Origin of the sequence: Halomonas rhizosphaerae, from assembly GCF_030012485.1 — a bacterium.
Classification (GTDB): domain Bacteria; phylum Pseudomonadota; class Gammaproteobacteria; order Pseudomonadales; family Halomonadaceae; genus Halomonas; species Halomonas rhizosphaerae.
Genome location: NZ_JASCQQ010000023.1, coordinates 1 through 56,333 on the forward strand (window position 1 = coordinate 1; position 56,333 = coordinate 56,333).

Sequence of the window (56,333 nt, forward strand, 5' to 3'; positions counted from 1 at the left end):
GGCGGCACCCTGGCCGAGCACCTGGCCCGGGAGGAGAACGACATCACGGTGGTGGACACCGACGGCGAGCGCCTGCGCGAGCTGCATACCCGCCTGGACATCCGCACGGTCTCCGGGGCCGGCTCCTACCCCATGGTGCTTCGCCAGGCCGGCTGCGAGGACGCCGACATGCTGATCGCAGTGACCAACTCTGACGAGGTCAACATGATCGCCTGCCAGGTGGCCCACACCCTGTTCCGCACGCCGACCAAGATCGCCCGGGTGCGTGCCACCGCCTACCTGACCCGCAAGGGCCTGTTCGCCCACGAGGCGGTGCCCATCGACGTGCTGATCAGCCCCGAGCAGGTGGTCACCGACCATATCCGCCGGCTGATCGAGCATCCCGGCGCCCTGCAGGTGCTGGAGTTCGCCGGCGGCCTGGTGCAGCTGGTGGCGGTGAAGGCCTTCTACGGCGGCCCGCTGGTCGGCCAGGAGCTGGGCTTCCTGCGCCGCCACATGCCCAGCGTCGACACCCGGGTGGCGGCCATCTACCGCCAGAACCGGCCGATCATTCCCCGCGGCGACACCGTGATCGAGGCCGACGACGAGGTGTTCTTCATCGCCGCCCGGCGCGACATCCGCGCGGTGATGAGCGAGCTGCGCCGCCTCGACCGCGACTTCCGCCGGGTGATGATCGCCGGCGGCGGCAACATCGGCGAGCGCCTGGCCGAGCACCTGGAGCACAGCCACCAGGTCAAGATCATCGAGCACAACCTCGAGCGCTGCACCCAGCTCTCCGAACGCCTCGACCGCACCGTGGTGCTGCACGGCAGCGCCACCGCCAAGCGGCTGCTGGAGGAGGAGAACATCGAGGAGTGCGACATCTTCTGTGCGCTGACCAACGACGACGAGGTCAACATCATGTCGTCGATGCTGGCCAAGCGCATGGGCGCCAAGAAGGTGCTGACGCTGATCAACAACGCCGCCTATGTCGACCTGGTGCAGGGCGGCGAGATCGACATCGCCATCTCGCCCCAGCAGGCCACCATCGGCAGCCTGCTGACCCACGTGCGGCGCGGCGACATCGTCAACGTCCACTCGCTGCGCCGCGGCGCGGCCGAGGCCATCGAGGCCATCGCCCACGGCGACACCCAGTCGTCCAAGGTGGTGGGGCGCGCCATCGGCGAGATCGACCTGCCCCAGGGCACCACCATCGGCGCCGTGGTACGCGGCAAGGAGGTGCTGATCGCCCATGACGACGTGGTGGTGGAGTCCGGTGACCACGTCATCCTGTTCGTGATCGACAAGCGCCGGCTGCGCGACGTGGAGCGGCTCTTCCAGGTCGGGTTGACGTTCTTCTGAGCATGGCAAGGCCTCGAAAGCCAGGGCACGGGCGCCCCTGCCCGGTCTCCTGCCATGAAAAATGCCTCTGGTGATCGTATGCTGGGAGACAACCGTCATGCGCAGAGTGGAGAACGCGACGATGATCACCGAGACGGACAGGCACCACCTGCAGCGCTGCGTGGAGCTGGCGGAGGAGGCCCTGGCGGCCGGCGACGAGCCATTCGGCTCGGTGCTGGTGAGCGGCGATGGCGCGGTGCTGGTGGAGGATCACAACCATGTGGCCGGCGGGGATGCCACCCAGCATCCCGAATTCTTCCTGGCGCGCTGGGCCGCGGAGAACCTGACGCCCGAGGAGCGCGGGCGGGCCACCGTCTACACCTCCGGTGAGCATTGCCCCATGTGCGCGGCGGCCCACGGCTGGGTGGGGCTGGGACGGATCGTCTATGCCAGTTCGTCCGAGCAGCTGGTGGACTGGCTGGAAGAGCTGGGTGTGGCCCCGCCAAGGGTGCGCCCGCTGCCTATCCGGGAGGTGGTGCCGGACGCGGTGGTCGAGGGCCCGGTGCCGGAATTCGCCGACCGCATCCGTGAGCTGCATCGCCGGCTGCATGGCGCCTGACGCCGCTATTCGTCGGGCCGGCCGAGGATCCGGTAGGTGCGGGGCTTCGCCTTGTCGTCCTCGGCCCGGGGCGTCTGAGCCTCGAGCTGCCCCGTCAGGGTCACGGCGCCGGCAGAGGCCGAGGCCTCGAGCGAGGCCTGCATCCGCTGCCGGGTCTGGCCGATGGCGTCACGCATCTGGGATTCCATTGCCGGCCGATGGAGCGCCTCCTGTACCTTGAGCAGGACAACCTCGCTTCCCGCGATACCGGCCAGGGTCACGGCGGTGGTGACCGTGCCCATCACCAGGGCGCCCGGGCCCGCAGGCGCGGTGGCCGCTGACGCGGTTCCACCGGCGGCCAGCGAACGCAGGGTACCAGTCCCCAGGCGAGTGACCAGGCCGCGCAGGGCCAGGCGGCTGCCCTGCGAGGCGGCGGAGGCACCGAGCCGCCGGGCCAGGGCACGCCCCGCCAGCAGGGCGGTTCCACTGCCGCCCACGGCGGCAGTGCTCCAGCGTGCCGTATCCCGGCCATCCTGCAGGGCCTTCTGGAGCTCCCCATCCAGATCGAGTTCATGGATGGGCCGCTCGCTCTCCCTTCCCGACGACACCTGTCGCGGGGCGTAGCGTTCCTGGAGCGTCGCGGCCATGTCATCGGCCAGTCCCTGTTGTTCGCTGGCCAGGCGCCGAGGATACTCCGCCTGCAGTTCGGCCAGGGCCGACTCGAGGCCAGTCGCCTCGACCAGCCGTTGGTGAAGCTGCCCATCCAGCCAGGCATCGAGGTCACCCATGAGTGCCACGCCGAGCCGCGTATAGCTGCCGACGGGCGAGAAGTACCAGTCCAGGTAGTCCGGCACCGCCGCCTCGAGAGGCGCAAAGGCCCGCTCGAGCCGCTCGTCCAGCCAGGGCCGCATGCGCGCCTGGAGCCGCTCCTCCGCCTCCGTGGAGAGTGCCGACAGGTCGCGTGAGAAGTCGGCGTGGGTCTCGGCATCCAGCGTCAGGGACTCGCCTGCCACGATCACCCGGAACAGCGGCGACTGACTGCGCGACGCCAGCCAGCCATGGCCGACCTCGAACAGCAGCAGCAGCACCATGACCACCAGAACCGACAGCCCCCATCCGCGCCAGGGATGGATCGCGAGAGCCAGACGCGCCCAGCCGGTTGACGGTCGCCAGGCATGACTCATTTGGGACCCTCCTCATGGTGGATGTGCAAGGCCGCATGTTGATGCCGACGGCCACCCCGACGCAGGGCCTCGGCGCCGATCAGCAAGCGCACGTAGGCCCAGGCAAAGGTGCTCTGGGTGAGCAGCAACAGTGACCAGCCCAGCATCGCCACGGGCGTGGCGAGCCCGAAACGCTCCTCGGCATTCTGCATGGTCCAGTGCTGGCTGATCTCGGCGATGGCCACCAGTCGCTCGAAGAACCCCAGAACGGCTCCCCCCGTATCGCCCGGGAAATGACGCAAGATGGCCTCCTCCCAGCCGAGCCCGACCAGCCATGGCTGGGGCAGCCAGAGAGTGGCCACCACGAGGATCAGGGCCAGCAGGCCGGCGGTCGGCACCACCACCAGGCGCCTCGTTACCGCCGGCAGGTGCTCGGTAATAACGTGGCGTGCCAGGCGTCGGCGCAGCAGCTCCTGCGCTACCACCAGCCCCGGCACCCCGGCCAGCACCACCGGCCAGAGGGGCGGCGCCAGCAGGCGCAGCTTGACCAGCAGCACCAGCGCCAGCAGCGCCCCCACTAGCTGATGACGCACCACCATCATCGCCCCGCCACGCAGCCAGCCGTACCAGGGGGAGTCATCGCGAAGGTACTGGTCCAGCCAGGCACGCCGCCGCAGCCGGGCGGCCTCCAGGCTGCCGGCCACGATCAGCTGGGTGGCCAGCACCCAGACCGGCAGGAACATCACCCCGGCGAGATCCCTGCCCGACAGCGACCAGACCAGCAGCACCAGCACCGTCAGGGCCAGGTGGGCATGGCGCCAGAGGGTTGCGAGTCGTCGCCAGCGCCCTGCCATCAGGCCTGCAGCGAGAGGGCCCGCTCGACGTATGCCTCGCAGCGCAGCCGCGCCGGCCGGTCCTTCAGTGCCGCCCAGTAGGCCTCGAACTCGGGCCGACGGGGAATGGTGCCGAAGTGCATGCCCCAGCCGAGGTGCGAGCCGACATAGACATCCGCCGCGCTGAACGCCGTCCCCGCGATATGGCTTCGCCCGTCGAGGGCACCTGCCAGGGCGTCGAGCACCGCCCAGTAGTCACCACAGCCGATCTGCCTCTGCTGCTCGGCGGTGGGCTGCACGCCGAGGGTATTGAGCGAGATGACGGATTCCAGGGGACCGGCCGCAAAGAACAGCCAGCGGTAGTAGTCGCCACGCGCGGCGGGCGGCGGCGCCAGACCGGCCTCCGGGAAGGCATCGGCGAGATAGGCGCAGATGGCGGCGGCCTCGGTGACCACCACGTTCCCGTGGCGGATCGCCGGCACCTTGCCCATGGGATTGAGGGCCAGGTACTCCGCTGACTTCATGGTGGTGCCGTACTCGAGTAGCACCGTGCGATAGGGCACACCGAGCTCCTCGAGCATCCAGTGGACGATCCCGCCCCGGGAGAGCGGGTTGGTATAGAAGGTGAGCTCGGCCGGCTCCCGCGGGACGGGTTCGGCCAGTGCCGCAGGCGGCAGCACGACCTCGGGTGGCAGCACATAGCCCTGTCCGGGCGCGTTGACGACCTCGACCCCCACCGCCCGCAGTGCGGCGATGTCCTGATAGAGGGTGCGCAGGGTGATCCCCAGCCTCTCGGCAAGCTCGGGCCCGCCGATCGGGCCCGTATGGTGACGCAATACCCGGATCAGGTCTTGCAGGCGAGTCGTTCGTGACATGGGCGGTCCTCGTGCGCGTGACGACAGTATCTCGCCGCCCTAAGGGGCGCCGAGGGGATCATCATGCCTCCGACGCGGCATCCGATGCCAGTCACTCGGCCGTGAGTCTGCACGCGCAGGACCGAAGCGCCAGCAAAGGGGCCGAATCCGAGACATGCCGCGTGCCCCCCGGCACTCTCGCGGCAATGCCTCCTGCCCGGTTCAAAGCCCCTGGGCACCTCGGCGCAGCCAGTCGTGCACGAAGGCAAGCTTCTGGCGCGCGACATCCGAGAGCACGAAGGGATAGAGGTCGGACAGCCCCATAGAGCGATTGACGTGGTTGACCCCCGCCACCAGGCTGGCCGCGACATGAATCAGGCGGTCGGCGTCCGTTTCCATGTAGGGGTCCCAGCCGTGACTCGGCAACTCCGGCGAAGAGAGGCCTGTCGCGACGAAGCTGTCGGTGATATCGGTCAGGTGCAGCAGGTGGGCCGCGGTCTCGGCCCAGTCCTCGTGCGGATGCGCGGAGGCATAGGTGGTCAGGAAGCGCAGCCTCCAGTCGGGCGGCGGGCCGTCATGGTAATGACGCTGGAGCGCGGCGGGATAGTCCTCTCGCTCATCACCGAACATGGCCCGGAAGGCCTCGAGAAAATCTTCCCGCAGGCTGAGACGCCACCAGAGCATATGCGAAATCTCATGACGCATATGGCCGATCATGGTGCGGTAGGGCTCTTCCAGCGCCTTTCGACGGGTGGTGCTCAGGACCGGGTCCGCCTCCGCCACGCTGATCGTCACCACGCCCCCGACATGCCCCATGGGCACCGGCGTATGCCCCTCGGCCAGCATGTGGAAGACGGGGCGAGCGCCGGGATCCTCGGGCCGGAACCAGTGCCAGCGGCCCAGGTTGTCGAGCACCCAGCGCTTGGCGGCCTCGGTCTGCGCCCAGTTGGGCATGGCATCGGTGATGGACGGATCCGGCGCCAGCTCGGTCATGGCGCAGGATCGGCAGAAGGCGCCCTGCTTGGGAGCGATCCAGTTGCAGCCGATGACCTCCCGATTGACGCAGAACGGCGGCATGGGCAGGAAGGCCCTGGCCTGCGGATCATAGGCAACGGGCGTTCCGTCGGCGGTGGCGAGGTTGTCGAACCAGAGGGATCCGGCACCGACCGGGTTAGCAAAGACACGCATGAGGCTGTCACTCCGCAAGAACCGCAAGGCAGATGGCCCGACGCATTAGGGTGCATCCTGCTCTTTCCAGCTCCACCAATCAAACCATCGATGGTGTAAAGCTAGACCGCACCCGAAAACACCGCACACGAGGTGAAAAAAGACGGCGAGGGAGTCCCCCGCCGCCAACCATCGATCGCTACCGACCGAGAGAGTGCTCGCTGGTGCGTCGTTACGTCATTAGATCTCGAAGCCCAGTCCCAAGTCCTCGGCGCTGATCGCCATCAACGGCTCGGCACCGGCTTCCAGCGCTGCCTGGTGGGCGCGGGTGCGCGGCAGCAGGCGCTGGAAGTAGAAGCGCGCGGTGTCGAGCTTGGCGCGGTAGAAGGCGGCGTCATCGTTGCTTTCCGCCAAGGCCATGCGGGCCTGCCTGGCGGCGCGGGCAAACAGGTAGGCCAGGGTCACGTAACCGGCGTACATCAGGTAGTCGACGCTGGCGGCGCCCACCTCCTCGCGGTCGGCCATGGCCTTCATGCCGATGGCCATGGTCAGTTCGCCCCACTCCTGGTTGAGCTTGACCAGCGGGCGCACAAATTCGGCGAGCTCGCTGCTGCCCTCCTCGGCCTGGCAGAACTTGTGGATCTCCCGAGTGAAGACCTTGAGGCTCTCGCCCTGGCTCATCAGCACCTTGCGGCCCAGCAGGTCGAGGGCCTGGATGCCGGTGGTGCCCTCGTAGAGGCGGGTGATGCGCGCATCACGCACCAGCTGCTCCATGCCCCACTCCTGGATGAAGCCGTGGCCGCCGAAGACCTGGACGCCCTCGTTGGTCGCCTCGAAGCCCACCTCGGTAAGAAATGCCTTGACGATGGGGGTCAGCAGACCCAGCAGGGTCTCGGCGCGCGCCTTCTCGGCGGCATCCGTGCCGTGCTCGACGATATCGATCATCTGCGCGGTGTAGAGCGTCAACATCCGACCGCCCTCGGCGAAGGCCTTCTGGGTCAGGAGCATGCGGCGCACGTCCGGGTGGACGATGATCGGGTCGGCAGCCTTCTCGGGCGCCGTGGCACCGCTGAGCGCGCGCATCTGCAGGCGGTCGCGGGCATAGGCCAGGGCATTCTGGAAGCTCGCCTCGGTGAGGCCCAGGCCCTGGATGCCGACGCCGATGCGGGCGGCGTTCATCATGGTAAACATGCAGGCCAGGCCCTTGTTGGGCGCGCCCACCAGGAAGCCTTTCGCCGAGTCGAAGTTCATCACGCAGGTGGCGTTGCCGTGGATGCCCATCTTGTGCTCGAGCGAGCCGCACACCACGCCGTTGCGCTCGCCCGGGTTGCCATCGGCATCGGGCAGGTGCTCATTCGGTAAATACTTCGGCACCACGAACAGCGAGATACCCTTGGAACCCTCGGGAGCATCGGGCAGCTTGGCCAGCACCAGGTGGACAATGTTCTCGGCCAGGTCGTGCTCGCCGGCGGAGATGAAGATCTTGGTGCCGGTGATCTCGAAGCCACCGCCATCGGTAGGCACGGCGCGGGTCTTGATCAGGCCCAGGTCGGTGCCGCAGTGGGGCTCGGTGAGGCACATGGTGCCGGTCCAGGTGCCCTCGACCAGCTTGGTCAGGTAGGTGGCCTGCTGCTCCTCGGTGCCGTGGTGGCGCAGGGCGTCGGCGGCGCCGTGGGAGAGCCCGGGGTACATGCCCCAGGCCAGGTTGGTGGAGCAGATCATCTCGTTGAGCACCATGGCCAGCGAGTGGGGCAAGCCCTGGCCGCCGTGCGCGGGGTCGGCGGCCAGGCTCGGCCAGCCACCCTCGACGTACTGGGCATAGGCCTCCTTGAAGCCCTTCGGCGCCTTCACCTCGCCGCCCTCCAGCAGGCAGCCCTCGCGGTCACCGCTCTGGTTCAACGGCAGCAGCACCTCACGGGCGAAGCGTGCGCCCTCCTCCAGGATGGCGCTGACGGCGTCGGGCGAGGCCTCATCGGCACCGGGCAAACGGGCGTAGTGGGCGGGATAGTCCAGCATCTCGTCCATCACGAAGCGAAGATCGCGCAGGGGGGCCTGGTAATCGGGCATCTCGAACTCTCCACAAGAAGGGGCGCCAGCACTCGGGCACCGGAAGGCGGCGGCGGCCACTTTCAAACATTCGTTTGAAATTATCCCTCATCCTGGATGCAGTCAAGCGTTCGTTTGAAGAGGCGGAAAGGATCAAGGGGTCAAGGAGTCAAGGGACACCTCCCCTTGCTCCTTGACCCCTTGTGACTGGCCGAAGGCCCTACTGCATGCGGATGCCGCCGTCCAGGCGAATCACCTCACCGTTGAGCATGGGATTGGTGACGATCTGCTCGGCCAGGCGGGCGAACTCATCGGGCTTGCCGAGCCGCTTGGGGAACGGCACAGCGGCGGCCAGCGCCTGGGCGGCCTCGTCGGGGATCTCGCTCATCATCGGCGTCTCGAAGACGCCGGGGGCGATGGCCATCACGCGCACGCCATGGCGCGAGAGCTCCCGTGCCGCCGGCAGGCTCATGCCCACCACCCCGGCCTTGGAGGCGCTGTAGGCGCACTGCCCCACCTGGCCGTCGAAGGCGGCGATGGAGGCGGTATTGATGATCACCCCGCGCTCGCCGTCCTCGCCCGCGGGGTTCTTGGCCATGGCGGCAGCGGCCAGGCGCATCACGTTGAAGGTGCCCACCAGATTGATCTGGATGGTGCGGGTGTAGGCGTCGAGGTCGGCGGGGCTACCCGCGCGGTCGACCAACTTGCCGACACTGACCACGCCGGCACAGTGCACCACGCCAGCGAGGCCACGGCCATCGCTGAGCGCTAGCGCCGCGTCGACGGCGGCCTGGATGTCCTCGCCGGAGGTGACGTCGCCGCGCACCGCCCGAGCGGCGTCGCCCAGGCGCTCGGCATGGGCCTCGACGGCATCGCTGAGGTCGCAGAGCACCACCCGGCCGCCGGCGGCGACCAGGCGTTCGGCGGTGGCCGCCCCCAGCCCGGAGGCGGCACCGGTGATCAGGAAGGTGTTGTCCTTCACTTGCATGTCAGGGTCCTCGGAGTCATTTGGCCGGGGCCTCTTCGGCCTTGTCGACGGCATCGGCGCGCAGCTTGAAGCGCTGGATCTTGCCGCTGGGGGTCTTGGGCAGTTCCTCGACGAACTCGATCACCCGCGGGAAGGCATGGGTCGAGAGCCGCTCGCGCACCTGCTTGCGGATCTCGTCGGCCAGTTCATCGCTGGGCTCGAAGCCCTCGCGCAGCACCACGTAGGACTTGATGATCTCGCCGCGAATCTCGTCGGGCTGGCCCACGGCGGCAGACTCGGCCACTGCCGGGTGGGTCATCACGCTGTTCTCCACGTCGGTGGGGCCCACGCGGTAGCCGGCGGTGGTGATGATGTCGTCGTCACGGCCGGCGAACTGAAAGGTGCCATCCTCGTTGCGGATCACCACGTCGCCGGTCAGATAATAGCCTTCGGCAAAGGGGTGTTTCTCCTGCCAGGTGTAGCCGGCGAAGAAGTGCGCCGGCGAGTTCGCGATGTCAACGGCCAGCACGCCGGGTTCACCCGGGGGCAGCTCCTTGTACTCGGCATCGAGGATCGCCAGGCGGTAGCCGGGCATCGGCACGCCCATGGCCCCGACATGCTTGGGGTGGTCCAGGGCATGGTGGTTGTTGCAGGTCATGCCGGTCTCGGTCTGGCCGTAGTGGTCCATGACCGGGCAACCCAGGGAGCGCTCGACCCAGGTCACCACCTCGGTGTTGAGCGGTTCGCCGGCGGAGCTGGCCGCGCGCAGCTCGAGGGTCTGGTGGGCGTCATCGAACAGGCCCGAGGCCTTCATCAGGCGGTAGGCGGTAGGCGCGGCGGCAAAGTTGGTGATGCGGTGGCGCTTCATGAAGGCCAGCGCCCCCTCGGCGCTGAAGCCCGCTTCGCAGAAGTGGGTGGTCACGCCCAGCAGCAGCGGCCCGGCGATGGCGTAGTAGAGGCCATAGGCCCAGCCCGGGTCGGCCATGTTCCAGAAACGGTCGGTATCGCGCAGGTCCACGGCCAGCTCCATGTAGAGGGCGAAGGCCGGCATGCCGGCCAGCGGCACGGCCACGCCCTTGGGCTTGCCCACGGTGCCGGAGGTGAACATCTGCAGGAAGGGCTCGTCGCGCGCCAGGCGGGGCGGAGTGGCTTCGATCGGCGCATGGCTCAAGGCCTCGTCCCAGTTGAGGTCCTCGGCGTGGTCGGCATCGGGGCCGCCCACGGCGAGCACCGGCGGGCACTGGGTCAGACCATCGAACTTGAAGCGGTTGGCGTGATCGGTGATCACAAGGCGAGTGTCGGCGCGCCCCAGGCGGTAGTCCACGGCGTCCGGGCCGAAGGCGGTGAACAACGGCTGGTAGACGGCGCCGATGCGCCAGGTGGCCAGCACCGCCACCAGCAGCTGCGGCGAACGCGGCAGCATGCAGGCGATGCGATCCCCCACCCCCAGGCCGCGCTCGGCGAACCAGCCGGCGAGCCTCGCGCTTTCGGCATCGAGTTCGGCGTAGGTCAGGGTGTTGACCTGGCCCTGGGTGTCCTCGTGCACCAGGGCCAGGACGTCGCCGCGCCCGGCGCGCAGGTGGCGCCCGCAGCAGGACTCGAAGGCGTTGGCCTTGCCGTCGCGATGGTCATCGAGGCGCGCGATGACGTCATCGATGGAAAAGGTCTCGAGATATCTCTGGTAGTCGGGAAGGGTGCTCATGTACTGCCCTCTCGCGGTTTGTGCTTGTTGTGGCGGCAAACAAGGTTGGTGGCGATCAATACTGGCGACGAAGGAAACGACAAGCGCCGACGCTGGCGCGCACGCCCACCTTCTGATTAGATGCAGTTGACGTAAGCGTCAACCTAGCAAGCGCTTGGTACAAGCTAGAGGCTCCCGAGGAGCGGGGCAACCCCTGAACGGCAGGATAAGACTAGACGATGGTCGAGCGTGGAGTTCCGGCAACATGCCGGAGTGCGTCACGGTCAGACGACCCGGTGGGTGATCATGGCGACCAGTTCGTGGGCCAGGTCATCGGGGGAGCGAGGGCCGGCGGGGTCGTACCAGCGCACCGTCCAGTTGAGCGCGCCCATCACGAAGCGGGCCACCAGGAAGCGGTCGCCATGGATCAGGCCGGCGGCCAGGGCCTCGTCGATCACCGCTTCCCAGAGCGCCTCGTAGGCATCGCGCAGATGGCTCAAATGGTTCCGGGCCTCGGGGTCGAGGCGGCGCCATTCATAGAGGGCGACCACATGGGCGTTACGGTCGGTGAGCAGCGTCTCCAGGTGCGCGCGTGCCATGGCCTGCAACCGTGCCTCGGCAGAGTTGTCGCATTGTTCGAGGGCCGCCCTCGCGATGACCAGGGCGTTCTGGGTGCCCTCCTCGATCACCGCCGCCAGGATCTCCTGCTTGTCGCGGAAGTGGTGGAAGAGGCTGCCGGACTTGATGCCCATCTCCTGGGCGAGCATGCGCACCGTGGTCCGGTCGAAGCCTTCCTGAACGAACAACTGGGCGGCCTGGCGGGTGAGCTCCTTGCGACGCGGAGAGTCATTCATTACATTCATCGACATTTACACTAGCGCTTGCTTGGTTGACCCTGAGAAAACCACAGCCCCGACGCCGGGTCAACGCGACAGCCGCTGGCCAGGCCAGCCGCGATGCTTCTGGACGAGAAGCGCCAGGGACATTACACAATCACCATGCGGCTCCACCGGGAGCCGCACGCTACACCGGGAGAACCCACCATGAGCCAGTCCAACGATATCGTCTTCCTCTCTGCCGCACGCACGCCCATGGGCGGCATGCTGGGCAGCCTCGCAAGCCTCACCGCACCGCAACTGGGTGCCACGGCGATCCGGGCGGCCATGGAGCGCGCCGGCATCAGTGCCGACAGCATCGACGAGGGCATCATGGGCTGCGTGCTGCCCGCCGGCGTCAAGCAGGGCCCGGCCCGCCAGGCCATGCGCCAGGCCGGCATTCCCGACGCCATCGGCGCCACCACCATCAACAAGCTGTGCGGCTCGGGCATGAAGGCCACCATGCTGGCCCACGACCTGATCCGCGCCGGCAGCGGCGAGGTGATGCTGGCCGGCGGCATGGAATCCATGTCCAACGCCCCCCATGTGCTGACCAAGGCACGCGCCGGCTATCGCCTGGGCCACGGCGAACTCAAGGATCACATGTTCCTCGATGGTCTGGAGGATGCCGAGACCGGCAAGTTGATGGGCGTCTTCGCCCAGGACGTCGCCAGCGAGCGCGGCTATGGTCGCGAGCGCCTGGACGACTTCGCCATTGCCTCGCTGGAGCGCGCCATGGAGGCCACCAACGCCGGCCACCTCAAGGCCGAGATGGCGCCGGTGACCGTCACCAGCCGCCAGGGCGAGAGCGTGGTGGACCACGACGAGCAGCCCTTCCAGGCCAAGCTCGACAAGATCCGCGCGCTGCGCCCTGCCTTCGCCAAGGACGGCACCATTACCGCCGCCAACTCCAGCTCCATCTCGGATGGTGCCTCGGCGCTGATCCTGGCCAGCCAGGCGGCGGCCGACCGCCTGGGCGCCAGGCCGATCGCGCGGATGCTGGGCCACAGCACCCACTCGCGGCACCCGAGCGAGTTCACCATCGCCCCGGTGGGTGCCATCGACAAGCTGATGAAGAAGCTCGACTGGGGCGTGAATGATGTCGACCTCTTCGAGATCAACGAGGCCTTCGCCGTGGTGACCCTGATGGCCATGGACGACCTGGGCCTGCCCCATGACAAGGTCAACGTCTTCGGCGGCGCCTGCGCCCAGGGCCACCCGATCGGCTCCACCGGCTCGCGGATCATCGCTACCCTGATCCATGCCCTGCGCACCAAGGGCGGCAAGCGCGGCATCGCCAGCCTGTGCATCGGCGGCGGCGAGGCTACCGCCGTGGCGGTCGAACTGGTCGACTGATGGAGAGTGTCACGCTCGACACGCCAGCGGGCGGCCTGCATGCCGCCCGCTGGCGTCCCGAGACGACGGACCCAACGCGAAGCCCCATCGTGCTGCTGCACGACTCCTTGGGCTGCGTGGCGCTATGGCGGGAATTTCCCGCCAGGCTCGCCGCGGCCAGCGGCCGGGAGGTGATCGCCTACGACCGCCTGGGTTACGGGAAGTCGGCACCCCACCCGGGCCCACAGCCCGCCAGCTTTATCGCCGACGAGGCGGAGGCCTTCCGCGCATTGCGCGAGCACTTCCGGCTCGCACGCTTCGTGGCCCTGGGCCACAGCGTGGGCGGCGGCATGGCGGCCGAGATCGCCGGCCAGCATGTCGAGGGTTGCGAGGCGCTGATCACGGTGGCGGCCCAGGCCTTCAACGAGCCACGCACCCTGGCCGGCATCCGCGAAGCCGAGCAGGCCTTCCAGCATCCCGCCGCCATGGCGCGCCTGGCAAGGTACCATGGCGACAAGGCCGACTGGGTCCTGCGCAGCTGGACTGACACCTGGCACTCCGAGGCCTTCGCCGAGTGGACGCTGGACCCTGCATTGCATCGGGTGAGCTGTCCGACGCTCACCCTGCACGGCGAGCACGACGAATACGGTTCACTGGCGCAGCCCCGACGTATCGCCAGGCTAACGCCGGGACCCGTTGAGCCCCTTATCCTCGCCTGCGGCCATGTCCCCCACCGCGAATGCCCCGCGCGACTGATCGCCGCCCTGCTGCCCTTCCTGGCGGATCCCACCGCGGCCTGACGTTCACCGGTCCTGCACTCACCCCTTGGGCGTCGCCAGGCGGTCGAAGCGCAGCCGCTCGCGGCCATCGAATAGCCGCCGACTGCCGGCGGCCACCGCGGCGAGCGTGCCGAAGCCGGTGCCCAGGGTGATGGTGAACATCACGAGTATCTGGTACTTCACCGCCAGTGCCGGCGGGCTGCCGGCGAGTATCTGGCCGGTCATCATGCCCGGCAGGCTGACCACCCCGGCGGCTGCCATGGCGTTGATCATCGGCATCAGGCCGCTGCGCATCGCCTCGCGGCGGATGTCGCCGACCGCTTCCTGCCAGCGCTGGCCCAGCATCAGCCGGTTCTCGATCACCGCCCGCTGGCGCCAGGCCGTGTCGGTCAGGCGATCCAGCGCCAGGGCGACCCCGGTCATGGTGTTGCCGAGCATCATGCCCAGCAGCGGAATGGCGTACTGCGGCCGATACCAGGGCTCGGGGCCGATGATCACGGTGAGCGTCAGCACGGTCACCGTGAACGACGACAGGAACATCGCCAGCGTGCCGATGCCGAAGGCCCAGCCACCGATCAGCCGGCGCTTCTGTCGCGCCATCACCTCGCGCCCGGCGATCAGCAGCATGCCCAGCGCCATCAGCGCCACCCAGTGAAGCTTCGAGGCCGCGAAGAGTACCTCCAGCACCAACCCCACCAGGGCGAGCTGGATCACGGTGCGCGCCGCCGCGATCAGCAGGCTGCGGCTCATCCCCAGGCGCATGGCGGCCGTACACCCCGCCAGCGCCACCACCATCAGCGCCGCCAGGGCCAGCTGCCACCAGGCCAGCTCGATCACGTCCATGTCGGCGCCTCCTTGAGCTCGGCCCCTTCGATGCGCCAGTGGCGGTTCGCCACCCGGGCGATCTGGCCTGGGTCATGGGCAACCCAGATCACCGGCCAGCCGCGCTCGCGAATTCTCGAAACGAGCCACGCCTCCACCCGCCGGGTGGAAGCGTCATCCAGGTTGGCGGTGGGCTCGTCGAGCAGCAGTGCCGAGGGCTCGCGGCTGATCGCCCGCAGCAGCGCCAGACGCTGCTTTTCCCCCGAGGAGAGCCGCGAGACCTGCCACTCCAGCACCTCGGGCGTGAAGCCCAGCGCCTCGAGGCCGGCGGGGTCGGCCCGTGGCAGGTGCTCGCCGACGTGATCCGCCCACCAGTGGCTCTCCGCCGGCACCAGCATCACCCGCGCGCGCCATTCATGGGCCGGCAGCGACGCCTGGGCGATATCGCCCAGCCACACCCCGCCGCCGTGGGGCTCGAGGTCGGCCACGGCGCGCAGCAGCCGGCTCTTGCCGGAGCCGCTGGGGCCCGAAAGGCAGTGAAGCTCGCCGGGGGGGACGGTCAGGTTCACCTCGGCAAGCTCGCCGACAGCGAGCCGCTCCAGACGCAGGGCATCGGTCGCGGTCAAGGCAGCCTCCAGGCAGAAGGGAATGGCAGGGAGGGTAGCAGCTCGCACCGCATGGGGGCGTGCGACACGACGCGTCATCAACGCGTCATCCCGGCGCCATCTCGGTGACCTACCGCTGTCACACGGGGCTTTCAGGATAAGGCCTGCGCTCCATTCCCCAGCACATAGGTGGCATCCCATGCAGACCCTGAACCGCTCCCTGATCGCCGGCGCCATGACGCTCGCCGCCATGACCACCGGCATCTCACAGGCCCAGGCCCAGTTCGCGCTCAGCGATCGCTTCGTCGATGCCGACGGCGACCTGGTGGCCGACATTCCCGAGGATGCGTCCCAGTGGATCGACCCGGACACGCTGGTCTTCGCCTACACCCCGGTAGAAGATCCCGCCGTCTATGCCGAAGTATGGGACGGTTTCCTCGAGCATATGGAAGAGGTCACCGGCAAGAAAGTGCAGTTCTTCCCGGTCCAGTCCAATTCTGCCCAGATCGAGGCCATGCGGGCCGGGCGTCTCCACGTGGCTGGCTTCAATACCGGTTCCAACCCCCTGGCCGTGGCCTGTGCCGGCTATCGCCCCTTCACCATGATGGCGGCCGAGGACGGGAGCTTCGGCTACGAGATGGAGATCATCACCCATCCGGGCTCCGACATCGACGAGGTCGAGGATATCCGCGGACGCACCCTGACCCACACCTCCGAGACCTCCAACTCCGGCTTCAAGGCGCCCACCGCCCTGATGGCCTCGGAGTTCGGCATGGTCTCCGGCGAGGACTACGAGGTGGACTTCTCGGGCAAGCACGACAACTCCGTGCTGGGCGTGGCCAACCAGGACTACGCGGTGGCCACCGTCGCCAACTCCGTGAAGGGGCGCATGATCGACCGTGGCGTGATCGACGCTGACCAGCTCGAGGTCATCTATCGATCTGACACCTTCCCCACCACCAGCTATGGCACCGTCCACAACCTGGCGCCCGAGCTGCAGGAAGCGATCCAGGAAGCCTTCTTCAGCTTCGAGTGGGAAGGCAGCGCTCTCGAGGAGGAGTTCGGGCGCAACGGCGAAGAGCAGTTCATCCCCATCACCTTCCAGGAGCACTGGGCGGTGATTCGCCAGATCGATGAGGCCAACGGAGTCGAATACGACTGCAACTAAGCGTCGTGCCAAGGAAGGCGCGGGCGACATGTCGCCCGCGCCTTCGCGACGGTGAGACATTAGGGGAGGATCTGCAACGTGCTTACCATCGACCAGCTGACCAAGACCTATGCAGCCGGCGACACCGCCCTGCGTGATGTCACCTTTCGGGTACCACAGGGCCAGGTCGTGGGCTTGATCGGCCCTTCGGGAGCCGGCAAGTCGACCTTGATTCGCTGCATCAACCGCCTGGTAGAGCCCTCCAGCGGCACGATTCGTCTGGGCGAGACCGACCTGGTCAACCTGGGCAGTCGCGAACTGCGCCAGGCGCGGCGGCGCATCGGCATGATCTTCCAGGAGTACGCCCTGGTGGAGCGGCTGACCGTGATGGAGAACGTGCTCTCCGGGCGGCTGGGCTATGTGCCCTTCTGGCGCAGTTTCACGCGGCGCTTCCCGGGCCGCGACATCGAGAACGCCTACCGCCTGCTCGACCGGGTGGGCCTGATCGATCACGCCGACAAGCGTGCCGACGCCCTCTCGGGCGGCCAGCGACAGCGCGTCGGCATCGCCCGAGCCCTGGCGCAGGAGCCGGAACTGCTGCTGGTCGACGAGCCCACGGCGAGCCTCGATCCCAGGACCAGCCGTCAGATCATGCGACTGATGACCGAGATCTGCGCCGAGCGCCAGCTACCCGCCATCGTCAACATCCATGATGTTCCGCTGGCCCAGCAGTTTGTCGACCGCCTGATAGGCCTGCGCGCCGGCCGCATGGTCGTCGACGATGCCCCGGAGCGCCTCGACGAGGCCATGCTGACCGAAATCTACGGTGCCGAGGACTGGAGCGCCACCGACCAGGACGACGACGACATTGATCCCGACGGCGAGGCACAGGGCACATTGCGGCTGGTAGGGACAGCGACATGACGCCGAATGCTTCCTATCCGCGCCGCTGGAAACGCCCGCCGCAGCTGGTCACGACCCGACGCTGGCGACTGGCCCTGCCGCTGCTGATACTGGCCTACCTGATCCTGGCCGTCGGCTCACTGGAGGTCGACGTCAACCGCGTTGTCGAGGGCCTGGAACGGGGTGCGCGCTTCGTCCAGGGCTTCCTGCAGCCGGACTTCACCAGCCGCTGGGGCGACATCCGCCAGGGGCTGATCGAGAGCCTGACCATGACCCTGACCGCCACCGTGGTGGGCGTGCTGATCTCGATCCCCATCGGCATCGGGGCGGCGCGCAACCTGTCACCCCGACCGGTCTATCTGGTGTGCCGGGCGATCGTCGCCGTCAGCCGTTCGCTGCAGGAGATCATCATCGCCATCTTCCTGGTGGCCATGTTCGGTTTCGGCCCCTTCGCCGGCTTTCTTACCCTGGCATTCGCCTCCATCGGTTTTCTCGCCAAGCTGCTGGCCGACGACATCGAGGAAGCCAACGCCAGCCAGATCGAAGCGATCCGGGCCACGGGCGCCAGCGGGTGGCAGCTGATCCACTACGGCGTGCAGCCCCAGGTCATGCCGCGGTTGATCGGCCTGTCGCTCTATCGTCTGGACATCAACTTCCGCGAGAGCTCGGTGATCGGCATCGTCGGCGCCGGGGGCATCGGTGCCACCCTCAATACCGCGATCGACCGCTACGAGTACGACAGCGCCGGCGCCATCCTGCTGATCGTCATCGCCATCGTGATGCTGACGGAATACGGCTCCAGCTATCTGAGGAAATTCCTGCAATGAGTGCTCTCGACACACGCTCCGGCGAGCCGACCCACTATTCACAGATCTGGACCTTTCGCACACCACGTGCGCGCCTGGCACTGTGGGCCGGCTGGCTGGCCCTGGTGGCACTTTTCGTGTGGTGCTGGCAGGTGATGAACGAAGGCACGCTGTGGATCTTCGTCGCCGATGCACCCGACCAGGCCGTGGACATCGGCAGCCGCATGTTTCCGCCAAAGCTGGCCTACCTCCCCGAGCTGCTGATGCCGCTGTGGGACACCCTCAACATCGCCACCCTGGGGACTCTGGGCGGCGTCATCCTGGCGGTGCCGGTGGCCTTCCTGGCGGCGCGGAACACCACGCCATCAGCGCTGCTGGTTCGCCCCGTGGCGCTGTTCGTCATCGTGACCTCGCGCTCGATCAACTCGCTGATCTGGGCCCTGCTGCTGGTGGCGATCATCGGCCCGGGGCTGTTGGCCGGCATCGTCGCCATCGCCCTGCGTTCCATCGGCTTCGTCGGCAAGCTGTTGTATGAAGCCATCGAGGAGACCGAGGCGGGTCAGGTCGAGGCGGTGACCGCCACCGGCGCCGGCCGGGCCCAGGTGATCCACTACGCCGTCGTGCCGCAGGTGCTGCCCGCCTTCTGGGGCATCTCGATGTTCCGCTGGGACATCAATATCCGCGAGAGCACCATCCTGGGGCTGGTCGGCGCAGGCGGCATCGGCATGAAGCTGCAGTCCTTCATCGACACCCTGGCCTGGTCCCAGGTGGCCACCATCCTGATCCTGATCCTGGGCACGGTAGTGGTCAGCGAAGTGCTCTCGGCGCGGGTGCGACGCGCGCTGATCTGACCCGCGAGACCTCCATGGCAGGGATGCCAGCAGGCTCGCTCTCCTGAGGTGACTGCTATAGCGTGGCGGCATCATCCGATCACGCCTGAGGAGGTCAAACCATGTCCCATTTCCTGGTGTTCCTGGGCACCGCCCGCGACAGTACCCCGCCCGCACCCGCCCGTCTCGGCCTGCGGGTGGCGCGCGCCTGTGTGCGGCTGCTCGAGGCCGACGGCGCCACGGTCGAGCTGATCGACCCGCTGGACATCGAACTGGGCGCCGTCTTCAAGCCGCACTTCGCCTACACGAAATCCCAGGTTCCCGAGCCATTGGACGCCCTTGCCGAGAAGGTCGCGGCCGCCGACGGCTACGTGATGGTCAGCCCGGAGTACAACCACGCCATGAGCCCGGCACTTGCCCACCTCCTCAACCACTTCGGCAGCTCGCTCTACGCCTTCAAGCCCAGTGCCATCGTCACCTACTCGGCCGGCCAGTGGGGTGGCGCCCGCGCGGCGGTCAACCTGCGTACCTTCCTTTCGGAACTGGGCTGCCTGCCGGTCTCGGCAATGGTCCACGTACCGAAGGCCCAGGAGGCCCTCGACGAGGACGGCCGCTTCCACGAGGACCCGGACCGCTGGGCCGGCTACTTCGGGCGCACCCTGGGCCAGCTCGGCTGGTGGGCCGAGGCCGCCGCACGCCATCGCGACGTCCAGGACCCGACCCGGGTATCGCCGGCCTTCCAGCGTGCGCCCACCCAGCGCAATGCGCCCGGCCGGGAATAAACGGCCGCCGCGCAGTGGCCAGACCCCGTCGTTACCCTTAAAATATACGAAATTCCATATATTTTCCGGCCAAAGGGACGAGGTTCATGACCGCACACCAGGACGCTACGTCGCCCGACCCCGCCGAGGGCATGGGGCTTTTCGAACGCTTTCTCTCGCTTTGGGTGGCGCTGGCCATGGTCGCCGGGGTGCTGCTCGGCCAGTTCGCCCCGGCGGTGCCCGAGACGCTGTCGCGCTTCGAATACGCCCAGGTGTCGATCCCGGTGGCGATCCTGATCTGGGCGATGATATTTCCCATGATGGCGCAGATCGACTTTTCCGCCGTGCTCGGTGTGCGGCGCCAACCCAAGGGGCTGATCATCACCACCACGGTGAACTGGCTGATCAAGCCTTTCACCATGTTCGCCATCGCCTGGTTCTTCCTGATGGTGGTGTTCCAGCCCCTGATCCCCGAGCCCCTGGCCAGCCAGTACCTTGCCGGTGCCATCCTGCTCGGCGCCGCACCCTGCACCGCCATGGTCTTCGTGTGGAGCTACCTGACCCGCGGCGATGCCGCCTACACCCTGGTGCAGGTGGCGCTCAACGACCTGATCATGCTGTTCGCCTTCGCGCCCATCGTGGTCTTCCTGCTCGGCGTCTCCAACATCCCGATACCCTGGGATACCGTCGCGCTGTCGGTGGTGCTCTACATCGTCATCCCGCTCACCGCGGGCTACCTGACCCGGCGAACCCTGATCGCCCGCCGCGGCAGCGAGTGGTACGACAACGTCTTCATGAAAAAGGTGGGACCGATCACGCCCATCGGCCTGATCATCACCCTGGTGCTGCTGTTCGCCTTCCAGGGCGAGGTGATCCTGGAGGCGCCGCTGCATATCGTACTGATCGCCATCCCGCTGATTCTCCAGACCTTCCTGATCTTCTTCATCGCCTACGGCTGGGCCAAGGCGTGGAAGGTGCCCCACAACGTCGCCGCCCCGGGGGCGATGATCGGCGCCAGCAACTTCTTCGAGCTCGCCGTGGCCGCCGCCATCGCCCTGTTCGGCCTGCAGTCCGGCGCGGCGCTGGCCACGGTGGTGGGCGTACTGGTGGAGGTGCCGCTGATGCTGGCGCTGGTGCGCATCGCCAACAACACCCGTGATCACTTCCCGGCGGCCGGCCCCGAGGCCAGGGGCTGAGTCATGGCCATCGACGTCACGCCCCGGGCCCGTGAGTGGCTGCGCAGGAAGGGAGGCGTCGCCACGCTGCGGCTCTCGCCCCGCCACGGCTGCTGCGGTGGGGGAGCCGATGTCACGGTGGCCGAAGCGAGGGCACCGGATGAACCCGAGCGCTATACACGCCTCGAATTCGAAGACGTGACGCTGCATCTCGACCCGAGCCTGGTCGACCAGGAGCTGAGGGTCGACGTCGACGGCTTCCTCGGCCTCAGGCATCTCTTCGTGGAGGGTACCTCCCCTACCCGTGCCAGGAAGTAAGGGCAAGATCAGGCAGTGTGGGGTTCCGCACGAGTCGCCTCTCCTGAGCCGAGACAACGCCCATGACGGTCAATGCTCGAGAGGGAGACCTGCCATGCGCGAGGAGATGGAACGTTACCAGTCCTGGATCTACCTGCTGTGCATCGTGGCGGGACTGGGGCTCGGCCTGGCCACCCCCGACCTTGCCAGCCTGCTCGAGGGTAGCCTCTGGCCGCTGCTGGGAGGGCTGCTGTATGCCACCTTCGCCCAGATTCCGCTGGTCCGCATCGCCGACGGCTTTCGGGACTGGCGTTTTCTCTCCGCCCTGCTGATCGGGAACTTCCTGGTGATCCCGCTGGCAGTAGGCGGGGTGGTATCGGGACTGCCGCTGACGCCGGCCATTCAGGCCGGGATATTGCTGGTGCTGCTGGTGCCCTGTACCGACTGGTTCATCAGTTTTACCCACCTCGGCAAGGGAGATGCCGCCCGGGCCATCACTGCCGCGCCCCTGCTGCTCCTGGGCCAGCTGCTTGCCCTGCCGCTCTACCTGTGGCTGTTCCTCGGGGACGCCTGGCTGCAGCTTGCCGTCGGCTCCCACTTGATCAGCGCCTTCGCCGGCCTCATCCTCGCCCCCCTGCTGATGGCATGGGTCACCGAGCGTCTGGCCGCACGGCACCGGCAGGCGAGGCGACTGATCCATGGCCTTGGCGTCCTGCCGGTGCCGCTTCTGGCCCTGTTGGTGCTGGTGATTGCGGCCTCGCAGATATCCTCCGTGATCGAGCTCTCGGACGTCCTGCTTCAGGTCCTGGCGGTGTTCGCTGCCTACCTGCTCTTCGCGGCCTGCCTGGGCAAGCTCCTCGGCCAGCTGTTTCGGGTCGAGGTCTTCCAGGCCCGCACCCTGGCCTTCAGCTTCGGCACCCGCAACTCCTTCGTTATGCTGCCGCTGGCCCTGACGCTGCCGGATGCCCTGCAGGCCGCGGTGGTGGTCATCGTCTTCCAGTCGCTGGTCGAGCTGTTCGGCATGGTGGCCTACCTGGCCTGGGTGCCGAGCAAGCTGATGCCGGAGCCCCCTGGTGCATGACGGAACCAGCTTCCGTTTATACACCCCACCTTGCCAGGGAGCGCGAAGACAGCAACCCTAGCGGAATGACTCGTCTCCTGCAGCGCCATCCCCTGGTCGTCATCGTCCTTGCCCAGCTGTGCGGCACGTCGCTGTGGTTCTCCGTCAACGGCGTAGGGCTGTCACTGTCGCGCAACCTGGGCCTCTCCGAGGCCGACCTGGGCCGTCTGACCCTGACCGTGCAGGCAGGCTTCATCGCCGGCACCCTGTTCATCGCCACCACCGGCCTGGCCGACCGCTTCCGCGCCAGCCGAATCTTCGCTGTCTCCTGCCTCGCCGGCGCCCTGGCCAATGCCATCTTCGTGCTGGCAGCGGCTCATCCTCCCCTCGACCTGCTGCTGCGCTTCGCCACCGGGCTCTGTCTCGCCGGCATCTATCCGCTGGGCATGAAGCTGGTGATCGGCTGGACACCCCGGCATACCGGTGCGGCACTGGCCTGGCTGGTGGGCATGCTCACCCTGGGCACCGCCCTGCCCCACCTCCTTCGCGGCACTACCCTGGGCCTGCCCTGGGAGTGGTCGCTGCTGGGCGCCTCCGTCCTTGCCCTAGTCGGCGGGCTGATCATCGTCGTCCTGGGCGATGGCCCGCACCTGCCACCGTCGAGCGGCAAGGCACGGCTGCTCGACGGGCTGGCCGCCTTGCGTGAGCCCCGCTTCCGTGCCGTGGCCGGTGGCTACTTCGGCCACTGCTGGGAACTCTATGCCTTCTGGACGCTCACCCCCTTCCTGGTGGCTCGCGAAGTGGCTCGACTCGACGCCCCCGAAGCCTGGATTCCCTGGCTGTCATTCTTCGTCATCGCGCTGGGGCTGGCGGGCTGCGTGGGCGGCGGCGGGTTGAGCCGCCGACTGGGCAGCCTCTGGGTCGCACGTCGAGCCCTGACCGCCTCTGGCCTGATCTGCCTGGCCTACCCGCTGGCGACCTGGCTGCCGCCTGCTGTGCTGCTGGGACTGCTGGCCCTCTGGGGGATGACCGTCATCGCCGACTCGCCTCAGTTCTCGGCGCTGGCCGCGGCCAGCGCTCCCCGGGAACGCGTGGGCTCGACCCTGGCGGTCATGAACGCCGTGGGCTTCGCGCTCACCATCCCGGCCATTTCGCTCACCACCGCACTATGGTCACTCCAGGCCACCTGGGTGGTGTGGTGGCTGCTGCCCGGGCCGCTGCTGGGCCTCTGGGCAATGCGCGGCGTATCCACCGCACCGCCCGACACGCACGAAGCTCCGCCATCTCCGCGACTACGGAAGACGGGCGCCATTCGTCCCCCCTCTTCCTGATCCTCCCGATACGAGACCTCGCATGTCGGCCTCCAGGCCAGCTTCCCCCTCTTCTATCGCTCGCTTGCGGGACCTCACCAGGCGAGAGCGCTGGAGTCCGGGCTTCACCTCATATCGACCCGGCGCTGGTTGGCCAGGGAGTCGAGAACCGATGTCGAGGCCATCGCCTGCGCTGCCCACTGCCCCGCGCTGTTGGTTCCCGAGGCATAGGCTTTACAGCGGCGAACACCCATGTTCGATGCCTATCAGGGACGCATCGCCAACTCCGTGCTATAGGTGACATGACCCGAAGGGTGGCCAATTCCGCCACCTGTCCGCACGACAAGAGGAGAACACTCATGTCAACCCGCGACGTTGTCATCTGCCATCCCGTTCGTACCGCCATCGGCACCTATGGCGGCAGCCTCAAGGACACCCCTGCAACCGACCTGGGCGCGCGGGTCATTCAGGAAACCCTGTCTCGATCCGGCCTCGCCGCCGACAAGGTGCAGTCGCTGGTGATGGGTCACGTCATCCAGGCAGGCTGCCGCATGAACTCCGCCCGTCAGGCCGGCATCGGCGGCGGGCTGCCGGTGGAGGTTCCGGCGCTCACCATCAACCGGGTGTGCGGTTCGGGCGCCCAAGCCGTGGCCAGCACCGCTCTGGAGATCTGGAGCGGCATGGCCGACTGCGCCATCGCCGGCGGCATGGAGAACATGGACCGCGCCCCCTATGTGCTCCCCCAGGGCCGCTGGGGCGCCCGCATGGGCGATGTGACCATGTTCGACAGCATGCTGCTCGATGGTCTCAACGACGCCTTCAGCAACAAGCATGCGGGCTGGCACACCGAGGACCTGGTCGCACGCTACAACGTCTCCAGGGACGATCAGGACGCCTGGGCGCTGCGCTCCCAGCTGAACTTCTCCAAGGCCCAGGAGGCCGGCCACTTCGACGCCGAGATCGCCGGCGTGGAGCTCACCAGCCGCAAGGGCACCACGACCTTCGCCCGCGACGAGCACAACCGCGGCGACACCACCCCGGAGTCCCTCGCGAAGCTCAAGCCCGCCTTCCGCAAGGAGGGCACCATCACCGCGGGTAATGCGCCGGGGCTCAACAGCGGTGCCTCGGCGATGATCGTCGCCGAGCGCGACTGGGCCGAAAGGCAGGGCCTCGCGCCCATGGCAAGGCTGGTGGCCTTCGGCGTCGGTGCCGTGGACCCCGACTACTTCGGCATCGGCCCGGTGCCGGCGGTCAGGCAGGCGCTGGAGCGCGCCGGCTGGTCGGTGGGCGACCTGGATCGGGTGGAGATCAACGAGGCCTTCGCCGCCATCGCCCTGGCCTGCCAGCGCGAACTCGGGCTACCGGAAGAGATCGTCAACGTGGAGGGCGGCGCCATCGCCCACGGTCACCCCATCGGCGCCAGCGGGGCGGTGCTGACCACCCGCCTGCTGCATGCCATGCAGCGCAACGGCGAGCGCCGTGGCATCGTCACCCTGTGCATCGGCGGCGGCCAGGGCATCGCCCTGGCGCTGGAAACCCTCTGACTCCACCCCGCCCAACCTCCTGCAACGTCCTCCAGCCGCCGGGAACTTGATGCCTCTCAAGCTCTCGGCGCATTGAAGTAGATAACATATGGATAAGCATATATTCTGATCGACAAATCTCCTCCTGCTTGTCGCGAGGCTTTCCATGTCGGAATCCAACCCCGCTTCCTCCTCCTTCTCCGGACGCCTGATCGACCTTGCCAGGGAGCACCCCGACCAGATTCGCTGGCTCGGTGCCGTAGTGGGCATCTTCCTGCTGATCTACTTCCTGCCGGCCGGCACGGCGCGCTTCGACAACGCCGTGCTGGAGGGCATCCGGCTGACCCACTGGTACGCCCAGGAGCATGTGATCCTCTGCCTGCTGCCGGCCTTCCTGATCGCCGGCGCCATGGCCGCCTACCTGAGCCAGGGCGCGGTGATGCGCTACCTGGGCCCGGCGGCGCCCAAGCCGGTGGCCTTCGGCATGGCCTCGGTGTCGGGGATGCTGCTGGCGGTCTGCTCCTGCACCGTGCTGCCGCTGTTCGGTGGCATCTACCGGCGCGGCGCGGGCCTGGGACCGGCGGTGGCCTTCCTCTACTCGGGGCCGGCGATCAACGTCATGGCGGTGGTGGTCACCGCCAAGGTACTGGGCCTGGAACTGGGCCTGGCGCGGGCCATCGGCGCCATCGTCTTCGCGGTGGTGATCGGCGTGATCATGCACCTGATCTATCGCCGCGAGGAGCTGGCGCGCAGCCAGCAAAATGCTCGCGGCTTCGACGCCGACGACGACGGTCGCCCGCTGGGCCAGGTAGTGGCCTTCTTCGGCCTGATGATAGGCATCCTGGTATTCGCCAACTGGGCCGCGGCCGACAGCCCTACCTGGATGGCTATCCACGCCTGGAAGTGGCAGATCACCGCGGTGCTTGGCGGGCTCTTCGCCCTGCTGCTGATGCGCCGCTGGGGCTGGCCGCTGCGCCAGGTGGCGGTGCTGGTCGGCGCCGTGGTGCTGGCCGCCCTGCTGGTGCCCAACGTACCGGAGCTGGCCTTCGCGGTGGGCATCATCGGCATCATGCTGATCGCCACCCTGCGCGACGACGACCGCGAGTGGGCCGAGCAGAGCTGGGACTTCACCAAGCAGATCATGCCGCTGCTGCTGGTCGGTGTGTTCGTGGCCGGCCTGCTGCTGGGGCGTCCCGGCGAGGAGGGACTGATCCCCTCCGAGTGGGTGGTGATGGCGGTGGGCGACAACGGTTTCCCGTCCACCTTCCTGGCCTCGCTGCTGGGCGGCTTCATGTACTTCTCGACCCTCACCGAGGTGCCGATCGTCCAGGGGCTGATCGGCAACGGCATGGGCAAAGGCCCGGCGCTGGCGCTACTGCTGGCCGGCCCCGCGCTGTCGCTGCCCAACATGCTGGTCATCCGTACCATCATGGGTACCCAGAAGACCCTGGTCTACTGCACGCTGGTGGTGGTCATGGCGACCCTGACCGGCTATCTCTACGGCCAGCTGTGGCCTTGACGCCCAGCATTCCCCAACTCGACGACTCCCGCAGGAGAGCACCATGAAACTGAGCATCTACGGCAAGGGCTGCAAGAAGTGCGAGCAGCTGACCGCCAACGCCCAGCAGGCCGCCGAGGCCCTGGGCCTCGCGGTGGAGATCGAGAAGGTCACCGACATGAACGCCATCATCGACAAGGGGGTGATGCGCACCCCGGCACTGGGCATCGACGGCGAGGTGGTACTCGAAGGCAAGGTCGCCAGCCCCGAGGAGCTCGAGGCACTGCTGAAGGCCTGAGCCCGCTAGCCTTCGAGAATCGACCGGCAGCGGACTGCCTGACCTGTGTGAGGTGCCGGCCCCTTGACCCGGGCGGCGGCGCCATCTCACCTTTCAGGCGGTGCTGGGTCATCCACCAGTCCTGCGGCCCGCAGCCGCTCCCTCAGGCGCTGGTTCTCCTCGATCAGGTCGGCGGCCAGGGCGGCGAGTTCGGGCGCTGCCTCGAAGTCACGTTCCAGCTGACGCATCCGTCGGGCACGGGTCAGGTCACGACTGGTGAAGCGCCAACTCGCCACATAGGGCGAACCATCGGCCAGCAGGCCGCTCTCGATGCGCTCGACCACCCAATCGGTTTCCACCGAGCAGGCGCGCGCCAGATCCTCGAGGGTCAGGGTCGCCTCGTCGATCAGTTCGCCGCTGACGATACGCTGCTGCTCCATCTCCTAGCCTCCCCTCCGTTGGCGCGGATCGAACGCGAGTTCATGCGCCATGGTCTTGTAGAGTTCCCGTGCCTTGTCGGTATCGGCCGGGGGCAGCACCACCTCGAGCTCCACATACAGATCCCCCGGCTCCGGCCCAGGAATACCCCGCCCCTTCAGGCGCAAGCGGCGACCGGTCTGTGACCCGGCAGGCACCTTGAGCTTCACCGCCCCCGAGGGAGTCGGGGTTTCGATGCTGGCTCCCAGAGCGGCCTCCCAGGGGGTCACCGGCACCGTTTGATACACATCCCGCCCCTCGACCCGATAACGCGAATCCGGCGTGAAGTGGATCTCCAGATAGAGGTCACCCGCCGGGCCACCGCCGACACCCGGGCTGCCCTGCCCCGAGAGGCGGATGTGCTGGCCCTCCTTCACGCCCCTGGGGATACGCACGCTCAGGGTGTGGTCCCGGGAGACCACACGTCCTTGCGCGTCGACCTGGGGCACTTGCAGGGTGATCGCCCGGGTCGCGCCCTGGAAGGCGTCCGCCAGGTCGATGAAGACCTTGGCGTGGCGATCCTCCCCGCGCATCTGATAGCCGCGTCTGCCTCGCCCTGCCCGGCCACCCTGGCCGAACAGGTTGGCGAAGAAGTCGCTGAACTCACCGAGGTCGGCCTCCTCGAAACCACGACCGCTGTATTCGAAGCCCGCATCCCAGTCCGGCGGCGGCTGGAAATCCTGGCCCGACCGATACTGCTGAGCCAACTGGTCATAGGCGAGACGCTTCTCCGGATCGGTCAGCACCGCCTTGGCCTCATTGATCTCCTGCATACGCTGTTCGGCTTCGGGCTCCTTGCTGACATCGGGATGAAACTTGCGCGCCAGCTTGCGGTAGGCCTTCTTGATTTCCTCGGCCGTCGCGGTCTTCGCCACCCCGAGCACCTGGTAGTAATCCTTGAATTCCACTGATGAAAGCTCCGACAGATGCCATGACCTTTCACAAGCGCGATAACACGGGGGTCACACTTGAAAGGCTCCAGCAGTATGATGCAAGGCTAGTCGAAAATGGCCGAGAAAAATGGAAAGCCCGTCGTGGAAGGAAGAGTGAACGCCGGCTTCGCCTCAACACATGGCCAGGCGACGATCGGGCCGATTGCCCATGCCGGCCAGACGATGCTGTAAAAGGGCCAGGCGATCGGCGTGGCCCTGCTGAGCGGCCTTCAGCACGTTCTCTATCCAGTCGGGCAGCGCCGACGCCAGGCGGTAGTAGACCCACTGACCTTCTCGGCGGTCGCTGAGCAGGCCGCAGTTACGCAATTGGGCCAGGTGACGCGATACCTTGGGCTGGGATTCCTCCAGGGCATGGGTCATCTCGCAGACGCACAGTTCCTCCTCGCAGCGAATCAGCAGCGTCAGCGTCAGGCGGGTGTCGTCGCCCAGGCACTTGAACAATCGAGCAGGATCAAGCTGAGTCAATGGCGTTATCCTTCGTGATCAAAACCCTACTCACTTTACGTCAAAGCGCAGCATGTCGACAGCGGCCAGCGGCTGGGTGGTCCCCAGCGTCAGGGTCAACCCGCGCAGGGGATATCGGCGCCTCATCACCTCACCGTCCCGTGGCCTCCCGCGGCAGCGCCAGGGCCATCAGCGCGCTGGCCGCCACCAGGGCGGACGAGATCCACAGGCAGGCGGTCAGGCCGTAGACCTGATAGACCCAGCCGGAGAGCAGGGTCCCCAGCAGGCGCCCCATGGCGTTGGCCATGTAGTAGAAGCCCACGTCCATGGAAACGCCGTCGGCGCGCGCGTAGTGAACGATCAGGTAGCTGTGCCAGCTGGAGTTGATGGCGAACAGCACGCCGAAGGCCAGCAGGCCCGCCACCAGCCAGCCGACCTCGGCCAGGGGCAGCAGCGCCAGCAGCGCCGGCAGGCCGGCAAGCGCCAGGGCCCAGGCCACAGTGACGCCCCGTGCCCCGCCCTTGACCAGGCCGGTGAGGCGCGGCGCCTGGGTCTGCACGCCGCCGTAGCCGATCACCCAGATCGCCAGCAGCCCGCCCACCGTCCAGTGGCTCCAGCCGTGCTGGTCGTAGAGAAACACCGGCAGCGCCACCACGAACCAGACGTCCCGTGAGGCGAAGAGGCACAGCCTTGCCGCCGAGAGCACGTTGATGGCCCGCGACTTCGAGAACACCTCGCTGAACCTGGGCTTGCGCTTCTGGCGGCCCAGGTCGGCCTTGAGCCGGGCCAGCGACAGGGCGAGTACCGCCACCAGCATCACCGCCATGGCGATCACCGCACCACGGAAGCCGATCAGCGACAGCAACACCCCGCCGAGGAAGAAGCCCGCCCCCTTGAGGGCGTTCTTGGACCCGGTGAGGATCGCCACCCAGCGGTAGAGGGCACTGCCGGCGCTGGGGCTGTCCCTGGGCACCAGCACCTTGACCGCGCTCTTGGCGCTCATCTTGTTGAGGTCCTTGGCAATGCCCGAGAGTGCCTGGGCCGCCATCACCCAGGGCACGGTCAGCGCCGCGGCGGGCACCATCAGCATGCAAAGCGCCACGATCTGCAGCGCAAGCCCCGCGTTCATGGTGCGGTTGAGCCCCAGGCGGGCGCCCAGCCACCCCCCCACCAGGTTGGTGACCACCCCGAAGGCCTCGTAGAAGAGGAACAGCAGCGCCACCTCGAGCGGCGAGTAGCCCAGCTGGTGGAAGTGGAGCACCACCAGCATGCGCAGGGCGCCGTCGGTCAGGGTGAAGGCCCAGTAGTTGCCGGTGATCAGCAGGTACTGACGTACCTCGAAGGGCAGCGACTTGAGTCGTGTGCTGAGCGATTCAACCACGCCCCACCTTCATGGCCAGCTCGGCGGTGCGGTTGGCGTAGCCCCATTCGTTGTCGTACCAGGCGTAGAGCTTGAGCTGGGTGCCGTTGATCACCATGGTGGAGAGCGCATCGATGATCGCGCTGCGCGGGTCGGTGCGGTAGTCGATGGAGACCAGCGGGCGCTCTTCATAGCCCAGGATGCCGGCAAGCTCGCCCTCGGCGGCGGCCTTGAGCGTCGCGTTGACCTCCTCCACGGTCACCTCACGCTCGAGCTCGAAGACCATGTCGGTGAGCGAGGCGTTGGCCAGCGGCACGCGGATGGCGTGGCCATTCAGTTTGCCAGTAAGCTCCGGGAAGATGGCGGTGATCGCCTTGGCCGAGCCGGTGGTGGTGGGGATCAGGCTCATGCCGCAGGCGCGGGCCCGGCGCAGGTCCTTGTGCGGGGCATCGAGGATCGTCTGGGTGTTGGTGATGTCGTGCACCGTGGTCATGGAGCCGTGGCGGATGCCGTAGGTCTCGTGGATCACCTTGACCACCGGTGCCAGGCAGTTGGTGGTGCAACTTGCGGCGGTGACGATGCGATGGAGGTCCGGGTCGTACTTGTCGTCGTTGACGCCCACCACCACGTTGAGCACGCCCTCCTCCTTCACCGGCGCGCTGACCACCACCCGCTCGACGCCCTGGTCCAGGTAGGCCTGAAGCGCCTCCGTTGTCTTCATCTTGCCGGAGCACTCGATGGCCACCTGACAGCCGGACCAGTCGCCCTCGTCCAGCGCCCTGTGCGCGCTGAAGGCGATGCGGTGGCCATCGATGACGATGGCATCGGCCTCGGCCTGGATGCCCTGCCCCGGCGACCACTGGCCGTGGACCGAGTCGAACTCCAGCAGGTGGGCGAAGGTGGCGGCATCACCGCCCGGGTCATTGATGCGCGAAAGCTCGACCTCGCCCGCCGCGACGCGGGGCCAGAGGCTGCGCAGCACCAGGCGGCCGATGCGCCCGAAGCCGTTGATGCCGATACGTAGGGTCATGTTGCTCTCCGGATGAAAGAAAATGGGGGGGTTGCCGACCCCTCAGGCCTGATCGTCGCGGGCCTTGATCTGCAGCCACAGCGAGAGGCGGTGACGAATCTCGTTGAGGGCCTGCTCGTAGGCATCGGCACGACCGATCAGGCGCGGGTCGCGAATATCCCAGTAGAGGTGCTCGTCGCTTTCGCCCTGCCAGTCGCGGCAGGCCTGCTGGGCCTTGTCGCACAGCACGACGACGGCGTTGAAATGTTCGCCGGCGAAGTCGTCCAGTGACTGGCTGGCCAGCCCCTCGGTGGAAATCCCCTGCTTCTTCAATGCCGCCAGGGTCATCGCGGCGGGGGTATCAGGCTCACTGCCCGCGCTGTAAGCCTCGAACCGGTCGCCGGCCATATGGCGCAGCAGCGCCTCGCCCATCAGCGAGCGGGCAGCATTGGCATTGCAGAGAAAGAGCACGCGCTGTTTGGCCATGGAAGAGGCTCCTGAATATATGGAATTTCATATATAACAGCGCCAGATGTCAATCTGGTGACAGCCATCAAGGGGCGATAAAGACGCCCGACACGGCCAGCAGCGCCACCACGGCCCAGGCGGGCAGCTGCCAGCGCACCAGCAGCAGGAAGCCAGCCAGGGCCAGCGCGAACTGCTCGGGCCCGAGGATGACGCCGGTCCAGAGCGGGTCGTAGAGCGCGACGCCCAGGATGCCCACCACGGCGGCATTGGCGCCGCGCATCGCCGATTGGGCGCTAGCCCGGTGGCGCAAGGTCTCCCAGAACGGCATCACGGCCACCAGCAACAGCAATCCCGGCACGAAGATGGTGACCAGTGCCAGGGCGGCGCCAGGGAGCCCGCCGGGTCCGACGCCCATCACGCTGCCCAGATAGGCCGCGAAGGTGAACAAGGGGCCAGGCACCGCCTGGGCGGCGCCATAACCGGCCAGGAAGGACGCCGGCGAGACCCAGCCCGACTGCACCACCTCGGCCTCGAGCAGCGGCAGCACCACGTGCCCCCCGCCGAACACCAGGGCCCCGGCCCGGTAGAAGGCATCCAGCAGGTCGAGCGTCGACGAGGCGGTGGCGAGGTCCAGCAGCGGCAATCCCCCCAGCAGCAACAGGAAGACCACCAGGGCAAGGCCACCGGCCCGATGGGACACCGGCAGCGCCAGCGGCGCTGGAGGAGTATCCCCGCCGCCGCGGCGACACAGCGCCAGGCCGGCCAGCGCCCCCGCCAGGATCGCCATCACCTGGCCCAGGGGACCACCCACCAGCACCACGCTGAAGACCGCGGCCAGCGCGATGCCCGCGCGACGCCGGTCCGGGCAGAGGCCCTGCGCCATGCCCCAGACGGCCTGGGCGACGATGGCCACCGCCGCCACCTTGAGGCCGTGGACCAGCCCCGCGCCAACGGGGCCGTCGAACAGGCTCGCGCCCAGGGCGAAGGCCACCAGCAGCAACGCCGACGGGAGGGTGAAGGCCAGCCAGGCCAGGGCGGCGCCCCAGGGCCCGGCCCGCAGCAGGCCGAGGGCGAAACCCACCTGGCTGCTGGCCGGCCCGGGCAAGAACTGGCAGAGCGCCACCAGGTCGGCATAGTCCCGCTGGCCGAGCCAGTGCCGACGCGTCACGAACTCGTGGCGAAAGTAGCCCAGGTGCGCGACGGGGCCACCGAACGAGGTCAGGCCCAGCAGCAGGAAGGCCTGGAAGACCTCCCGGCGTCGGCCTCCATGGGCTGGCGAGCGGGTCATGGCCGGGGCTCGTCCACGCTCAGCCGTAGCGGCCGGTGATGTAGTCTTCCGCCTTCTTGGTGGCCGGGTTGGCGAACATCGTCCGGGTGTCGTTGTACTCGATGATCTCGCCGAGGTGGAAGAAGGCCGTGTAGTCGGCCACCCGCGCCGCCTGCTGCATGTTGTGGGTCACGGTGATGATGGTGAACTGCTGCTTGAGCTTGTCCATCAGGTCCTCAATGGTCGCCGTGGAGATCGGGTCCAGCGCCGAGGTGGGCTCGTCCATGAGGATCACATCGGGCTGCACGGCGATGGCGCGGGCGATGCACAGGCGCTGCTGCTGGCCACCGGAGAGCGACGTGCCCGGCTGGTGCAGCTTGTCCTTGACCTCCTCCCACAGGCCGGCGTCGCGCAGCGCCTTCTCCACCAGTTCGTCCTGCTCCGGCTTGCGGCTCACCAGGTCGTGCATGCGCGGCGCATAGACGACATTGTCGTAGATCGACTTGGGAAAGGGATTGGGCTTCTGGAAGACCATGCCCACCCGGCGGCGCAGGGCCACCTCGTCCATCTTGGCGGCATTGACGTCGCGGCCGTCCATTTCCACCAGCCCCTCGATTCGCACGCTGGGGATCAGGTCGTTCATGCGATTCAGGCAGCGCAGGAAGGTGGACTTGCCGCAGCCCGAGGGCCCGATCAGGGCCGTGATGTTCTTCTGGTAGACATCGATGTTGATGTTCTTCAACGCCTGGCTCTGGCCGTACCAGAGGCTGAGGTCGCGGACGCGAATGCTCAGCTCGTGGTGGGCGTCGGTATTGCGGGTCACCGGCTGGCCGGGTTCGGGACGGGAGCTTTCGTGACGTGACATCGGCGCGGTACTCCGCTCGGCAACGTGAATGTTCATCTGTGGATACCCTGTAACGTAGCGTGGCCTACCAGCGGCGCTCGAACTTCTTGCGCAGGACGACGGCGGTGGCGTTGAGGAAGATCAGGATCGCCAGCAGCACCAGGATCCCCCCGGCGGTCTTCTCGACGAAGGCCTGCTCCGGCTCCCCCGCCCAGGTGAAGACCTGCGCCGGCAGCACGGTGGCGGCCTGGGTGAAGGAGGCGCCCACGTCGGGGATGAAGGCCACCATGCCGACGATGATCAGCGGTGCGGTCTCGCCCATGGCCTGGGCCAGGCCGATGATCGAGCCGGTCATGATCCCCGGCATGGCCAGCGGCAGCACGTGGTCACGCACCACCTGCCAGCGCGAGCAGCCGACGCCGAAGGCGGCGTGGCGAATCGAGTCCGGCACGCTGCGCAGCGCCGTGCGGGTGGCGATGATGATCACCGGCAGGGTCATCAGCGCCAGGGTCATGCCGCCCACCAGCGGCGAGGAGCGCGGCACCCCGAAGAAGTTGATGAAGATCGCCAGGCCCAGCAGGCCGAACAGGATCGAAGGGATCGCCGCCAGGTTGTTGATGTTGATCTCGATGATCTGGGTCAGGCGGTTGTCCGGGGCGAACTCCTCCAGGTAGACCGCCGTCATCACGCCGATGGGAAAGGCGATCGCCAGCGTCACCAGCATGGTCATCACCGTGCCCACGGCGGCGGCCATGATGCCGGCACGCTCGGACATCTTGGAGTCACCCTCGGTGAAGAAGGTGGTATTGAACTTCAGGGCCACCTGGCCGCTCTCGACCTTCTCGTCGACCGCTTGCCGTTCGGCCTCGCTGAGCTTGTTGCGGTTGCCCTTGAGGTACTGGTCCACCTCGCCGTTGGCCAGTACCCAGCGGGTCTCGGAGGTGCCCAGCAAGTCGGGGTCGTCACGCAGCATGCCCGGTATCAGGCGCTCGAAGCTGCGGCTGACGATCTTGGCATCCTCGGGCTCCATGGCGGCACGCCCCATGCGGGTCGCGTCCTCGTTGTACGTCAGTTCCACTTCCACATAGGTCTGCTGGAAGGCCGGCAGCCCCTTGTTGAGCATGTCGGCGAAGAACAGTACCAGGAACAGGCCGGCGAGCCCCAGGGCCCCCATGGAGATCCACTTCAGCCGCGACGACTGGCGGTGGCGGCGGCGCAGCTGGGCGCTGATGTCGTCGAAGGATTGACTCATCTCGGCGATTCCTCGGCGTTACAGGTTGTTGACGCGATACTTCTCGCGGAAGCGGCGGATCATGAGCACCGACACCAGGTTCAGGCTCAGCGTGACGGTAAACAGCACCAGGCCCAGGGCGAAGGCGGAGAGGGTCTCGGCACTCTCGAACTCCAGGTCGCCGGTCAGCGCCGCGACGATGCGCACCGTCACCGTGGTCATGTCCTCCAGCGGGTTGGCGGTCAGGTTGGGCCGCATGCCCGCCGCCATCACCACGATCATCGTCTCGCCCAGCGCCCGCGAGACCGCCAGCAGCGAGGCGGAGATGATCCCCGGGAGGGCCGCGGGAATGACCACGTCGCGGATGGTCTCGCCCTTGGTCATGCCCAGCGCCAGGGAACCCTGACGCATGCTGTCCGGCACCGCATTGATCACGTCGTCGGAGAGCGAGGAGATGAAGGGGATGATCATGATGCCCATCACCAGCCCGGGCGCCACGGCATTGTTGAAGGAGGCATCCAGCCCGAAGAAGCCGGCGACGTCGACGATGATCGGGGCCACCGTGATGGCGGCGAAGAAGCCATAGACCACGGTGGGAATGCCGGCCAGCACCTCGAGGGTCGGCTTGGCCAGGGTGCGCACCCGACGCGGGGCGAACTCCGCCATGTAGATGGCCGAGAGCAGGCCCACGGGGATCGCCACCAGCATGGCGATGGCCGTGATCATGAAGGTGCCGGCGAACAGCGGCACCGAGCCGAACTGAGCGGCGCTGCCCGCTTCGTCGCCTCGCCCGGCGGCGGCCAGGAAGCTGGCGCCGGGGTTCCAGACGGTCCCGGTGATGAAGTCCCAGAAGCTGTGCATCTGGAAGAAGCGCAGCGCCTCGAAGACGATGGAGAAGAGGATGCCGAAGGTGGTGAAGATCGAGATCATCGCCGCGGCGACCAGCACCCAGCGAATCACCCGCTCGATGGCCTGGCGGGCGTGAAAGTCGGGCTTCACCTGGCTCATGCCCACCAACAGGCCGATGGCGGCGATCACCAGACTGCCGGCCAGCAGGTAGAGGGTGGGGATATCGGCGCCCAGCAGCAGCATCAGCAAGGCCCCGATGGCGCCCACGGTGATCGCCGGGCCGGCGGTGGCGAGCACGGCAAACCAGGCGTACTGATCGGGCTGGGCATACATGGCCGTGCCCGTGGCGCGCACCCGCGCGGCCTTGGCACGACCCAGGAAGAAGGCTATCAGACCCAGCAGCAGCAGGACGCCGCTGAACATGGCGAGGAGTTGGTTGGTCTGCATAGGTCTCTCTCGGTGGATAACGACGGCAGCGTGCCTGCCAGAACGTGCGACGGCCGGCAGCCGTAGGCTGCCGGCCGGATCAGGCGTCCATGCCCATCGGGGTGTTACTTGAGGTCGCTGACCTCGAGCTTAGCCCGATTTTCAACCTTTTCACGGGTCTGCTCGCGCTCGGCTTCCGGCAGCGGGATCAGGCCCAGGTCACCCAGATAGCCACCCTCGCCGATCATGGTCTCGGAGACGAACATGTCCACGTAGTCGTACAGCGGCGGTACCTCCTCGGCGTGCTGGTTCTTGACGTAGAACCACAGCGAGCGGGCGATCGGGTAGTCCCCGGCGCTGATCGCCTCGGACTCCGGCTCCACGCCATCGATGGCGGTGCCGACCAGGGTATCGGGATTCTCGACCAGGAAGGAGTAGCCGAAGATGCCGAAGGCATCGGTGTCTTCGCTCAGGCGCTGGACGATCAGGTTGTCGTTCTCGCCGGCATCGATATAGACGCCGTCGGAACGAATGTCAGTGTAGGCCTCGCCACCGTAGGCCTCCATTTCCTCCGACGGGACTTCCATGGCGAGCTCCTCGAAGGCGTCACGGGTACCGGAGGTGCTGGGCGGGCCGTAGATGGAGATCTCGCGATCCGGCAGGGAGGCGTCGATCTCGCTCCAGTTGGTGTAGGGGTTGTCGACCAGCTCGCCATCGACCGGCACCTTGGCCGCCACGGCCAGGAACAGCTGCTCGAGGGTCAGCTCGATGGCCTCGTTGGTGCTGGACTGGGCGAAGACGATGCCGTCGGAACCGATCTTGACCTCGGTGACATCGGTCACGCCGTTCTCGAGGCAGCGCTCCAGCTCGGAGGCCTTGATGCGGCGGGAAGCATTGGAGATGTCCGGAGTGCCCTCGCCTACGCCGTTACAGAACAGGCGGATACCGCCGCCAGAGCCGGTAGACTCGATGACCGGCGTCGGATACTCGGTCACCGCGCCGAACTCCTCGGTCACATAGCTGGCGAACGGGTAGACGGTGCTGGAACCGACGATACGGATCTGGTCGCGGGCGTGGGCCACGGTGGCCACGCCCATGACGGCGGCGGCGATAGCAGTGGTCTTGAGGATGCGATTCATGGAGCGGTCTCCTGATGAGGACAGTGTGCAACCTTCACGGGTGACACCTTGCCCCAGACAGATGACAGCTTCATGACAGCCACACAGCCGCTTCCCATCTGCCGAGCAGGATGCACCCGCTACGATGCATACCCTGCCCCAGGGAGATGACACCCGCGTGACAGGATTCTTCCGCTGGACGACGCGGGAAAGCGTCGGGATGACGCTCAGGACTCGCTATCGTCTGCGGCCGCGTCAGGCGTGGCCTCTCGCCCCGCCAGTAGACGGATGCCCAGATTGGCCGCCAGCGAGGCGCCGAGCATGGTGCCCACCATCGGCCAGGCGCTGTCCACCTCGAAGGCGCCGACCAGCACCCCGGCCAGGGCGCCGCTGGAGAATTGCAGGCTGCCCTGCAGGGCGGCGGCGGTGGCGCTCATATGGTGGAAACGGTCGAGCAGCGAGGTGATGGCATTGGGGGCAATCAGGCCGATGGTCCCGGCGAACAGCATGATCAGTGGCACCATGGTGGCGAGCGACTCGAGCCCGGTGGCCACCACCAGCGCGAGTCCGATTCCGGCGGCCAGTTGGATACCCAGCCCCAGGCGCAGGTTCTGCAGGGGGGTGCGCCACCTCAGCAGGCGGATATTGAGGCGATTGCAGGCCACCATGACCACCACGTTGACGCCGAACACCAGCGGATAGAGCGACGGCGTCAGGCCGAAGTGCTCCAGATAGAGGAACGGCGAGGCGGTGACGAAGGCGAACAGCCCGGCGAAGGACATCGAGGCGGCGGCGATGAAGCCCATGGCCCGACGATCTCGAAGCACGCTGGCATAGTTGGCCAGCACTCGGGCCGGCGTTGCCGCGGAACGGCCGGGCGGTCGCGTCTCGGGCAGCCGGGTGCCCAGCAGCCACATCAGGAAACCGGCATAGGCGGCAAGGAACACGAAGATCAGCCACCAGTCGGCGAGATAGAGCAGCCCGCTGCCCACCACCGGCGCCACCAGTGGCGCCATCAGCATGATGATGGCCATGGTCGACATCACCTTGGCGGCTTCCCGGCCCTTGAAACAGTCGCGCACGATGGCCGCCGAGTTGACGACGGTAGCGCCACCGCCCAGCGCCTGGACGAAGCGCCAGCCCAGCAGCTCCCACAGCGAACTCGAGGTGGTGATCACCAGGCTGGCCAGCAGGAAGACCACCAGCCCACCCAGCAGCACCGGCTTTCGCCCCACCCGATCGGATACCGGGCCGAACACCAGCTGGCCCAGGGCAAAGCCGGCCAGGAAGGTGGAGAGCGACAGCTCCGTGTGATGGATGCTCGCGCCGATATGCTCGGCGATCGCCGACATGGCCGGCAGGTAGGCATCGATGGCGAAGGGCGCCAGGGCCGTATTGGCGGCCACCAGCAGCGCCACGCGTCGGGGGTTCAGGGTCAAGGCACCTCCATGGCAGGAACCGGTCAAACAGATAGTGGGCTAATGATACCCGAAACCCCGGCCCCTGCCTCGGCCGTCTATATTCGGCCACCTGGCCTTGCTAGAGTGACCCCCACGACAACCGGAGGGATCCCGCCATGGCAGATGACCTGCTTTCACAACTCAAGACCATGACCACCGTGGTCGCCGACACCGGTGACCTCGAGGCGATTCGCCGCTTCGAGCCCACCGATGCCACCACCAACCCGTCTCTCATCCTCCAGGCGGCCCAGCAGGAGGCACGCCGTGCGCGGCTGGCCGAGATTGCCCGCCATGCGACCGACATCGACGATGCGCTGGACGCGGTGGCCGTGGAGATCGGCAGCGAAGTCAGCGCCCTGATCCCGGGCTTTGTCTCCACCGAGGTCAGTGCCCGCCTCTCCTTCGACACCGACGCCACCCTGGCGCGGGCCCGCTCGCTGATCGAGCGCTACGGGCGACACGGCGTCGGTCCCGAGCGCATCCTGATCAAGGTGGCGGCCACCTGGGAAGGCATCCGTGCCGCCCGGATCCTCGAGCGCGAAGGCATCCACACCAACCTCACCCTGCTGTTCAGCTTCGCCCAGGCCCGGGCCTGCGCGGATGCCGGCGTCACCCTGGTCTCACCCTTCGTCGGCCGGATCCTCGACTGGCACAAGGCGCATGAGCCCGACGCCGACTTCAGCGGCGACCGCGACCCGGGCGTGCAGTCCGTCAGGCGCATCTACGAGCACTTCAAGGGGCATGGCTACGACACCATCGTGATGGGCGCGAGCTTCCGCAACGCCGGCGAGATCATCGCCCTGGCCGGCTGTGACCGCCTGACCATCTCGCCCAAGCTGCTGGAAGAGCTGGCCGGCACCACCGGCAACCTGGAGCGTCGGCTCACGCCGCTGGATGCCGAGACCGGCGCCCCGGAGCCCCAGGACGAGGCGGAGTTCCGCTGGGAGATGAACGAGGATGCCATGGCCACCGAGAAGCTGGCGGAGGGCATCCGCAAGTTCATGGCCGACCAGCGCAAGCTGGAGGCGCTGCTGGGAGAACTTCGGAAGGGCTGACGGACCGGCACCGGCGAGGCCCCGGTCAGTGGTCGTGCGAGGCGGCCTCCTGGGCCTCGAGCATCTCGACGAGCGGCTGGAACTCCTCGCGATTATGCTCGTTCAGGCGCATCAGTATGCGGTGCGCCTCGAGAACCCGCCGGCGGGTCTCTTCGACGTCGGTGGGAACCTCGGGGAGGTCGCAGAGCTCACAGGTCTCGGTGATCGGTGTCTCCACCAGCGTGAAGATGCGCGAGAATCCCATGACATCGAGCATCCGCCGGACATCCGGATTGTCGGCGATGATGGTCGGTCGCTCGGTGACACGCCCCTGCACCGCCATCGCCACCTTGGCGAGAAAGCCCAGGGCGGTGGAATCCACGTTGGTGGTATCGCGCAGGTCGATGATCAGCGTCTCGAGGCCCGGGGTCTCGGCCAGCTGCGTGGCCTGGCGGTCCAGGGTGGCACAGAGCGTCAGGCGCACGTCCCCGCACAGCTTCAGGACGAAGACCCCGGAATCGAACGCCGCCTTGATGCGGCCTTCATGATTTATCATTGCCAAATCCGCTCACCATCATGATCGTCAGGTCGTCTGGCAGTTCCTCGTGCCCCGGGGCGCTCTCGGCGACGCTTTCATCATCGTCCGCCAATGCGCCCAGTGCAAGACTGCCACGTAGGTCCTCCAGCGTCTCGCTGGCCAGGACCCGCCGCTCGAGTTCCCTGAGCCGTAGATCAAGCGTGTCGCCCGGCAGACACTCCAATATTCCATCCGAACACAGCCACAACCGGAAGTTCTCCGGCAGCTCGCAGCCCAGCCGCGGATAGTCGACTCCCGGAAAGAGACCGACCGGCATGCCCTCACCGGGCAGCGGCGTCACCTCCCCGTCGGTCACCAGCAGGGGCATGGGCAACTGAGCGCCCAGCGAATAGTGGAGATAACGACGTTGATGGTCAATGACCCCGACGAAGAGGGTCGCATGCTTGCCGATGCCGGCATCCAGCAGTTCGCGGTTGAGCGCCGCCAGCCAGCGTGGCGCCAGATCTTCGGGATCCTCGCCGTCCCACTCGTGCTGCCAGTGATTGGAGAGATACTTCAGCAGCACGGTGACGAAGGCCGAGGACGCCCCGTGCCCCGAGACATCGGCAAAATAGAACAGGCTGTAGCGCTCATTGAAGGCCTGGAAATCGAGGAAATCCCCGGAGAGGTAGAGCGAAGGCGCCAGCCAGTAGTCGAACGTGACATCGTTCAGGGTCTGCGGCCTCGGCGGCAGCAGCTTGCGCTGGATCTGCCCGCCGGCCTGCTGATCGAGGCGCAGCATCGCCAGGTGGGTCTCGAGGCTCTCGTTGAGCTCCTCCAGGTCCTCGTTGAGCTGGGCCAGGCGAGCGCGGTCATGCTCCCGCTCCGCGGCCAGGCGATGGACCTCGATGGCCTTGCCGATCATTCGCCGCAGCAGGGACCCATGGCGCAGCGGGTCGATGATGTAGTCCACCAGGCCGGCATCGACGGCGCGCAGCAGGTCGGCATCCTGGCGCTCGTCACTGACCACCAGCGTCGGCAGGCGTTCGGCGAGCCGCGTCCACTCGCCGCGGGGCACCGCCCTGGCATGTGCCACGATAAGGGCAGTGTCCGGGGGGAGTCCCTCGATGCTGTCGGCGGCATACACCGCCAGGCCGTCACGGGCGATGGTCTCGGCCAGGGCATCGCGCTCCGGCCCCGGCACGTCGATCACCCCGATCAGTTGCTTGGCTGGTGGCATGCTGTCATGGCCTCATTCGGCGAAGGCGTCATCGAAGTCGGCATCATCGAAGTCGAACTCCTCGCTGGCGAAGGGATCCTCGCCCTGTTCGCCATCGCTGACCTCGAAGCGGCGCTGCTGCAGCCAGGTATCGCGGATGAAGCTGTAGCGGTCGCCGCGGATCAGCGCCTCCTGGTCGAGCAGCCCGGCCCGGGCATCGATCACCCTCAGGGCGGTGAGGCTCATGCGCACCTCGTCATCCTCCACGTAGGTGGTCGGATAGGTGTACATGTCCACCGGCAGGCCGGCGGTATCGCGCACCGTGCTCGGGCCGAGCAGCGGCAGCACCAGGTAGGCCCCTTCTCCCACGCCCCAGGTACCGAGCGTCTGGCCGAAGTCCTCCTCGCGCCCGGTGACCTCCATCCGCGAGGCGACATCGAACAGCCCGCCGATGCCGACCGTGCTGTTGATCAGGAAGCGACCGGTGGCCACGCTGGCATTGGTGCCCTTGCCCTGCAGCAGGCTGTTGAGCGCGGTGCGCGGCTCCCCCAGGTTGGAGAAGAAGTTGCCGACGCCGGTCTCCACCGGGTCCGGGGTGATGAAGCGATAGCCCCGGGCGAGCGGTTTGAGCGCGTAGCGGTCGACCACGTCGTTGAAGGCGAACACCTTGCGGTTGAAACCCTCCCAGGGGTCGTCGGGGTTTCGCTCGCGCACCTCGCCGCTGGAGGCGCATCCTGCGGTGGCCACCAGCAACAACGCCAGCGCCCCGCGCCCGACCCATCTCGTCAGACCCTGTCTCATCGGCTTGCTCGCCTCCCAGCGGTTCCCTGTCATGACGCTCATTGGCGACGCACCACCACACTGCCGGCACTGTATCCCGCGCCGAAGGAACAGACCACCCCGAGTGCGCCGCGTGGCAGGTCGTCCCGATGCAGGTGAAAGGCGATGATCGAGCCCGCCGAGCTGGTGTTGGCGTAGCGATCGAGGATGATCGGCGCCTGTTCGGGGCTCGGATCATGGCCCAGCACGCGCCGGGCGATGAGGTCGTTCATGTGGCGGTTGGCCTGATGCAGCCAGAGCCGCGACAGGTCGCCGCCGGTAAGCTCGAGGCTCGCCAGGTGATCGGTGATCAGCGCCGCCACCAGCGGACAGACCTCCTTGAAGACCCGCCGGCCCTCCTGGACGAAGAGCTTGTCGATGGCCTGCGGGTCGCTGTCGGTGACCCGGTTGAGGAAGCCGGCGTTGTTGCGGATGGCGTTCGAGAAGCGCGTCACCAGGCGCGTGCCGAGGATCTCGAAGCGTTCCTCGGCCGTGGCCACCTCCTCGCTCTCCAGCACGATGGCGGTGCAGGCATCACCGAAGATGAAGTGGCTGTCGCGATCCCGGAAGTTGAGGTGCGCCGAGCAGATCTCCGGGTCGACCACCAGTGCACGCTTGACGCTGCCGGCGCGAATGGCATTGGCGGCGGTCTCGATGGCAAAGGTCGCCGAACTGCAGGCGACGTTCATGTCGAAGGCGTAGCCGCCCGCACCGAGCGCATCCTGGAGCTCCACCGCGACGGCCGGATAGGGCCGCTCCAGGTTGGAACAGGCGACGATGACCAACTCGATATCCGTGGCCTCGACGCCCGCCGCGTCGAGGGCGTCGCGCGACGCGGCCAGGCCCATCTCGCACTGGAGGGAAGGCACGTCATTGCCGCGCTCCGGCAGCCGGGGACGCATCCGCGCGGGATCGAGGATACCCTCGGCATCGAGCACGTAACGGCTGTGGATGCCCGAGGCCTTGACGATGAACTCGGTACTGGAGTGCGGCAGTGGCTCACGCTCACCGGCGGCGATGGCGTCGGCATGGCGCGCGTTCTCGGCGTCCACCCAGGCGTTGAACGAGGCCACCAGGGCCGCGTTGTCGATGGCGTGCGGCGGGGTGAAGAGCCCCGTGCCGGTGATCACCACTTGGCTCATGCGTGTCTCCCTGTGAGTTCTGTCCAGCGCTTCTCGAGGCGCTTGGTGGAGACCGGGAACTTCGTGCCCAGCTGCTGGGCGAAGAGCGAGACCCGCAGCTCCTCGATCCACCAGCCGAACGCCACCAGCGCCGGGTCCTCCACGCCGCCGCGTCGCTCGCTCTCGCGGCGCGCGGCCAGGCGGGCCTCGAAGTCCTGGACCTCCTGCATGTGCATCTGGTCGCGCATGCGCTCCCTCGGCGCCTTCTCCAGGCGGGTCAGCGCCGCTTCCATGTAGCGGGGGTACTCCTCGAGCCACTCCCCGGCCTCGCTGACGAAACCGGGATGCACCAGCCGCTGCATCTGGGCCTTGAGGTCACTGTAGACCAGCGCCAGGGCCAGGTTCAGCTGTCCCTTGAGCGCCTTGGTCACGGCCAGGTGCCCCTTGAGCGCCTGCTCCAGCGTAGCCACCAGGGTCTCCGCCCGGGGCAGCAGCGCGTCGCGTCGCGCCTCGAGGCGCTGCTCCAGCTCGTTTCGAGAGCGCGGCAGCGGGTCGGTGGCTACCACCTGGCGGAACACCGCTGCCACCACGTCCTCGACGAGCTCTCGCTTGCTGCCGACCCTGGCGAACAGCAGCGCACAGGTCTCGAGGCCCTTGAGGCGTTCGATGGCCCGCACCTGGTCGGGCAGGCGCTCCATGGCCGCCCTGACCACGCCGCGGCGATGGGCCTCGCGGGCCTTGTCGGGATGGTCGAAGAGCTCGACCCGGAAGGCCTCCTTGGCGGGCACCAGCGCCGGGTAGGCCTCCACCCGGATGCCGGCCTGGGTGGTGACCCGGGACTCGGGCAATGGCGTCTCGGGCAGGGCCTCGAGCTCGCCTTCGCTGCTGGCCTGCTCGGCCAGGGCTCGGGCGCCCTCCCCCGCGGCGGCCTCGAAGCGGCGCTCCAGTTCGCGAGCGTCGCGGCCCTGGCCCAGGGTACGGCCCTGGTGGTCCACCACCCGCAGGTTCATCACCAGGTGCGGTTCCAGCTGGTCGAGGCGCCAGTCATCGGGGTGGAGGCGCACCCCGGTCCGGCGGCGAAGGAACTCGCCCAGCGCCTCGGTGAGCGGCACGTCGTCCGGCGTCATGGTCTCGAGGGCGGCGTCGACCCAGTCGGGAATCGGCACCACCTGGCGGCGTACCGCCTTGGGCAGCGACTTCATCAATGCGATGCACTTCTCGCGCAGCAGGCCCGGGACCAGCCACTCGAGCCGCGCCAGGGGCAGCTGGGGCAACATGGCCGCCGGCACGGTGAGCGTCACGCCATCGTCTGCCGCCCCGGGCTCGAAGTGGTAGGAAAGCGGATAGCGCACCCCACCCAGCACCAGCTCGTCGGGGTAGTCGGCCTCGGTGACCTCCCCGGCCTCCCGGGCCAGCAGGGCCGCGCGGTCGAACTTCAGGATGTCGGGGTTCTCGCGCTCGGCCTTCCGACGCCAGGCCTCGAAGCCCTTGCCGTTGACGATCTCCTCGGGGATGCGCTCATCGTAGAAGGCGAACAGGGTCTCCTCGTCGACCAGGATATCGCGCTTGCGGGCGCGGTCCTCGAGGTCCTCGACCTCCTCCACCAGTGCCCGGTTGTGGGCGAAGAACGCGCCACGGGTCTTGAATTCGCCCTCCACCAGCGCCCGGCGGATAAAGAGCTCTCTCGACTGTGCCGGATCGATCGGACCGAAATGTACCTTGCGTCCGGCGACGATCGGCAGGCCGAAGAGCGTGACCTGTTCGGTGGCGACCACCTGGGCGCGCTTCATCTCCCAGTGCGGTTCGGCATAGGCGCGCTTCACCAGATGGCCGGCCAACGGCTCGATCCACTGGGGCTCGATCCTGGCCACGGTACGGGCGAAGAGCCGGCTGGTCTCGACCAGCTCGAAGGCCATCAGCCACTTGGGGGACTTCTTGGCCAGCCCCGACCCCGGATGGATGACGAACTTGCGGTTGCGGGCCCCCAGGTACTCGCGATTCTCGGTGGCGAGCCCCAGGTGCGAGAGCAGCCCGGTGAGCAGGGCCTGATGCAGAGCCACGGCACTCTCGCGGCGGGCCTCCTGGCGGGCCTTGTCGTCCCTGTCCGGCTCATCGGCGGCCGGCCGCGGGGCCGGCGGGGGCACCTCGATCTCCATGTCGCGCAGCAGCTGGCGCAGCTGGCGAAAGGTGTCGTGCCACTCGCGCAGGCGCAGGTAGTTGAGGTAGTGCTCCTTGCACCAGCGCCGCAGCCGATTGCCGGAGAGCGCCTCCCGGGCGGCCTCGAAGCCGTTCCAGAGGTTGAGCAGGGCCACGAAGTCGGAGTCCGGGTCCTGCCAGCGGCGGTGGGCCTGGTCGGCGGCCTGGCGCTTGTCGGCCGGCCGGTCGCGGGGGTCTTGCACCGCCAGGCCGGCGACCACGATCAGCACCTCGCGCAGCCCCCCCTGCTCGGCGCCCGCCAGCACCATGCGCGCCAGGCGAGGGTCGATGGGCAGCCGCGCCAGCTTGCGCCCCAGCGGGGTCAGGCGACTGTTTCCGTCCACCGCGCCCAGTTCGAACAGCAGCCGGAAGCCATCGGTGACGAAGCGCGAATCCGGCGGATCGACGAAGGGGAAGGCCTCGATGTCACCGAGCTTCAGCGACAGCATCGAGAGGATCACCGAGGCCAGGTTGGTACGGCGGATCTCGGGGTCGGTGAACGCGGGCCGGGCGAGGAAGTCCTCCTCGTCGTAGAGGCGGATGCAGACCCCTTCGGCTACGCGCCCGCAGCGGCCCTTGCGCTGGTTGGCGCTGGCCTGGCTGACCGGCTCCACCGGCAGGCGCTGGATCTTGGCCTTGTAGCTGTAGCGGCTGAGACGCACGAGCCCCGGGTCGATGACGTAGCGGATCCCCGGCACGGTGAGCGAGGTCTCCGCCACATTGGTGGAGAGCACGATGCGCCGCCCCGCATGGGGGGCGAAGACGCGGTTCTGCTCGGCATTGGAGAGTCGCGCGTAGAGCGGCAGGATCTCGGTGCCCGTGAGGTCGGCGCGGCGCAGGGTATCGGCAGTCTCGCGGATCTCGCGCTCGCCGGGCAGGAACACCAGGATGTCGCGTGGGCCATGGAACCAGCGCTGGTCCCGCTCGACCTGCTCGATCTCCTCCACGGCGTGGAGGATCCCCTCCTGCAGGGTACGATCCTCCTCGTCATCGTCATCGCGCACCAGCGGCCGGTACCGCACCTCGACCGGGTAGGTGCGCCCGGAGACCTCCACCACCGGCGCCGGCCGGACTCGCCCCTGGCCGTCCGGGCGCCCGAAGTGCTCGGCGAAGCGGACCACGTCGATGGTCGCCGAGGTGATGATCACCTTGAGGTCGGGACGCCGTGCAGTGAGGCGCTTGAGGTAGCCGAGCAGGAAGTCGATGTTGAGGCTGCGCTCGTGGGCCTCGTCGATGATGATGGCCTCGTAGCCCATCAGGTCCGGGTCGTGGCGGGTCTCGGCGAGCAGGATACCGTCGGTCATCAGCTTGATCAGGGTGTCGTCGCTGCTCTGGTCGGTGAAGCGCACCTGGTAGCCCACCTGCTCGCCCAGCGGTACCTGGAGCTCCTCGGCGAGGCGACTGGCCACCGAGCGAGCCGCCAGGCGCCGCGGCTGGGTGTGACCGATCAGCCCGCGGCGCCCCAGGCCCAGCTCCAGGCAGAGCTTGGGCAACTGGGTGGTCTTGCCCGAGCCGGTTTCGCCGGCCACCACCACCACCTGATACTCGCGCAGGGCCTCGAGGATGTCCTCCCGACGCTCCGCCACCGGCAGCGATGGCGGGTACTCGAGGGTCACCGGCCGCGCCCGGCGACGTTCCACCTGCTGCCGCGAACGCTCGAGCGCGCGTCGCACCTCGGCGAGGCCGCGATCCACGGGCTTGCCCTCCCTCAGGCGACGGCGCAGCCCGCGCAGGCGCTTGTCCAGGGTCGGGACGTCGCGGCGCAGGGCGTCGGCGAGGTCGCGGGTCAGGGCGTCTAGCTCGGCGGCATGCTGGACATTCGCCGCGGGGGCCTGGCGGGTCTCGGCGGTCACGGTCTCGACAATCGTCTCCGGGTCACGGTCATCAACAAAACGGCCCGCCCGGGTCGTCCGGAGCGGGCCGTGCATTGTAACGCCGAGGTCACGGCGGCGCCTAATCGGGACCATCAAGCGTGCCTATCAGGTTGCAAGAAGGAAGCTATCGTATTTCACGCTTTTTCGCTGAACATGACAGCGTCTGTGACCGCCGGGATCATTCACCGGTCTTCTCGCGCTCCTCGTCGCGCAACTGGCGACGCAGGACCTTGCCCACGTTCGTCTTGGGCAACTCGTCGCGGAACTCCACGTGCCTGGGTACCTTATAGCCGGAGAGATCCTTCTTGCACCAGGCCCGCAGGGTCTCGGCATCGAGGGACTCGTCCCGGGCGACGACGAACAGCTTGATCGCCTCACCGCTGGTCTCGTCGGGCACCCCCACGGCCGCGGACTCGATCACGCCCGGATGGGCCGCCACCACGTCCTCGATCTCGTTGGGGTACACGTTGAAGCCGGAGACCAGGATCATGTCCTTCTTGCGGTCGACGATGCGGATGTAGCCATCCGCCTGGAGCACGGCAATGTCCCCGGTGTGGAACCAGCCCTGGTCGTCGATCACCCGCGCGGTCTCCTCGTCACGGCTCCAGTAGCCTTTCATCACCTGGGGCCCCCTGACGCAGAGCTCCCCGGCGGTATCGAGGGGCGCATCCTGGCCATCGGCGTCCACCACCTTCACCTCGGTCCCGGCCACCGGCTTGCCGATGGTGCCGAGTTGGATGGCATCCACCGGATTGAAGCTGACGATGGGCGAGGTCTCGGTCAGGCCGTAGCCCTCGGCCACCGGACAGCCGGTGACCTCCTCCCAGCGCTGCGCGGCCGCCCGGGTCAGGGCCATGCCGCCGGAGATCGTCAGGTGCAGCCAGGAGAAGTCGAGACGGCGGAAGTCCTCGCGGTTGCACAGGGCATTGAAGAGGGTGTTGAGCCCGATGAAGCCGGTGAAGGAGAGCCCCTTGAGGGTCTTGACGAACGTATCCAGGTCACGGGGATTGGTGATCAGCACCGAGTGGTTGCCGGTCTCCATCATGAACAGGCAGTTCACCGTGAAGGTGTAGATATGGTAGACGGGCAGCGGCGCGATGATGGTCTCCGCACCGTCAGTCAGCGCCGGGCCAATGGCCTGGCGGGCCTGGAGCATGTTGGCCACCAGGTTGCGATGGGTCAGCATGGCGCCCTTGGCCAGCCCTGTGGTGCCGCCGGTGTACTGGAGTGCGGCGATGTCGTCGGGGCCGCGTGTCACCTCCTGGTGACGACGCCCGGCGCCCGCCCGGAGAGCCTGTCGCATCGGCGTGGCACCGGGCAGCGAGTAGGCGGGCACCATCTTCTTGACGTGCTTGACCACGGCATTGATCAACTGGCGCTTCGGGAAGCCGTGCAGGTCGCCAAGCTCCGTCACCACCACATGCTGGATATCGGTGCGCTCGAGGATCCGTTCGAGCTTGTCGGCCATGTTGGCCAGGATGACGATGGCGCGGACCCCGGAGTCCTTGAACTGGTGGGCCATCTCTCGCTCGGTATAGAGCGGGTTGGTGTTGACCACCACCAACCCTGCCCGCAGGGCACCGAAGACCGCCACCGGGAATTGCAGCACATTGGGCAGCTGGATGGCGATGCGATCCCCCGGCTGCAGGGTGGTCTCGTGCTGGAGCCAGGCGGCAAAGTCACCGGAGAGACGATCGAGTTCGGCATAGGTCAGCACCCGATCCATGCAGCTGAACGCCGGTTTGTCGGCAAAGCGCGCCACGGAGGAGTGGAAGACATCCATCACCGAGGCGTAGTCGTCGAGTCCCTCCAGGGGCTGACCGGTCAGGATGGCGGGCTTGGCGTTCTCGCTCATGGGTGGTCTCCACGCTGCGGCTGATCTCATCAGCGGACTTGTTGTTCTGTGCGCCTACCTTATAACAGCGGCTTCGCGACTGTAAAACAAACGATTGAAACTTACGTTTTAAATCGTGCCTGTATCAGGCCACCCTTCCAGACCAGCAGCTCGCCGGGGTCCATGCGCACCCACTCCTCGTTATCGGTGAGCGGCTCGGTGGCAATTACCGAGACCACATCGTCGGGCGTGGTGTGCTCGGCGAAGTTGACCGTCAACTCGGCATCCGAGAGGCTTGCCCGGCCGAAGGGCGCCCGCCGCGTGATGTGGGCCAGCTTGGTGGAACAGTAGGTGTAGAGGCAGTCGCCATCGGCCAGCAGCAGGTTGAAGACCCCCAGGCCACGAAGCCGTTCACAGAGCCCGTGGAGGGTCCCCCAGAAGGCGTGGCGCTGGGCGTCATCCTCCGGCGGGTCGGGGAAGGCGCCGCGCAGCTCGCCGAGCAGCCAGCAGAAGGCATGCTCGCTGTCGGTGCTGCCCACCGGGCGATAGTACGAGTGCGGCAAGGCCTGCCAGTCGGCGAGCTGGCCATTGTGGGCGTAGCACCAGGGGCGCCCCCACATCTCGCGGACGAAGGGGTGAGTATTGGCCAGGCGTACCTGGCCGACATTGGCCTGTCGGATATGGCTGATGACGATGTTCGACTTGATCGGGTAATCGCAGATCAGCCGGGCGATGGGGGAGTGTACCGAAGGATGGGGATCGCGGAAGTCCCGATAGCCACCCTCCTCGTAGAAGGCGATGCCCCAGCCGTCACGGTGTGGCCCGGTCCCCCCACCACGGTGCAGGAAGCCGGTGAAGCTGAAGCAGATGTCGGTGGGCACGTTGGCGCTCATCCCCATAAGCTCACACATGGGGTTCCTCCCGGCGGACGGGGCGTCGCGCATGGCGACGCCGGATCAGGCTGATCACCAGCCACACAAGCACAAACAGCGCCACGGCGCCCCACAGTCGCGGGTCGCGGCGATGCGCCTCCCACAGCCGCTGCAGGCCCGGTACCCCCGCCTGCCACAGGTCATGCGCCTGCTCGGTCACCCCATTGACCCATGCGACGAAGCGGTCGGCGGCATGTTCGGCCGTGGTTTCGGGGGGCGGCAGTGAGGGTTCGCTGCGCTCCCCGTCCTCGACGCGCTCGGTGCCGAGGGTCGGCCCGGCCACGTCCGCCAGATCGATGCCGATGCGCCCTTCGGGATTGAGCATCAGGCGCGGCAGGGTCAACTCGCGGGTCTCGCCATCCAGCGTGATGGTAGCATCGAGCAGCAGGGGCTGACTCAGCGCCTCGTCGAGCTCGGGCAGCTCGAGATGCCAGCGCGAGGCCCCGACCGCTCGGGCCTCGAGACGCTCTCCCTGCAACTCGCCATGGATCTCGGTATTGTCGCGATTCAGCCGGGGATGCTCGGCGGCCAGCACCACCCGTCCCTCCCGGGGTCGATGCACCGCCCCGATGGCCGGCAGCACGTTCACCGCCTGCACCCGCTGGCGGTGGAACCCCTCCCCTTCGGCCCGGAACACCAGGCGCGCATTGCCGATCAGCGCCGGTGCCGGCAGGCGGCCACGGAAGCGCCCCTCCTCGGCCTGTAGCGTGACCCGGGACTGTACCTCGCCCTCCGCATCCTGCAGCGAGACCGAGAGGGTGGGTTCCTCGTCCTCCTCGCCGAGGGGGTCACCGTCTCGCTCCACCCAGGCCTCCACCGGCACCTCGAAGCCCAGATAGAGGGTGGTCGGCAGATCGGCGGTACGCAGATGAAGAGACGAGGCGACGTTGATGCGACTGCCCTCGCCCACCGGCCCCTCCAGGCGCCACTCGCCGACCTGGGGGTCAGGCACCCGGATCAGGTCGAAGCGCGGCTCCACCTGCCAGCGAATGTCGTCCGGCGCCTCGTCGGCCCGGTAGCGCGTGCCGTCCGGTGCGACCAGGCTCAGGGGGCCATCATCGGGCTCATGGAAGACCAGCGCCGAGAAGGTTTCCACGCTGTCGTCGATGACGAAGCGCCCCTCCTCCAGCGGCACCTGGTCGGCGGGGAAGATACGCTCGACGATGTCGAGGAAGGCGCCCAGCAGCCTCTCGGGATTCTCCGCGAGTGCCGCCAGGCCGCCGGTGGACTGGGCCAGTCGCTCCACCAGGGCCAGGTCGGCCTGGTCCGAGAAGGCGATGGCATGGATGGTCACCCCCTGGTCGGCCAGTTCGGCGGCCAGTTCGTCCACCAGTCGACGACGCGAGGCATCGTCGACCTCCGGCTTGGCGCCCCGGGCCGGTGACAGGTCGATCACGCCATCGGTGAGCAGCACCAGGTGACGCCAGCCGTTGGCCTCGGCCCTTGCCGCCTCACGAAGGGCCACTTCGATATCGGTGTACTGCTGGTAATCCTGCAGGGCCGGCGGCAGGGTCAGAGCCCTGTCGCGCCAGGCCGCATCCACCTCGCCCAGCGGCAGGGGGTTGTCGACCGTCTCACCGAAGGTCCAGACCCCCGCCGTGGCGCCGTTGGGTAGCAGCGCTACCAGCATGTCCAGGGCACTGAGCGACAGACGGTCGGGATCGTTCTCCTTCATGCTGCCGGAGACATCGACCACCACCCGCACGTCAGGTCGCTCCTCGCCGCCGACCTGTGCCGACGCCAGGCTCGCCCACATCCACAAGGCGAGGCCGATTGCCAGCACCCAGGTCAGCCGGCTGCAGGGCCTTTCCATGCCATACCCGCCCATCGGGGCTCCTTAGCCGATCATCGGCTCCTGGCGCTCGCCCCGGCCACCTCGGCGGCGGCCGGCGGGCGCCTCGTCATCCATCTCCACGTAGTCATCGTCATCGAGGGTGTCGCGATGACGGCCACGCCACCACAGCAGCAGCCCCACCAGGACACCCAGCGCGGCCCCCACCGCAACCAGCAGGGCAGCCGGCATGAAGGCCGCGCCGTTGCCCTCGAGGGAGGCCACGGCCGCCACCACCACCGCCGGAGCGAAGCCGGTGTAGAACTCGCCCTCCTCCAGCAGCGGCAGGCGGAAATGGGCCGGCGTCCACATCACGCCGGCCACCAGCCAGGTGATCACCAGCCGCGGCAACCGCGGCAGGAAGGCCAGCCCCAGGTAGCCGGTCAGCAGCACCACCAGCGACAACACGACATAGACCAGCCATAGTAGGGATATCGAATCCGAAATCAGCATCACGACCTCGCGACCTGTGCGTCCACGACGCACGTTCTTGAAAATACACTGAGTATGGTACATCTCGCGCAATGAAAGCACAGCCGCCACGTGACCAGGCCCCCGAGACGCCTGCCGACGACCCCGTCACCCGCTTCCGCCACGCCGACGACCCGGCGTGGCACTGGCTGGAGAACCGCGATGATCCGGCGGTCGCCGATTTCCTGGAGGCGGCCAATCAGGCGTCGCGCCGCTGGTTCGCCCCCCTCGACGACCTGGTCGAGCGCCTCTACCACGGCCACCTGGCCCGCCGCGAACTGGCCGTCCACGGGCTGAGGACCCCGCTTGACCACTACACGGTGTGGAGCGAGACGGCGGTGGACGCCGACTACCCGGTCTGGTGGCGCCATCCCAATGGCGACCCCGATGGCGCGGAGTGCTTCCTCGACCTGCAGGCCAGGGCCAGCGAGCACGACTTCCTCGAGGTGGGTGACATGGCCCTCTCTCCGGACGAGGCCTGGCTGGCCTGGACCGAGGACACCCGCGGCGACGAGACCTACACGCTCTACCTCAAGCACCTGCCCGGCGGTGAGCCCGGGGTGCTGCTCGAGGAGATCGGCCCCGAGATCGGCTGGGCCGAGGACAACGCCACCCTGCTCTTCACCCGCTATGATGCCACCCAGCGCCCCGAGAGCATCTGGCGCCTGCCCCTGGAGGCCGGCAGGGCAGGCGAGCCGGCACTGGTGCTGCGCGAGGAGGATCCGGAGTTCTGGCTGGGCCTGGGCAAGACCCGCTCCCGTGAGTGGCTGGTCCTGGAGAGCGCTTCCAAGGACACCAGCGAGAGCCACCTGATCCCCGCCCGGGCACCGTCCACCGCGCCGCGCTGCTTCCGCCCCCGGGAAAGCGGGGTGGAGTACGCCCTGGATCACCGCCCGGGCCACTTCTATGTGCTGCACAACCGCGAGGCCACCCACTTCCGGCTGGACGTTCTGGCCGAACCCCGGCTGGGCGAGGCCGACCCCGCCACCGCCTGGCAGCCGCTGATCGCCCATCGCGACGATGACACTCTGGAAGGCGTCGACGCCTTCGACTGGGGGGTGGTGATCACCGAGCGCGACCACCACGAGGCCCAGGTGCACCTGCGCGTCCTCGAGCTGGATCCCGACCACGCCATCACCCGCGACGAACGACTGCCACTGCCGGAGCTGCCCTGCAGCCTGGCACTGGGCGACGCGCCCCACTTCGATACCCGCCGCCTGCGCCTGCGCGAGGAGTCCTTCACCCTGCCGGTGAGCTGGCTCGAACATGACCTGGACAGCGGCCAGCGGCGTATCCTCAAGCAGCAGCCCATCCATGGCGACCTTAGGCCCGAGCAGCTGGTCTGCGAGCGGCTCTGGGCGACCTCGCACGACGGCGAGCGGGTCCCCGTATCCGTGGTGATGCGCGCGGACCTGGCCGGCCACCCGCTGCCCACCCTGCTCTACGGCTACGGCGCCTACGGCGAGGTGCTCGACCCCTGGTTCTCGGTTGCCCGGCTCGAGCTGCTGGCACGCGGTGCGGCCTTTGCCGTGGCGCATGTGCGCGGCGGCGGCGATCGCGGCGAGCCCTGGTACCTGGCCGGCAAGCTCGAGCACAAGGCGAACAGCTTCCATGACTTCCTCGCCGCTCGGGATGCCCTGGTCGAGAAGGGCTTCAGCGACGGCGAACGCATTGCGGCCTATGGTGCCAGTGCCGGGGGGCTGCTGGTCAGCGCCAGCCTCAACCTGGCCCCGGGGGCCTTCTGTGCCGCGGTCCTCGACGTGCCCTTCGTCGACGTGCTTCGCACCATGGAGAACCCTGACCTGCCTCTCACCACCGCGGAATACACCGAATGGGGCGACCCCCGCGAACCCGAGGCACGACGGCGCATCGGCGACTACTCACCGCTGGACAACCTCTCGGCACAGCCCTGGCCGGCCGTATTCCTGCAGGGCAGCTGGCACGACACCCGGGTGCCCTACTGGGAACCCGCCAAGCTCTATGCCCGCCTCAAGGAACTGGGCCGCGACCAGGCCGGTGAGGACCATACATCGACAGACCGCCCCATCCTGCTGCGTACCGACATGGCCGCCGGGCACGGCGGGGCCTCGGGACGCTTCAAGGCCTGGCACGACAACGCCCGCCAGGATGCCTTCATCCTCTGGGCGCTCGGGCTCGAGCAGCGCGAGGGCTGAACACTCAGGCGTCGATGGGCAGGATGGCGATGATGTGCTCCTCGAGTTCCTCTTCGGGAACCTCGCGCTGCGAGACGGCGAAGCTGCGCACGCTGATGCCCTTTCGGTGCATGCGCTCCGGCCCCCCGGCGATCAGCGGGTGCCACGCGGCGAGCTTGCGCCCTTCCGCCACCCGTCGGTAGGCGCAGGACCTAGGCAGCCAGCGGAAATCGTCGATGCGCTCTGGGGTCAATTGCGTGCAGTCGGGCACCCTCGCGAACCGGTGGGCATAGTCACTGCAGCGACAACTGTGGATATCCAGCAGTTCGCAGGCGACGTTGAGCACCGCCAGGTCGCCGGATGCCTCGTCCTGGAACTTGAGCAGGCAGCACTGGCCACAGCCGTCGCACAGCGCCTCCCACTCCTCGTCGGTGAGCTCCTCCAGGTCGAAGCGCTCCCAGAACCGGTCTCTCATGATCTCTCCTGCGCGACTGGGGCGCGGCTCGGTGTCGAGTAGGATCCCGCGAGTCTCGCGTGGCATCGGGGGCGATAACAGCGAGTTTCGCGCGGCGTCGGGCGCGATAAAAGCGAATTTCGCGCGGCGGCGGGCGCGATAAACTAGTCGCGTGCCTCGCTGGGGGTGCGATGGAGGTCCAGCAGGTAGTCCTCCTTGGCCGGCGGCATCTGCAGGTAGTAGCCCTTCTCGCGGATGGCGGCCATGACGTCCGCTGCCCTGGCCCGCCCCAGTGATTTCTCGGGGGTAAGGATCAGGGTCATGGCCGGCAGCGGCTTGCCGAACTGCTCGAGCAACGCCTCGGGCACCTCCACGAGGCCCTGGCGCTTGTCCACGTAGAGATACATCTGCTCCTTGCGCGAGCTCTTGAAGACCTCGCACAGCAGCTTGTTACCGCGCATGCGGTCATCGCTCATCGGGATACCTCCTCGAGGGCCGCCGTCAGGCCCACATCCAGTCGGTCGCCGCGCCAGCCCCCGGGCAGCGGCAGCGGCTGGCCCGTGAGATCGGCACCCACCAGGGCCTCCAGGTCACGCCGCTTCAGCAGCACCTCCGGCGCCACGCCGAGCGCCTCCGCCTCGGCATTCACCACTTTCTTCAGTGCCTTGAGGCGTTGCTTGAACTCGGGAGCCATCGGCGAGAGCGGGGCCGGCGGCAACTCGCTCTCGTCGACGCTCAGCGCCTCGCGTACCAGCCTAAGGAGTTCATCGCCCTCGCGCTTGACCAGGGGCGGCTTGAGGCCCTCGATCCGGGCCAGCTCATGGCGGTTCTCCGGCAACTGCTCGGCGATGGCGTAGAGCAGCCGGTCGGGCACCAGCCACCCCCGAGGTACATCGCGATGCCGGGCCTCTCCCTCGCGCCAGCGGGTCAGGCGTCGATAGGCCTCCACCTGGCGCGGCGAGAGCCGCCACAGCTGGCGATGGCGCAGGTACCACTGGCCATCGGCAGCATCGCTGCGGGCGGACTGGGCGACCAGGTCCGCACAGTCCGCCTCGACCCAGGACCGACGGCCCTGGCGCTCCAGCGCCTCCCGCTGGTGCTGCCACACCTGCAGCAGGTAGACCACGTCGAGGGCGGCATAGAGCCGCTGGGTTTCGCTGAGCGGGCGCTTGAGCCAGTCGGAGCGGGTCTCGTCCTTGGGCAGTGTCTCGCCGACCCAGGTCTCCACCAGTTTCTGGTAGCCCATGGAGGGCACCTCGCCAAGCAACGACTGGGCGATCTGGGTATCCACCAGCGGCGCGACAGGCACGCCGGCCCAGTGGGCGAAGACCTCGAGGTCC

The 56,333-nt window shown here is 67.7% G+C and carries 52 protein-coding genes (1 of these 52 running past the window's edge); 18 read left to right on the top strand and 34 right to left on the bottom strand.

Features of this window, described 5'->3' with window-relative positions; translation table 11 throughout:
* A partial coding sequence (gene trkA / locus QLQ86_RS09660; protein WP_282816685.1) for a Trk system potassium transporter TrkA occupies window positions 1–1,341 on the top strand: 1,341 nt, incomplete at its 5' end.
* 97 nt (window positions 1,342–1,438) lie between these two features.
* Window positions 1,439–1,939: a nucleoside deaminase gene (locus QLQ86_RS09665; protein ID WP_326521278.1), complete on the top strand. Its 501-nt coding sequence runs from the start codon at window positions 1,439–1,441 to the stop codon at window positions 1,937–1,939.
* Window positions 1,940–1,944: 5 nt separating this feature from the next.
* Here the strand turns inward: QLQ86_RS09665 and QLQ86_RS09670 are convergent, their stop codons facing one another.
* From QLQ86_RS09670 to QLQ86_RS09705, 8 genes are all read right to left on the bottom strand, one after another.
* Window positions 1,945–3,102, bottom strand: a complete 1,158-nt coding sequence (locus QLQ86_RS09670; RefSeq protein WP_282816752.1) for a hypothetical protein — start codon at window positions 3,100–3,102, stop codon at window positions 1,945–1,947.
* Window positions 3,099–3,935: a hypothetical protein gene (locus tag QLQ86_RS09675; RefSeq protein WP_282816753.1), complete on the bottom strand. Its 837-nt coding sequence runs from the start codon at window positions 3,933–3,935 to the stop codon at window positions 3,099–3,101. Before QLQ86_RS09675 ends, QLQ86_RS09670 begins: the two co-directional genes overlap by 4 nt.
* Entirely contained in the window at window positions 3,935–4,789 is an 855-nt protein-coding gene (locus QLQ86_RS09680; RefSeq protein ID WP_282816754.1) for an HTH domain-containing protein, read from the bottom strand. Before QLQ86_RS09680 ends, QLQ86_RS09675 begins: the two co-directional genes overlap by 1 nt.
* A gap of 201 nt (window positions 4,790–4,990) precedes the next feature.
* Window positions 4,991–5,956: a zinc-binding metallopeptidase family protein gene (locus QLQ86_RS09685; RefSeq protein ID WP_282816755.1), complete on the bottom strand. Its 966-nt coding sequence runs from the start codon at window positions 5,954–5,956 to the stop codon at window positions 4,991–4,993.
* A 219-nt stretch (window positions 5,957–6,175) separates the two neighbouring features.
* The gene (locus QLQ86_RS09690) at window positions 6,176–8,002 is read right to left on the bottom strand and encodes an acyl-CoA dehydrogenase C-terminal domain-containing protein (protein ID WP_282816756.1); all 1,827 of its coding nucleotides are present in this window, start codon (window positions 8,000–8,002) and stop codon (window positions 6,176–6,178) included.
* A 199-nt stretch (window positions 8,003–8,201) separates the two neighbouring features.
* Entirely contained in the window at window positions 8,202–8,969 is a 768-nt protein-coding gene (locus QLQ86_RS09695) for an SDR family NAD(P)-dependent oxidoreductase (protein ID WP_282816757.1), read from the bottom strand.
* Window positions 8,970–8,985: 16 nt separating this feature from the next.
* Window positions 8,986–10,650, bottom strand: a complete 1,665-nt coding sequence (locus tag QLQ86_RS09700; protein WP_282816758.1) for an AMP-binding protein — start codon at window positions 10,648–10,650, stop codon at window positions 8,986–8,988.
* Between the two features lie 263 nt (window positions 10,651–10,913).
* A complete protein-coding gene (locus QLQ86_RS09705) occupies window positions 10,914–11,483 on the bottom strand; it encodes a TetR/AcrR family transcriptional regulator (RefSeq protein WP_282816759.1) in 570 nt (189 codons plus the stop codon).
* Between the two features lie 189 nt (window positions 11,484–11,672).
* Between QLQ86_RS09705 and QLQ86_RS09710 the strand changes: the two genes are divergently transcribed.
* A complete protein-coding gene (locus tag QLQ86_RS09710) occupies window positions 11,673–12,860 on the top strand; it encodes an acetyl-CoA C-acyltransferase (protein ID WP_282816760.1) in 1,188 nt (395 codons plus the stop codon).
* Entirely contained in the window at window positions 12,860–13,639 is a 780-nt protein-coding gene (locus QLQ86_RS09715; protein WP_282816761.1) for an alpha/beta fold hydrolase, read from the top strand. The genes QLQ86_RS09710 and QLQ86_RS09715 overlap by 1 nt, the downstream gene beginning before the upstream one ends.
* An 18-nt stretch (window positions 13,640–13,657) precedes the next feature.
* Here QLQ86_RS09715 and QLQ86_RS09720 read toward each other — a convergent pair whose 3' ends face one another.
* Both QLQ86_RS09720 and QLQ86_RS09725 read right to left on the bottom strand, forming a co-directional pair.
* A complete protein-coding gene (locus QLQ86_RS09720) occupies window positions 13,658–14,461 on the bottom strand; it encodes an ABC transporter permease (protein ID WP_282816762.1) in 804 nt (267 codons plus the stop codon).
* Entirely contained in the window at window positions 14,452–15,066 is a 615-nt protein-coding gene (locus QLQ86_RS09725; protein ID WP_282816763.1) for an ABC transporter ATP-binding protein, read from the bottom strand. Before QLQ86_RS09725 ends, QLQ86_RS09720 begins: the two co-directional genes overlap by 10 nt.
* Before the next feature lie 178 nt (window positions 15,067–15,244).
* Between QLQ86_RS09725 and phnD the strand changes: the two genes are divergently transcribed.
* The 12 genes from phnD (at window position 15,245) to QLQ86_RS09785 (ending at window position 26,653) form a co-directional block, all read left to right on the top strand.
* Window positions 15,245–16,213, top strand: a complete 969-nt coding sequence (gene phnD, locus QLQ86_RS09730; RefSeq protein WP_282816764.1) for a phosphate/phosphite/phosphonate ABC transporter substrate-binding protein — start codon at window positions 15,245–15,247, stop codon at window positions 16,211–16,213.
* 78 nt (window positions 16,214–16,291) lie between these two features.
* A complete protein-coding gene (phnC, locus tag QLQ86_RS09735) occupies window positions 16,292–17,116 on the top strand; it encodes a phosphonate ABC transporter ATP-binding protein (RefSeq protein ID WP_282816765.1) in 825 nt (274 codons plus the stop codon).
* Window positions 17,113–17,922 carry a phosphonate ABC transporter, permease protein PhnE gene (phnE, locus tag QLQ86_RS09740; RefSeq protein WP_282816766.1) on the top strand — a complete coding sequence of 270 codons (810 nt, stop codon included), beginning with the start codon at window positions 17,113–17,115 and terminating at the stop codon, window positions 17,920–17,922. Before phnC ends, phnE (QLQ86_RS09740) begins: the two co-directional genes overlap by 4 nt.
* Window positions 17,919–18,752, top strand: a complete 834-nt coding sequence (gene phnE / locus QLQ86_RS09745) for a phosphonate ABC transporter, permease protein PhnE (protein WP_282816767.1) — start codon at window positions 17,919–17,921, stop codon at window positions 18,750–18,752. Before phnE (QLQ86_RS09740) ends, phnE (QLQ86_RS09745) begins: the two co-directional genes overlap by 4 nt.
* A gap of 101 nt (window positions 18,753–18,853) precedes the next feature.
* Window positions 18,854–19,513, top strand: coding sequence for an NADPH-dependent FMN reductase (locus QLQ86_RS09750; protein WP_282816768.1), 660 nt, complete (start codon window positions 18,854–18,856; stop codon window positions 19,511–19,513).
* An 86-nt stretch (window positions 19,514–19,599) separates the two neighbouring features.
* Window positions 19,600–20,688 (top strand): ACR3 family arsenite efflux transporter, encoded by a 1,089-nt coding sequence (gene arsB, locus QLQ86_RS09755; RefSeq protein WP_282816769.1) that lies wholly within the window; start codon window positions 19,600–19,602, stop codon window positions 20,686–20,688.
* A gap of 3 nt (window positions 20,689–20,691) precedes the next feature.
* Window positions 20,692–20,985, top strand: coding sequence for a CC/Se motif family (seleno)protein (locus QLQ86_RS09760; RefSeq protein ID WP_282816770.1), 294 nt, complete (start codon window positions 20,692–20,694; stop codon window positions 20,983–20,985).
* 94 nt (window positions 20,986–21,079) lie between these two features.
* The gene (locus QLQ86_RS09765; protein ID WP_282816771.1) at window positions 21,080–22,045 is read left to right on the top strand and encodes an arsenic resistance protein; all 966 of its coding nucleotides are present in this window, start codon (window positions 21,080–21,082) and stop codon (window positions 22,043–22,045) included.
* A 65-nt stretch (window positions 22,046–22,110) separates the two neighbouring features.
* Window positions 22,111–23,355, top strand: a complete 1,245-nt coding sequence (locus tag QLQ86_RS09770) for an MFS transporter (RefSeq protein WP_282816772.1) — start codon at window positions 22,111–22,113, stop codon at window positions 23,353–23,355.
* A gap of 338 nt (window positions 23,356–23,693) precedes the next feature.
* Window positions 23,694–24,878 carry a thiolase family protein gene (locus QLQ86_RS09775; protein WP_282737118.1) on the top strand — a complete coding sequence of 395 codons (1,185 nt, stop codon included), beginning with the start codon at window positions 23,694–23,696 and terminating at the stop codon, window positions 24,876–24,878.
* Between the two features lie 145 nt (window positions 24,879–25,023).
* A complete protein-coding gene (locus tag QLQ86_RS09780; RefSeq protein WP_282737117.1) occupies window positions 25,024–26,376 on the top strand; it encodes a permease in 1,353 nt (450 codons plus the stop codon).
* A gap of 43 nt (window positions 26,377–26,419) precedes the next feature.
* Window positions 26,420–26,653 (top strand): thioredoxin family protein, encoded by a 234-nt coding sequence (locus tag QLQ86_RS09785; protein ID WP_282737116.1) that lies wholly within the window; start codon window positions 26,420–26,422, stop codon window positions 26,651–26,653.
* A gap of 86 nt (window positions 26,654–26,739) precedes the next feature.
* On the opposite strand, the gene QLQ86_RS09790 is transcribed toward QLQ86_RS09785, so the two are convergent.
* The 12 genes from QLQ86_RS09790 to QLQ86_RS09845 all read right to left on the bottom strand — a co-directional run bounded on the left by QLQ86_RS09790 (window position 26,740) and on the right by QLQ86_RS09845 (window position 38,517).
* A complete protein-coding gene (locus QLQ86_RS09790; RefSeq protein WP_282816773.1) occupies window positions 26,740–27,072 on the bottom strand; it encodes a chaperone modulator CbpM in 333 nt (110 codons plus the stop codon).
* 3 nt (window positions 27,073–27,075) lie between these two features.
* The gene (locus tag QLQ86_RS09795) at window positions 27,076–28,017 is read right to left on the bottom strand and encodes a DnaJ C-terminal domain-containing protein (protein WP_282737114.1); all 942 of its coding nucleotides are present in this window, start codon (window positions 28,015–28,017) and stop codon (window positions 27,076–27,078) included.
* A gap of 156 nt (window positions 28,018–28,173) precedes the next feature.
* Window positions 28,174–28,536, bottom strand: coding sequence for a metalloregulator ArsR/SmtB family transcription factor (locus tag QLQ86_RS09800; RefSeq protein ID WP_407650078.1), 363 nt, complete (start codon window positions 28,534–28,536; stop codon window positions 28,174–28,176).
* A 121-nt stretch (window positions 28,537–28,657) separates the two neighbouring features.
* A complete protein-coding gene (arsJ, locus tag QLQ86_RS09805; RefSeq protein WP_282816774.1) occupies window positions 28,658–29,887 on the bottom strand; it encodes an organoarsenical effux MFS transporter ArsJ in 1,230 nt (409 codons plus the stop codon).
* Window positions 29,880–30,896, bottom strand: coding sequence for an ArsJ-associated glyceraldehyde-3-phosphate dehydrogenase (locus QLQ86_RS09810; RefSeq protein ID WP_282737111.1), 1,017 nt, complete (start codon window positions 30,894–30,896; stop codon window positions 29,880–29,882). Before QLQ86_RS09810 ends, arsJ begins: the two co-directional genes overlap by 8 nt.
* A 42-nt stretch (window positions 30,897–30,938) precedes the next feature.
* Complete coding sequence (locus tag QLQ86_RS09815) at window positions 30,939–31,361, bottom strand: arsenate reductase ArsC (RefSeq protein ID WP_282737110.1); 423 nt, start codon at window positions 31,359–31,361, stop codon at window positions 30,939–30,941.
* A 67-nt stretch (window positions 31,362–31,428) separates the two neighbouring features.
* The gene (chrA, locus tag QLQ86_RS09820) at window positions 31,429–32,631 is read right to left on the bottom strand and encodes a chromate efflux transporter (protein ID WP_282816775.1); all 1,203 of its coding nucleotides are present in this window, start codon (window positions 32,629–32,631) and stop codon (window positions 31,429–31,431) included.
* A 19-nt stretch (window positions 32,632–32,650) separates the two neighbouring features.
* A complete protein-coding gene (gene pstB, locus QLQ86_RS09825; protein ID WP_407650075.1) occupies window positions 32,651–33,475 on the bottom strand; it encodes a phosphate ABC transporter ATP-binding protein PstB in 825 nt (274 codons plus the stop codon).
* Between the two features lie 64 nt (window positions 33,476–33,539).
* A complete protein-coding gene (gene pstA, locus QLQ86_RS09830) occupies window positions 33,540–34,706 on the bottom strand; it encodes a phosphate ABC transporter permease PstA (protein WP_282816776.1) in 1,167 nt (388 codons plus the stop codon).
* An 18-nt stretch (window positions 34,707–34,724) separates the two neighbouring features.
* Entirely contained in the window at window positions 34,725–35,981 is a 1,257-nt protein-coding gene (gene pstC, locus QLQ86_RS09835) for a phosphate ABC transporter permease subunit PstC (RefSeq protein WP_282737107.1), read from the bottom strand.
* A 104-nt stretch (window positions 35,982–36,085) separates the two neighbouring features.
* The gene (locus tag QLQ86_RS09840) at window positions 36,086–37,099 is read right to left on the bottom strand and encodes a substrate-binding domain-containing protein (protein WP_282737106.1); all 1,014 of its coding nucleotides are present in this window, start codon (window positions 37,097–37,099) and stop codon (window positions 36,086–36,088) included.
* 206 nt (window positions 37,100–37,305) lie between these two features.
* Window positions 37,306–38,517, bottom strand: a complete 1,212-nt coding sequence (locus QLQ86_RS09845) for a Bcr/CflA family multidrug efflux MFS transporter (RefSeq protein ID WP_282816777.1) — start codon at window positions 38,515–38,517, stop codon at window positions 37,306–37,308.
* A 137-nt stretch (window positions 38,518–38,654) separates the two neighbouring features.
* Between QLQ86_RS09845 and tal the strand changes: the two genes are divergently transcribed.
* Window positions 38,655–39,593 (top strand): transaldolase, encoded by a 939-nt coding sequence (tal, locus tag QLQ86_RS09850; RefSeq protein WP_282737104.1) that lies wholly within the window; start codon window positions 38,655–38,657, stop codon window positions 39,591–39,593.
* 25 nt (window positions 39,594–39,618) lie between these two features.
* Here the strand turns inward: tal and QLQ86_RS09855 are convergent, their stop codons facing one another.
* The 9 genes from QLQ86_RS09855 to QLQ86_RS09895 all read right to left on the bottom strand — a co-directional run bounded on the left by QLQ86_RS09855 (window position 39,619) and on the right by QLQ86_RS09895 (window position 52,368).
* Window positions 39,619–40,128 (bottom strand): STAS domain-containing protein, encoded by a 510-nt coding sequence (locus tag QLQ86_RS09855; RefSeq protein ID WP_282737103.1) that lies wholly within the window; start codon window positions 40,126–40,128, stop codon window positions 39,619–39,621.
* Window positions 40,115–41,329 (bottom strand): PP2C family protein-serine/threonine phosphatase, encoded by a 1,215-nt coding sequence (locus QLQ86_RS09860; RefSeq protein WP_282816778.1) that lies wholly within the window; start codon window positions 41,327–41,329, stop codon window positions 40,115–40,117. The genes QLQ86_RS09855 and QLQ86_RS09860 overlap by 14 nt, the downstream gene beginning before the upstream one ends.
* 12 nt (window positions 41,330–41,341) lie before the next feature.
* Entirely contained in the window at window positions 41,342–42,109 is a 768-nt protein-coding gene (locus tag QLQ86_RS09865) for an MlaA family lipoprotein (RefSeq protein WP_282816779.1), read from the bottom strand.
* A gap of 38 nt (window positions 42,110–42,147) precedes the next feature.
* Window positions 42,148–43,269: a beta-ketoacyl-ACP synthase III gene (locus QLQ86_RS09870; protein ID WP_282816780.1), complete on the bottom strand. Its 1,122-nt coding sequence runs from the start codon at window positions 43,267–43,269 to the stop codon at window positions 42,148–42,150.
* Window positions 43,266–47,297 (bottom strand): ATP-dependent RNA helicase HrpA, encoded by a 4,032-nt coding sequence (hrpA, locus tag QLQ86_RS09875; protein ID WP_407650077.1) that lies wholly within the window; start codon window positions 47,295–47,297, stop codon window positions 43,266–43,268. Before hrpA ends, QLQ86_RS09870 begins: the two co-directional genes overlap by 4 nt.
* Before the next feature lie 199 nt (window positions 47,298–47,496).
* Complete coding sequence (locus QLQ86_RS09880) at window positions 47,497–49,173, bottom strand: AMP-binding protein (protein WP_282816781.1); 1,677 nt, start codon at window positions 49,171–49,173, stop codon at window positions 47,497–47,499.
* A 101-nt stretch (window positions 49,174–49,274) separates the two neighbouring features.
* Window positions 49,275–50,063, bottom strand: a complete 789-nt coding sequence (locus tag QLQ86_RS09885; protein ID WP_282737098.1) for a class II glutamine amidotransferase — start codon at window positions 50,061–50,063, stop codon at window positions 49,275–49,277.
* Window positions 50,056–51,897 carry a vWA domain-containing protein gene (locus QLQ86_RS09890; RefSeq protein ID WP_282816782.1) on the bottom strand — a complete coding sequence of 614 codons (1,842 nt, stop codon included), beginning with the start codon at window positions 51,895–51,897 and terminating at the stop codon, window positions 50,056–50,058. Before QLQ86_RS09890 ends, QLQ86_RS09885 begins: the two co-directional genes overlap by 8 nt.
* Window positions 51,898–51,921: 24 nt before the next feature.
* Window positions 51,922–52,368: a hypothetical protein gene (locus QLQ86_RS09895; RefSeq protein ID WP_282737096.1), complete on the bottom strand. Its 447-nt coding sequence runs from the start codon at window positions 52,366–52,368 to the stop codon at window positions 51,922–51,924.
* 71 nt (window positions 52,369–52,439) lie between these two features.
* On the opposite strand from QLQ86_RS09895, the gene QLQ86_RS09900 reads away from it, so the two are divergent.
* Window positions 52,440–54,560, top strand: coding sequence for a S9 family peptidase (locus QLQ86_RS09900; protein WP_282816783.1), 2,121 nt, complete (start codon window positions 52,440–52,442; stop codon window positions 54,558–54,560).
* Between the two features lie 4 nt (window positions 54,561–54,564).
* Here the strand turns inward: QLQ86_RS09900 and QLQ86_RS09905 are convergent, their stop codons facing one another.
* The 3 genes from QLQ86_RS09905 to rnd form a co-directional block, all read right to left on the bottom strand.
* Window positions 54,565–55,014 (bottom strand): YcgN family cysteine cluster protein, encoded by a 450-nt coding sequence (locus tag QLQ86_RS09905; protein ID WP_282737093.1) that lies wholly within the window; start codon window positions 55,012–55,014, stop codon window positions 54,565–54,567.
* A 143-nt stretch (window positions 55,015–55,157) separates the two neighbouring features.
* Window positions 55,158–55,469: a YcgL domain-containing protein gene (locus QLQ86_RS09910; protein ID WP_282816784.1), complete on the bottom strand. Its 312-nt coding sequence runs from the start codon at window positions 55,467–55,469 to the stop codon at window positions 55,158–55,160.
* Window positions 55,466–56,333 carry the 3' portion of a ribonuclease D gene (rnd, locus tag QLQ86_RS09915; RefSeq protein ID WP_282816785.1) on the bottom strand. 260 nt of this gene lie beyond the right edge of the window, so only the last 868 of its 1,128 coding nucleotides appear in the window; its start codon lies beyond the right edge, outside the window; it ends in the stop codon at window positions 55,466–55,468. The genes QLQ86_RS09910 and rnd overlap by 4 nt, the downstream gene beginning before the upstream one ends.

Excerpts from the sequence above, each read along its gene's own strand:
- QLQ86_RS09665 (WP_326521278.1), top strand. The coding sequence starts at position 1,439 with ATGCGCAGAGTGGAGAACGCGACGATGATCACCGAGACGGACAGGCAC.
- QLQ86_RS09670 (WP_282816752.1), bottom strand. The coding sequence starts at position 3,102 with ATGAGTCATGCCTGGCGACCGTCAACCGGCTGGGCGCGTCTGGCTCTC.
- QLQ86_RS09675 (WP_282816753.1), bottom strand. The coding sequence starts at position 3,935 with ATGGCAGGGCGCTGGCGACGACTCGCAACCCTCTGGCGCCATGCCCAC.
- QLQ86_RS09680 (WP_282816754.1), bottom strand. The coding sequence starts at position 4,789 with ATGTCACGAACGACTCGCCTGCAAGACCTGATCCGGGTATTGCGTCAC.
- QLQ86_RS09685 (WP_282816755.1), bottom strand. The coding sequence starts at position 5,956 with ATGCGTGTCTTTGCTAACCCGGTCGGTGCCGGATCCCTCTGGTTCGAC.
- QLQ86_RS09690 (WP_282816756.1), bottom strand. The coding sequence starts at position 8,002 with ATGCCCGATTACCAGGCCCCCCTGCGCGATCTTCGCTTCGTGATGGAC.
- QLQ86_RS09695 (WP_282816757.1), bottom strand. The coding sequence starts at position 8,969 with ATGCAAGTGAAGGACAACACCTTCCTGATCACCGGTGCCGCCTCCGGG.
- QLQ86_RS09700 (WP_282816758.1), bottom strand. The coding sequence starts at position 10,650 with ATGAGCACCCTTCCCGACTACCAGAGATATCTCGAGACCTTTTCCATC.
- QLQ86_RS09705 (WP_282816759.1), bottom strand. The coding sequence starts at position 11,483 with ATGAATGACTCTCCGCGTCGCAAGGAGCTCACCCGCCAGGCCGCCCAG.
- QLQ86_RS09710 (WP_282816760.1), top strand. The coding sequence starts at position 11,673 with ATGAGCCAGTCCAACGATATCGTCTTCCTCTCTGCCGCACGCACGCCC.
- QLQ86_RS09715 (WP_282816761.1), top strand. The coding sequence starts at position 12,860 with ATGGAGAGTGTCACGCTCGACACGCCAGCGGGCGGCCTGCATGCCGCC.
- QLQ86_RS09720 (WP_282816762.1), bottom strand. The coding sequence starts at position 14,461 with ATGGACGTGATCGAGCTGGCCTGGTGGCAGCTGGCCCTGGCGGCGCTG.
- phnD (WP_282816764.1), top strand. The coding sequence starts at position 15,245 with ATGCAGACCCTGAACCGCTCCCTGATCGCCGGCGCCATGACGCTCGCC.
- phnE (WP_282816766.1), top strand. The coding sequence starts at position 17,113 with ATGACGCCGAATGCTTCCTATCCGCGCCGCTGGAAACGCCCGCCGCAG.
- phnE (WP_282816767.1), top strand. The coding sequence starts at position 17,919 with ATGAGTGCTCTCGACACACGCTCCGGCGAGCCGACCCACTATTCACAG.
- QLQ86_RS09750 (WP_282816768.1), top strand. The coding sequence starts at position 18,854 with ATGTCCCATTTCCTGGTGTTCCTGGGCACCGCCCGCGACAGTACCCCG.
- arsB (WP_282816769.1), top strand. The coding sequence starts at position 19,600 with ATGACCGCACACCAGGACGCTACGTCGCCCGACCCCGCCGAGGGCATG.
- QLQ86_RS09760 (WP_282816770.1), top strand. The coding sequence starts at position 20,692 with ATGGCCATCGACGTCACGCCCCGGGCCCGTGAGTGGCTGCGCAGGAAG.
- QLQ86_RS09765 (WP_282816771.1), top strand. The coding sequence starts at position 21,080 with ATGCGCGAGGAGATGGAACGTTACCAGTCCTGGATCTACCTGCTGTGC.
- QLQ86_RS09770 (WP_282816772.1), top strand. The coding sequence starts at position 22,111 with ATGACTCGTCTCCTGCAGCGCCATCCCCTGGTCGTCATCGTCCTTGCC.
- QLQ86_RS09775 (WP_282737118.1), top strand. The coding sequence starts at position 23,694 with ATGTCAACCCGCGACGTTGTCATCTGCCATCCCGTTCGTACCGCCATC.
- QLQ86_RS09780 (WP_282737117.1), top strand. The coding sequence starts at position 25,024 with ATGTCGGAATCCAACCCCGCTTCCTCCTCCTTCTCCGGACGCCTGATC.
- QLQ86_RS09785 (WP_282737116.1), top strand. The coding sequence starts at position 26,420 with ATGAAACTGAGCATCTACGGCAAGGGCTGCAAGAAGTGCGAGCAGCTG.
- QLQ86_RS09790 (WP_282816773.1), bottom strand. The coding sequence starts at position 27,072 with ATGGAGCAGCAGCGTATCGTCAGCGGCGAACTGATCGACGAGGCGACC.
- QLQ86_RS09810 (WP_282737111.1), bottom strand. The coding sequence starts at position 30,896 with ATGACCCTACGTATCGGCATCAACGGCTTCGGGCGCATCGGCCGCCTG.
- QLQ86_RS09815 (WP_282737110.1), bottom strand. The coding sequence starts at position 31,361 with ATGGCCAAACAGCGCGTGCTCTTTCTCTGCAATGCCAATGCTGCCCGC.
- chrA (WP_282816775.1), bottom strand. The coding sequence starts at position 32,631 with ATGACCCGCTCGCCAGCCCATGGAGGCCGACGCCGGGAGGTCTTCCAG.
- pstB (WP_407650075.1), bottom strand. The coding sequence starts at position 33,475 with ATGTCACGTCACGAAAGCTCCCGTCCCGAACCCGGCCAGCCGGTGACC.
- pstA (WP_282816776.1), bottom strand. The coding sequence starts at position 34,706 with ATGAGTCAATCCTTCGACGACATCAGCGCCCAGCTGCGCCGCCGCCAC.
- pstC (WP_282737107.1), bottom strand. The coding sequence starts at position 35,981 with ATGCAGACCAACCAACTCCTCGCCATGTTCAGCGGCGTCCTGCTGCTG.
- QLQ86_RS09840 (WP_282737106.1), bottom strand. The coding sequence starts at position 37,099 with ATGAATCGCATCCTCAAGACCACTGCTATCGCCGCCGCCGTCATGGGC.
- tal (WP_282737104.1), top strand. The coding sequence starts at position 38,655 with ATGGCAGATGACCTGCTTTCACAACTCAAGACCATGACCACCGTGGTC.
- QLQ86_RS09855 (WP_282737103.1), bottom strand. The coding sequence starts at position 40,128 with ATGATAAATCATGAAGGCCGCATCAAGGCGGCGTTCGATTCCGGGGTC.
- QLQ86_RS09860 (WP_282816778.1), bottom strand. The coding sequence starts at position 41,329 with ATGCCACCAGCCAAGCAACTGATCGGGGTGATCGACGTGCCGGGGCCG.
- QLQ86_RS09865 (WP_282816779.1), bottom strand. The coding sequence starts at position 42,109 with ATGAGACAGGGTCTGACGAGATGGGTCGGGCGCGGGGCGCTGGCGTTG.
- QLQ86_RS09870 (WP_282816780.1), bottom strand. The coding sequence starts at position 43,269 with ATGAGCCAAGTGGTGATCACCGGCACGGGGCTCTTCACCCCGCCGCAC.
- QLQ86_RS09880 (WP_282816781.1), bottom strand. The coding sequence starts at position 49,173 with ATGAGCGAGAACGCCAAGCCCGCCATCCTGACCGGTCAGCCCCTGGAG.
- QLQ86_RS09885 (WP_282737098.1), bottom strand. The coding sequence starts at position 50,063 with ATGTGTGAGCTTATGGGGATGAGCGCCAACGTGCCCACCGACATCTGC.
- QLQ86_RS09890 (WP_282816782.1), bottom strand. The coding sequence starts at position 51,897 with ATGGAAAGGCCCTGCAGCCGGCTGACCTGGGTGCTGGCAATCGGCCTC.
- QLQ86_RS09895 (WP_282737096.1), bottom strand. The coding sequence starts at position 52,368 with ATGCTGATTTCGGATTCGATATCCCTACTATGGCTGGTCTATGTCGTG.
- QLQ86_RS09900 (WP_282816783.1), top strand. The coding sequence starts at position 52,440 with ATGAAAGCACAGCCGCCACGTGACCAGGCCCCCGAGACGCCTGCCGAC.
- QLQ86_RS09905 (WP_282737093.1), bottom strand. The coding sequence starts at position 55,014 with ATGAGAGACCGGTTCTGGGAGCGCTTCGACCTGGAGGAGCTCACCGAC.
- QLQ86_RS09910 (WP_282816784.1), bottom strand. The coding sequence starts at position 55,469 with ATGAGCGATGACCGCATGCGCGGTAACAAGCTGCTGTGCGAGGTCTTC.